The organism is Streptomyces sp. NPDC037271 (assembly GCF_055603605.1).
The window spans coordinates 263,204-320,874 of sequence record NZ_JBVJVN010000005.1 but is presented as its reverse complement, the minus strand read 5'-3'; the positions used below and the strand labels follow the sequence as shown (position 1 = coordinate 320,874).

Annotated in this window: 43 protein-coding genes, 1 pseudogene and 1 riboswitch (1 of these 45 cut by a window edge); of the genes and pseudogenes, 29 read left to right on the top strand and 15 right to left on the bottom strand. The window is 71.1% G+C overall.

All coding sequences use genetic code 11. The features are described 5' to 3' along the window. The 4 genes from ACZ7G3_RS13070 to ACZ7G3_RS13055 all read left to right on the top strand — a co-directional run. Positions 1 to 1,820, top strand: partial view of an ABC transporter ATP-binding protein gene (locus ACZ7G3_RS13070; RefSeq protein WP_470925338.1) — the 3' portion only. Its footprint begins 418 nt before the window's first position; 1,820 of the gene's 2,238 nt are visible here — the last part of the coding sequence; its start codon lies off the left edge, out of view; its stop codon occupies positions 1,818 to 1,820. 161 nt (positions 1,821 to 1,981) lie between these two features. Next, positions 1,982 to 2,869, top strand: coding sequence for a sporulation transcriptional regulator WhiH (gene whiH / locus ACZ7G3_RS13065; protein WP_426597866.1), 888 nt, complete (start codon positions 1,982 to 1,984; stop codon positions 2,867 to 2,869). A 426-nt stretch (positions 2,870 to 3,295) separates the two neighbouring features. After that, a complete protein-coding gene (locus tag ACZ7G3_RS13060) occupies positions 3,296 to 4,828 on the top strand; it encodes an RNA polymerase sigma factor (RefSeq protein WP_470925336.1) in 1,533 nt (510 codons plus the stop codon). Between the two features lie 135 nt (positions 4,829 to 4,963). Continuing rightward, a complete protein-coding gene (locus ACZ7G3_RS13055; RefSeq protein ID WP_470925334.1) occupies positions 4,964 to 5,806 on the top strand; it encodes a S1 family peptidase in 843 nt (280 codons plus the stop codon). A 126-nt stretch (positions 5,807 to 5,932) separates the two neighbouring features. On the opposite strand, the gene ACZ7G3_RS13050 is transcribed toward ACZ7G3_RS13055, so the two are convergent. Beyond that, entirely contained in the window at positions 5,933 to 6,163 is a 231-nt protein-coding gene (locus ACZ7G3_RS13050) for a DUF7455 domain-containing protein (RefSeq protein WP_031035360.1), read from the bottom strand. 440 nt (positions 6,164 to 6,603) lie between these two features. Here ACZ7G3_RS13050 and ACZ7G3_RS13045 point away from each other — a divergent pair, with 440 nt between their 5' ends. Beyond that, entirely contained in the window at positions 6,604 to 8,727 is a 2,124-nt protein-coding gene (locus ACZ7G3_RS13045; protein ID WP_426597869.1) for a DNA gyrase/topoisomerase IV subunit B, read from the top strand. 351 nt (positions 8,728 to 9,078) lie between these two features. Here the strand turns inward: ACZ7G3_RS13045 and ACZ7G3_RS13040 are convergent, their stop codons facing one another. The 6 genes from ACZ7G3_RS13040 to ACZ7G3_RS13015 all read right to left on the bottom strand — a co-directional run bounded on the left by ACZ7G3_RS13040 (position 9,079) and on the right by ACZ7G3_RS13015 (position 14,263). Next, on the bottom strand, positions 9,079 to 9,759 hold the full coding sequence (locus ACZ7G3_RS13040) for a response regulator (protein WP_470925332.1): 681 nt from the start codon (positions 9,757 to 9,759) through the stop codon (positions 9,079 to 9,081). Continuing rightward, on the bottom strand, positions 9,756 to 11,426 hold the full coding sequence (locus tag ACZ7G3_RS13035; RefSeq protein WP_470925330.1) for an ATP-binding protein: 1,671 nt from the start codon (positions 11,424 to 11,426) through the stop codon (positions 9,756 to 9,758). Before ACZ7G3_RS13035 ends, ACZ7G3_RS13040 begins: the two co-directional genes overlap by 4 nt. A 135-nt stretch (positions 11,427 to 11,561) precedes the next feature. Next, positions 11,562 to 12,506, bottom strand: a complete 945-nt coding sequence (locus ACZ7G3_RS13030; protein ID WP_470925328.1) for a sucrase ferredoxin — start codon at positions 12,504 to 12,506, stop codon at positions 11,562 to 11,564. Positions 12,507 to 12,941: 435 nt separating this feature from the next. Then, positions 12,942 to 13,178: a hypothetical protein gene (locus tag ACZ7G3_RS13025; protein ID WP_398135373.1), complete on the bottom strand. Its 237-nt coding sequence runs from the start codon at positions 13,176 to 13,178 to the stop codon at positions 12,942 to 12,944. A 118-nt stretch (positions 13,179 to 13,296) separates the two neighbouring features. Beyond that, on the bottom strand, positions 13,297 to 13,509 hold the full coding sequence (locus ACZ7G3_RS13020; protein ID WP_470925326.1) for a hypothetical protein: 213 nt from the start codon (positions 13,507 to 13,509) through the stop codon (positions 13,297 to 13,299). A gap of 202 nt (positions 13,510 to 13,711) precedes the next feature. Continuing rightward, positions 13,712 to 14,263 carry a DUF6082 family protein gene (locus ACZ7G3_RS13015; RefSeq protein WP_470925325.1) on the bottom strand — a complete coding sequence of 184 codons (552 nt, stop codon included), beginning with the start codon at positions 14,261 to 14,263 and terminating at the stop codon, positions 13,712 to 13,714. Positions 14,264 to 14,581: 318 nt separating this feature from the next. Here ACZ7G3_RS13015 and ACZ7G3_RS13010 point away from each other — a divergent pair, with 318 nt between their 5' ends. Then, entirely contained in the window at positions 14,582 to 15,751 is a 1,170-nt protein-coding gene (locus tag ACZ7G3_RS13010) for a CobW family GTP-binding protein (RefSeq protein ID WP_470925323.1), read from the top strand. A gap of 78 nt (positions 15,752 to 15,829) precedes the next feature. Here ACZ7G3_RS13010 and ACZ7G3_RS13005 read toward each other — a convergent pair whose 3' ends face one another. Beyond that, entirely contained in the window at positions 15,830 to 18,286 is a 2,457-nt protein-coding gene (locus ACZ7G3_RS13005; RefSeq protein ID WP_470925321.1) for a DNA gyrase/topoisomerase IV subunit A, read from the bottom strand. Positions 18,287 to 18,619: 333 nt separating this feature from the next. On the opposite strand from ACZ7G3_RS13005, the gene ACZ7G3_RS13000 reads away from it, so the two are divergent. From ACZ7G3_RS13000 to ACZ7G3_RS12985, 4 genes are all read left to right on the top strand, one after another. Continuing rightward, positions 18,620 to 20,002, top strand: a complete 1,383-nt coding sequence (locus tag ACZ7G3_RS13000) for a M16 family metallopeptidase (protein WP_470925319.1) — start codon at positions 18,620 to 18,622, stop codon at positions 20,000 to 20,002. After that, the gene (locus ACZ7G3_RS12995; protein ID WP_470925318.1) at positions 19,999 to 21,387 is read left to right on the top strand and encodes a M16 family metallopeptidase; all 1,389 of its coding nucleotides are present in this window, start codon (positions 19,999 to 20,001) and stop codon (positions 21,385 to 21,387) included. The genes ACZ7G3_RS13000 and ACZ7G3_RS12995 overlap by 4 nt, the downstream gene beginning before the upstream one ends. A 190-nt stretch (positions 21,388 to 21,577) precedes the next feature. Beyond that, positions 21,578 to 21,742: riboswitch (cyclic di-AMP (ydaO/yuaA leader) on the top strand. A 12-nt stretch (positions 21,743 to 21,754) separates the two neighbouring features. Then, positions 21,755 to 22,519: a M23 family metallopeptidase gene (locus ACZ7G3_RS12990; protein ID WP_470925316.1), complete on the top strand. Its 765-nt coding sequence runs from the start codon at positions 21,755 to 21,757 to the stop codon at positions 22,517 to 22,519. 199 nt (positions 22,520 to 22,718) lie between these two features. Further along, positions 22,719 to 23,414, top strand: a complete 696-nt coding sequence (locus tag ACZ7G3_RS12985; protein ID WP_470925314.1) for a GntR family transcriptional regulator — start codon at positions 22,719 to 22,721, stop codon at positions 23,412 to 23,414. Positions 23,415 to 23,671: 257 nt separating this feature from the next. On the opposite strand, the gene ACZ7G3_RS12980 is transcribed toward ACZ7G3_RS12985, so the two are convergent. Next, complete coding sequence (locus ACZ7G3_RS12980) at positions 23,672 to 23,953, bottom strand: HPr family phosphocarrier protein (RefSeq protein WP_053138275.1); 282 nt, start codon at positions 23,951 to 23,953, stop codon at positions 23,672 to 23,674. A 197-nt stretch (positions 23,954 to 24,150) separates the two neighbouring features. Here ACZ7G3_RS12980 and ACZ7G3_RS12975 point away from each other — a divergent pair, with 197 nt between their 5' ends. The 9 genes from ACZ7G3_RS12975 (at position 24,151) to ACZ7G3_RS12935 (ending at position 35,977) form a co-directional block, all read left to right on the top strand. Continuing rightward, positions 24,151 to 27,306, top strand: a complete 3,156-nt coding sequence (locus tag ACZ7G3_RS12975) for a bifunctional acetate--CoA ligase family protein/GNAT family N-acetyltransferase (RefSeq protein WP_470925312.1) — start codon at positions 24,151 to 24,153, stop codon at positions 27,304 to 27,306. A gap of 62 nt (positions 27,307 to 27,368) precedes the next feature. After that, entirely contained in the window at positions 27,369 to 27,965 is a 597-nt protein-coding gene (locus ACZ7G3_RS12970; RefSeq protein ID WP_426521837.1) for a DUF5998 family protein, read from the top strand. After that, positions 27,965 to 29,158 carry an alkaline phosphatase family protein gene (locus ACZ7G3_RS12965; RefSeq protein WP_470925310.1) on the top strand — a complete coding sequence of 398 codons (1,194 nt, stop codon included), beginning with the start codon at positions 27,965 to 27,967 and terminating at the stop codon, positions 29,156 to 29,158. Before ACZ7G3_RS12970 ends, ACZ7G3_RS12965 begins: the two co-directional genes overlap by 1 nt. Positions 29,159 to 29,210: 52 nt before the next feature. After that, positions 29,211 to 29,864: a thymidine kinase gene (locus tag ACZ7G3_RS12960; protein WP_426597883.1), complete on the top strand. Its 654-nt coding sequence runs from the start codon at positions 29,211 to 29,213 to the stop codon at positions 29,862 to 29,864. 42 nt (positions 29,865 to 29,906) lie between these two features. After that, a complete protein-coding gene (locus ACZ7G3_RS12955; RefSeq protein WP_470925308.1) occupies positions 29,907 to 30,227 on the top strand; it encodes a hypothetical protein in 321 nt (106 codons plus the stop codon). 272 nt (positions 30,228 to 30,499) lie between these two features. After that, positions 30,500 to 31,636 (top strand): leucine-rich repeat domain-containing protein, encoded by a 1,137-nt coding sequence (locus ACZ7G3_RS12950; RefSeq protein WP_470925306.1) that lies wholly within the window; start codon positions 30,500 to 30,502, stop codon positions 31,634 to 31,636. Further along, complete coding sequence (locus tag ACZ7G3_RS12945; RefSeq protein WP_470925304.1) at positions 31,633 to 33,567, top strand: ankyrin repeat domain-containing protein; 1,935 nt, start codon at positions 31,633 to 31,635, stop codon at positions 33,565 to 33,567. The genes ACZ7G3_RS12950 and ACZ7G3_RS12945 overlap by 4 nt, the downstream gene beginning before the upstream one ends. Next, entirely contained in the window at positions 33,564 to 34,769 is a 1,206-nt protein-coding gene (locus ACZ7G3_RS12940) for an AAA family ATPase (protein WP_470925303.1), read from the top strand. Before ACZ7G3_RS12945 ends, ACZ7G3_RS12940 begins: the two co-directional genes overlap by 4 nt. Positions 34,770 to 34,780: 11 nt before the next feature. After that, positions 34,781 to 35,977 (top strand): vWA domain-containing protein, encoded by a 1,197-nt coding sequence (locus ACZ7G3_RS12935; protein ID WP_470925301.1) that lies wholly within the window; start codon positions 34,781 to 34,783, stop codon positions 35,975 to 35,977. Between the two features lie 17 nt (positions 35,978 to 35,994). Here the strand turns inward: ACZ7G3_RS12935 and ACZ7G3_RS12930 are convergent, their stop codons facing one another. The 4 genes from ACZ7G3_RS12930 to ACZ7G3_RS12915 form a co-directional block, all read right to left on the bottom strand. After that, the gene (locus ACZ7G3_RS12930) at positions 35,995 to 37,008 is read right to left on the bottom strand and encodes an EcsC family protein (protein ID WP_470925299.1); all 1,014 of its coding nucleotides are present in this window, start codon (positions 37,006 to 37,008) and stop codon (positions 35,995 to 35,997) included. A gap of 146 nt (positions 37,009 to 37,154) precedes the next feature. Further along, on the bottom strand, positions 37,155 to 37,802 hold the full coding sequence (locus ACZ7G3_RS12925) for a hypothetical protein (protein ID WP_470925297.1): 648 nt from the start codon (positions 37,800 to 37,802) through the stop codon (positions 37,155 to 37,157). 84 nt (positions 37,803 to 37,886) lie between these two features. After that, positions 37,887 to 38,522 carry a ribonuclease H family protein gene (locus ACZ7G3_RS12920; protein WP_470925295.1) on the bottom strand — a complete coding sequence of 212 codons (636 nt, stop codon included), beginning with the start codon at positions 38,520 to 38,522 and terminating at the stop codon, positions 37,887 to 37,889. Between the two features lie 134 nt (positions 38,523 to 38,656). Beyond that, positions 38,657 to 39,283 (bottom strand): hypothetical protein, encoded by a 627-nt coding sequence (locus ACZ7G3_RS12915; RefSeq protein ID WP_470925293.1) that lies wholly within the window; start codon positions 39,281 to 39,283, stop codon positions 38,657 to 38,659. Between the two features lie 222 nt (positions 39,284 to 39,505). On the opposite strand from ACZ7G3_RS12915, the gene ACZ7G3_RS12910 reads away from it, so the two are divergent. Genes ACZ7G3_RS12910 through ACZ7G3_RS12890 form a run of 5 tightly spaced genes read left to right on the top strand, consistent with a single transcriptional unit; the run spans position 39,506 to position 48,646 of the window. Beyond that, positions 39,506 to 41,653, top strand: a complete 2,148-nt coding sequence (locus tag ACZ7G3_RS12910; protein ID WP_470925291.1) for a hypothetical protein — start codon at positions 39,506 to 39,508, stop codon at positions 41,651 to 41,653. 17 nt (positions 41,654 to 41,670) lie between these two features. After that, positions 41,671 to 43,293, top strand: a complete 1,623-nt coding sequence (locus tag ACZ7G3_RS12905; protein WP_470925289.1) for a class I SAM-dependent DNA methyltransferase — start codon at positions 41,671 to 41,673, stop codon at positions 43,291 to 43,293. Beyond that, positions 43,286 to 44,557 carry a restriction endonuclease subunit S gene (locus tag ACZ7G3_RS12900; RefSeq protein ID WP_470925287.1) on the top strand — a complete coding sequence of 424 codons (1,272 nt, stop codon included), beginning with the start codon at positions 43,286 to 43,288 and terminating at the stop codon, positions 44,555 to 44,557. The genes ACZ7G3_RS12905 and ACZ7G3_RS12900 overlap by 8 nt, the downstream gene beginning before the upstream one ends. Continuing rightward, complete coding sequence (locus tag ACZ7G3_RS12895; RefSeq protein WP_470925285.1) at positions 44,554 to 47,832, top strand: type I restriction endonuclease subunit R; 3,279 nt, start codon at positions 44,554 to 44,556, stop codon at positions 47,830 to 47,832. The genes ACZ7G3_RS12900 and ACZ7G3_RS12895 overlap by 4 nt, the downstream gene beginning before the upstream one ends. Positions 47,833 to 47,869: 37 nt before the next feature. Further along, entirely contained in the window at positions 47,870 to 48,646 is a 777-nt protein-coding gene (locus ACZ7G3_RS12890) for a hypothetical protein (protein ID WP_470925284.1), read from the top strand. Positions 48,647 to 48,706: 60 nt separating this feature from the next. Here ACZ7G3_RS12890 and ACZ7G3_RS12885 read toward each other — a convergent pair whose 3' ends face one another. Continuing rightward, the gene (locus tag ACZ7G3_RS12885; RefSeq protein WP_470925282.1) at positions 48,707 to 48,922 is read right to left on the bottom strand and encodes a DUF397 domain-containing protein; all 216 of its coding nucleotides are present in this window, start codon (positions 48,920 to 48,922) and stop codon (positions 48,707 to 48,709) included. After that, a pseudogene (locus ACZ7G3_RS12880) lies at positions 48,919 to 49,865 on the bottom strand (helix-turn-helix domain-containing protein). Before ACZ7G3_RS12880 ends, ACZ7G3_RS12885 begins: the two are co-directional and overlap by 4 nt. Positions 49,866 to 50,015: 150 nt before the next feature. Between ACZ7G3_RS12880 and ACZ7G3_RS12875 the strand changes: the two are divergent. The 5 genes from ACZ7G3_RS12875 to ACZ7G3_RS12855 all read left to right on the top strand — a co-directional run bounded on the left by ACZ7G3_RS12875 (position 50,016) and on the right by ACZ7G3_RS12855 (position 57,584). Next, a complete protein-coding gene (locus tag ACZ7G3_RS12875) occupies positions 50,016 to 50,621 on the top strand; it encodes an ATP-binding protein (RefSeq protein WP_470925280.1) in 606 nt (201 codons plus the stop codon). Between the two features lie 219 nt (positions 50,622 to 50,840). Continuing rightward, positions 50,841 to 53,282 carry an AAA family ATPase gene (locus ACZ7G3_RS12870; protein ID WP_470925278.1) on the top strand — a complete coding sequence of 814 codons (2,442 nt, stop codon included), beginning with the start codon at positions 50,841 to 50,843 and terminating at the stop codon, positions 53,280 to 53,282. Next, positions 53,282 to 53,710: a hypothetical protein gene (locus ACZ7G3_RS12865; RefSeq protein WP_470925276.1), complete on the top strand. Its 429-nt coding sequence runs from the start codon at positions 53,282 to 53,284 to the stop codon at positions 53,708 to 53,710. Before ACZ7G3_RS12870 ends, ACZ7G3_RS12865 begins: the two co-directional genes overlap by 1 nt. A gap of 64 nt (positions 53,711 to 53,774) precedes the next feature. Next, the gene (locus ACZ7G3_RS12860) at positions 53,775 to 55,847 is read left to right on the top strand and encodes a hypothetical protein (RefSeq protein WP_470925274.1); all 2,073 of its coding nucleotides are present in this window, start codon (positions 53,775 to 53,777) and stop codon (positions 55,845 to 55,847) included. 66 nt (positions 55,848 to 55,913) lie between these two features. After that, positions 55,914 to 57,584 (top strand): Hsp70 family protein, encoded by a 1,671-nt coding sequence (locus ACZ7G3_RS12855; protein WP_470925272.1) that lies wholly within the window; start codon positions 55,914 to 55,916, stop codon positions 57,582 to 57,584. Positions 57,585 to 57,671 lie beyond the last annotated feature (87 nt).

Below are 57,671 nucleotides of genomic sequence, written 5' to 3'. Positions count from 1 at the left end.
CCTGCGCACTGATCCCGGACCCGCACACCCTGGTACTCGACGACCCCGCCGGCGCGCTCTGCGCGCGCGAGGCCCGCTGGCTCCACGGCGCGCTGCGCGCCCACGCCGGTCAGGGCGGCACCGTCCTGTTCAGTACGGCCGATCCCAAGGAGGCGGCGCGTACCGCCGACCACGTCGTCACGCTGGAACGGGGCAGAGTCGTCGCCGACCAGGAGGCGGCGGACTTCGCCCGTACCCGGCTGCGCCCCCGCGTCGCCGTCCGCAGCCCGCACGCCGCCCGGCTCGCTGCCCTTCTGGTCAAAGAGGCACGCACGGCCCGCCGTTCCGTCGAGGTCGTACGCGAGGGCGGCAACCGCCTCGCGGTGTACGGCAGTACGTGCGCCGACGTCGGCGAGACCGTGTTCCGTCACGGAATCCTGGTACACCAACTCGCCGACGAAGTCGGCGATATGGGACCGGGTGCGGGCGCGGCGCCTGCGGGCCGGCAGCCGGGTACCGAGATCGACGGGGCGCCGGAAACCGGAGACCGGGCCGCCCCCCGCCCGGCCGTCACACGCCCACGCCGACCGTCCGCCACCGCGCCCCACCCGGCCCCTGCCGAACCACAGCACCCGTCCGCCACCGTTCTCGGCACGTTCGGCCCGCACCGGCCTCCCGCCGGTGACGGCGGCCCGGAGCCCGGTGGCCCACGCCCGGCCACACCGACCGACTCCCCCCAGCGGCCGACGGACACGGCCCCGCGTGTCCCCGGGGAGGAGCACTCGCTCGCTGACGCCTCTCGGCCTTCGGCCGGCACGCCCGCACCGTCCGGGGCGGAGCCGTCCCCTGTCGCTGGCACCCCTCACTCCTCCCCCGGAACCCGGCCGGTGGCCACGAATCCCCGGCAGCTCGACCGCGATCCGCCGCCGATGACCGGCCTTCAGCCCCTCGGCCGGGCCGGACAGGCGTCCCCCGTCACGGGCGGAGGCACCGATGCGGCCGTCGCCGCCGCCACAAGCCGCACCCGGGAGGCGGTGTCCCCGCTTCCACCGCCCGTCTCCGTCCGCTCCGCCCCCAGTCCCCTGCGCCCACTCCGCTATGAACTCCGCCGTGCGGCCGGCATCAGCACCGGGTTCGTCACCGGTGCCGTCGTCCTCGTCGTATCCGCTGTCATCGCTGTGGTCCTGGCACGTGTGGGTCACACCCCGCAGCCGCGGCTCCTGGCCGCGTGGCCGCGGGAGCTGCCGCTGCCGCCCGCGGCGCTCGGCGCGGGGCTGCTCGGTGCGCTGGCCTTCGGCGACGAGTTCCGCCACCCCGCCCTGGCGGCGGACCGCGGCACCGTGCCCCGCCGGATGGGGCTGCTGACCGCCAAACTCGTCGTCTCCGCGGCCACCGCGGTGGTGCTGGCCGTCCTGACGGTGGGCTGCGACACCGAAGTGCTCCGTCTGTTCTACGGACAGGAGCTCGCCCGGGTTCCCGCCGACTGGCCCGCACTCAGCGCGGGTTGGCTCGGGCTCGTCGTCGGATGCGCCTGGTCCGGTGTGCTCGCCGCGGGCGTCTTCCGGTCCACCACGGCCGGGCTCGCCGCGGTGGTCGCCGTTCCCGTGCTCGTCGTACCGCTCGTACAAAAGGTCTGGGACGGCCCGTCCGTGCGGACCGCCGCCGGTCTCCCGATGCGGGTGCGCGAGGCCCTTCTGACGCAGTGGCCGTTCGGCGGTGAGCGGTATCTGGCCGATGTGCTGAGCATGATCGTCCAACCCGTGGGCAGCGCACTGACGTTGTCGCTGACCACTCTGCTCTGCGCATACCTGCTCGTGACCCTGCGCAGCAGGGCCCGATGACGTCGGCCGCGCCCTTCCGGTCCGACCGTGCGCGCAACTCCCCGGGGAAAGCCCATTTCTTTCCGATAAGGCGTCAATTGCGACGGGGTGAGCGATCACCCTTTCGTGTGCTTTTCACCAAAGACCTCAAGGGAGTTGAGAACGGCGCCGACAAAGGATGCGTGAGTACCCTTGCGCACACCATGATGACCGCCGCCCGCTCCGCCGACTCCGGCCTCGCGAACCCGGGCGAACTCGACCGCTACCCCTACGCCGAGGCGCCCCCCGTCGACCGCGTCGGAGTGCCCGCCTGGGAAGGGGTGGAGCCTGAGCTGGGCCGCGTGGGCCGGCGCACCGCGGGCAGCCGTGGCCGTGGACTGCACGGGCAACTCGTCCAGCAGCTGGGCCAGATGATCGTTTCGGGGGACCTGGGCGCCGACCGCCCGCTGGTGCCCGAGGAGATCGGCCAGCGCTTCGAGGTGTCCCGAACCGTCGTCCGTGAGTCTCTCCGCGTCCTGGAGGCCAAGGGCCTGGTCAGCGCCCGTCCGAACGTCGGCACGCGCGTGCGCCCCGTCAGTGACTGGAATCTCCTCGACCCGGACATCATCGAATGGCGCGCCTTCGGGCCACAGCGCGACGACCAGCGCCGCGAGCTCAATGAGCTGCGCTGGACGATCGAGCCGCTCGCCGCCCGCCTCGCCGCCGGGCACGGGCGCGAGGACGTCCAGCAGCGTCTGTCGGACATGGTCGGGATCATGGGTCACGCCCTGGGGCAGGGTGACGCGCTCACCTTCTCGCGTGCCGACGCCGAGTTCCACACGCTGCTCATCCAGATCGCGGGCAACCGGATGCTGGACCACCTCTCCGGGATCGTCTCCGCCGCCCTGCACGTCTCCGGCGGCCCGGTCACGGGCTGTGACCGGCCGAACGACGTCTCGCTGACGCAGCACGGCAGGATCGTCGACGCCCTCGCCGCGGGGGACGGCGCGGCGGCCGAGGCGGCCATGCGGCAACTTCTGACCGTTCACCCCGAGGTGGAACGCGTGGTGCCCGCCCCGCGCGAGCACTGACCGCGTTCCGCCGCAACGGCGCGGGCCGGGCACGCCAGATCCCTCCTATGGCTGTGGCCGGCCGGTTCGCCGCCACCGCGGGCCCCGCGGAACCCCTCGTGGTTCCGCGGGGTCCGAAGGTGCGATGTGGCCTGGACCTCCCGGCGTGGCCGAGTTGGACTCGTCGGTGACCTTGTTTGGCCGTATCTGACCTGTTTTGAACGCTTACGGGGTGTGACTCGGGCCACGCGGATTGGGCGTAACGCTCGTGGGAACAACGCGATGACCTAAGAGGTGACAGCCGCGGAGGGAATACGGACGCCGTTCACGGCGCTGTGCATCTCCCCGGCTCGCCCGCGCCGTCGACTCACTCCTAAGCCGACGGTCGGCTCCTGTCCGCCATGGACGGGGCCGGAAGCCGTTTTCCAACGTTCCGAGAGGTTGTTCGTGTCGGCCAGCACATCCCGTACGCTCCCGCCGGAGATCGCCGAGTCCGTCTCTGTCATGGCGCTCATTGAGCGGGGAAAGGCTGAGGGGCAGATCGCCGGCGACGACGTGCGTCGGGCCTTCGAAGCTGACCAGATCCCGGCCACTCAGTGGAAGAACGTACTGCGCAGCCTCAATCAGATCCTCGAGGAAGAGGGTGTGACGCTGATGGTCAGTGCCGCAGAGCCCAAGCGCACCCGTAAGAGCGTCGCAGCGAAGAGTCCCGCCAAGCGCACCGCCACCAAGGCGGTCACGGCGAAGACGGTGACCAGCAGGAAGGCCACCGCCCCCGCCACCCCGGCGGCGCCCGCCACCGACCCCGCCGTCGAGGACGAGGCGCCCGCCAAGAAGGCGGCGGCCAAGAAGACCACCGCCAAGAAGGCGGCGGTGAAGAAGACGACCGCCAAGAAGGCGGCTGCGAAGAAGACGACCGCCAAGAAGGAAGACGGCGAGCTTCTCGAGGACGAGGCGATCGAGGAGCCGAAGGCCGCGACGGAGGAGCCCGAGGGCACCGAGAACGCGGGCTTCGTGCTGTCCGACGACGACGAGGACGACGCCCCGGCCCAGCAGGTCGCCGCGGCCGGCGCCACCGCCGACCCGGTCAAGGACTACCTCAAGCAGATCGGCAAGGTCCCCCTGCTCAACGCCGAGCAGGAGGTCGAACTCGCCAAGCGCATCGAGGCGGGTCTGTTCGCCGAGGACAAGCTTGCGAACTCCGACAAGCTCGCCCCCAAGCTCAAGCGCGAGCTGGAGATCATCGCCGAGGACGGCCGCCGCGCCAAGAACCACCTCCTGGAGGCCAACCTCCGCCTGGTGGTCTCCCTGGCCAAGCGCTACACCGGCCGCGGCATGCTCTTCCTGGACCTCATCCAGGAGGGCAACCTCGGTCTGATCCGCGCGGTGGAGAAGTTCGACTACACCAAGGGCTACAAGTTCTCCACGTACGCCACCTGGTGGATCCGTCAGGCGATCACCCGCGCCATGGCCGACCAGGCCCGCACCATCCGTATCCCGGTGCACATGGTCGAGGTCATCAACAAGCTCGCGCGCGTGCAGCGCCAGATGCTCCAGGACCTGGGCCGCGAGCCCACTCCGGAGGAGCTGGCCAAGGAGCTCGACATGACCCCGGAGAAGGTCATCGAGGTCCAGAAGTACGGCCGCGAGCCCATCTCGCTGCACACCCCGCTGGGCGAGGACGGCGACAGCGAGTTCGGTGACCTCATCGAGGACTCCGAAGCGGTCGTCCCGGCCGACGCGGTCAGCTTCACGCTCCTGCAGGAGCAGCTGCACTCCGTCCTCGACACCCTGTCCGAGCGCGAGGCGGGCGTCGTCTCCATGCGTTTCGGTCTCACCGACGGTCAGCCGAAGACCCTCGACGAGATCGGCAAGGTGTACGGGGTCACGCGGGAGCGCATCCGTCAGATCGAGTCGAAGACGATGTCGAAGCTGCGTCACCCGTCGCGCTCCCAGGTGCTGCGCGACTACCTCGACTAGATCGCGGTCGTACGAGCGACAGGGCCCGGTTCCACCAGGTGGGGAACCGGGCCTTCGCGCTGGGCAGCGGGTGCGCGGCACGGCGGGCTGGATCACTCTGGGTGTTCCATCACAATCTCGGAGTGAGGAGCCCGCATGCGTCGCCTCTTTGCCCGGGCGCTGGTCCGGCCGCTGGTCCTGGCGGCTGCGGCGACCGCGATACCGCTGGTGTCCGCCGCCCCCGCGTCCGCCGACAGCATCGTCGTCGGAGGTTTTCCGGTCGAAGCGTCCGACAGCCCGTGGACCGTCGCCCTGTCCAGCCGTGACCGGTTCGGAGGTACTCGGGCCGGACAGTTCTGCGGGGGAGTGGCCGTCGGCCGTACCACCGTGCTCACGGCGGCCCACTGCCTGGGTGAGGAGGTGCTCGGGTCGCCGCCCGAGCGGGTACGCGATCTGAGGGTCATCGCCGGTCGTACGGACCTGCTCTCGGACCAGGGCCGCGAGGTTCCGGTCCGCGACGTCTGGGTGAACCCGGCGCACGACGACGTCACCAATGCCGGTGACTTCGCGGTGCTCACCCTCTCCGAAGCCCTTCCCGCCGGCTCGGTCATAGGGATGGCGGCCGCGGGCGACCCCGCGTACGGATCCGGGACGGGTGCGCTCGTCTACGGGTGGGGGGACGCCTCGGGTACCGGGGACTACGCGAACAGCCTGCGGGCGGCACGCGTGCGGGTGCTCCCCGACGCACGCTGTGAGCGGGCGTATCCGGGAAGCGACGACGGGCGGTATCACGCCGACACGATGCTCTGTGCCGGCGAGGATGCCGGTGGCCGCGATGCCTGCCAGGGCGACAGCGGGGGGCCGCTGGTCGCGCAGGGCAGACTCATCGGCCTCGTGTCCTGGGGGAGCGGCTGCGGGCGCCCGGGCAGTCCCGGGGTGTACACGCGCGTCTCCGCGGTTCTGCGGACGCTGGGATGGGACGACGATGCCGCGCGGTGACGTGAGGGCGCCTGGCGGCCGCTGAGGGCCTTCCGGGCACGAGCACGGGCGGCCGCCTCCTGGCTGGGGAGGCGGCCGCCCGTTCATCGGCCTGTGCCGGGCTGGCTCGTCGTCGGGCGCGAAGCGTCAGCGCTCTTCCTCGGCGGAAGATTCCGGAACGGCCGTCAGCCGCTCCGTCTCGTCCTGTATCTCAGCGGCGATCTTCTTGAGTTCCGGCTCGAACTTGCGCCCGTGGTGAGCGCAGAAGAGCAGTTCTCCGCCGCTCAGCAAGACGACGCGCAGGTATGCCTGGGCGCCGCAGCGGTCGCAGCGATCAGCGGCCGTCAGCGGGCTTGCGGAAGTCAGAACAGTAGTCACGTCGCCTCTTCTCTAGCTCGACGAGCTGTCGTACCAGGGTCAACATCCAACCAGCCCCAAAACGTTCCCGCTCGTGGCTTTTCCTCGAAAAAAATTTCCGAGGGGCAGGCTGTTGCCGGTTGGCGGCGAATGTGCCGTATTGCGTGTCTCTGTGTCGTACGGGTTCGCGCAGTCGGTCAGTGTCAGTCCCGCCGGCTGGGTTGCCGGTTTGTTCATGAGGACGTGCCCGGAGCCTAAATGGTTCATGCGTCGAAGGGAACGTGATGTGTACTTCACCCCTTCGAGGGATCGAACAGGCATGCGACGCTGGACTAGGGTGAACCCTCGACGAGGGTGGCGTTACAACGGCTCTACCAGGCCTCGGTACCCTCTGACCGGTGAACTGAGCCGCGCCCTTACCCAGCGGGGCCCCATCTGAAATTCAGCGAGGAGCGAACCGCGTGACCGCCGAGACATCCGTGCCGTCCACTGCGCTGCTGGCAGGAGCAGACCGGGACGGATCCAACTACACCGCGCGGCACCTGCTCGTCCTCGAAGGGCTCGAGGCCGTGCGGAAGCGTCCGGGCATGTACATCGGATCGACCGACAGCCGTGGCCTGATGCACTGCCTGTGGGAGATCATCGACAACTCCGTCGACGAAGCCCTCGGCGGTTACTGCGACCACATCGAGGTGATCCTCCACGACGACGCGTCGGTGGAGGTCAGGGACAACGGCCGGGGCATCCCGGTCGACGTCGAGCCCAAGACCGGCCTGTCCGGTGTCGAGGTCGTCATGACCAAGCTGCACGCCGGCGGCAAGTTCGGAGGCGGCTCGTACGCCGCCTCCGGCGGTCTGCACGGCGTCGGCGCCTCCGTGGTGAACGCCCTGTCCGCCCGGCTGGACATCGAGGTGGACCGCAACGGGCACACCAACGCCATCAGCTTCCGGCGTGGCGTTCCGGGCGCCTTCACGGGGAGGGGGCCGGACGCGAAGTTCGAGGCCGCGAGCGGGCTGCGCAAGGCCAGGAAGATCCCCAAGAGCCGTACCGGCACGCGCGTGCGGTACTGGGCCGACCGGCAGATCTTCCTCAAGGACGCCAAGCTCTCCCTGGAGAACCTGCACCAGCGGGCCCGCCAGACCGCGTTCCTGGTGCCCGGACTGACCATCGTCGTCCGCGACGAGTACGGTCTCGGTGACGGCGGCAGCAAGGGCGAGGAGTCCTTCCGTTTCGACGGCGGCATCAGCGAGTTCTGCGAGTTCCTGGCCAGTGACAGGCCTGTCTGTGACGTGCTGCGCTTCAGCGGACAGGGCAGCTTCAAGGAGACGGTCCCCGTCCTGGACGAGCACGGCCAGATGACGCCCACCGAGGTCACCCGCGAACTCGGCGTCGACGTCGCGATGCGCTGGGGCACCGGGTACGACACCACCCTCAGGTCGTTCGTCAACATCATCGCCACGCCCAAGGGCGGCACCCACGTCGCGGGCTTCGAACAAGCGGTGGCCAAGACCATGAACGAGGTGCTGCGCACCAAGAAGCTGCTGCGCGTCGCCGAGGACGACATCGTCAAGGACGACGCCCTGGAGGGTCTGACGGCGGTCGTGACGGTCCGCCTCGCCGAGCCGCAGTTCGAGGGCCAGACCAAGGAGGTCCTCGGCACCTCGGCGGCCCGCCGCATCGTGAACAACGTCATCACCAAGGAACTCAAGGCGTTCCTGACCTCCACGAAGCGCGACGCGGCCCAGCAGGCCCGGGTGGTCATGGAGAAGGCCGTCGCCGCGGCCCGCACCCGCATCGCCGCCCGTCAGCACAAGGACGCCCAGCGCCGCAAGACGGCCCTGGAATCCTCCTCGCTGCCCGCCAAGCTCGCCGACTGCCGCAGCGACGACGTCGACCGCAGCGAGCTGTTCATCGTCGAGGGCGACTCCGCGCTGGGTACGGCGAAGCTCGCCCGGAACTCCGAGTTCCAGGCGCTGCTGCCGATCCGCGGCAAGATCCTCAACGTTCAGAAGTCGTCCGTGACCGACATGCTGAAGAACGCCGAGTGCGGCGCGATCATCCAGGTCATAGGAGCCGGGTCCGGCCGTACCTTCGACATCGACGCGGCCCGCTACGGCAAGATCATCATGATGACCGACGCCGATGTGGACGGCTCCCACATCCGTACTCTGCTCCTGACCCTGTTCCACCGCTACATGCGGCCCATGGTGGAGGCGGGCCGGGTCTTCGCCGCGGTGCCGCCGCTGCACCGCATCGAGCTGGTCCAGCCGAAGAAGGGCCAGGACAAGTACGTCTACACATACTCGGACCGGGAGCTGCGGGACACACTCATGGAGTTCCAGAGCAAGAACATCCGGTACAAGGACTCCATCCAGCGGTACAAGGGCCTGGGCGAGATGGACGCCGACCAGCTGGCGGAGACGACCATGGACCCGCGGCGCCGCACCCTGCGCCGGATCAACCTCACCGACCTGGACTCCGCCGAGCAGGTCTTCGACCTGCTGATGGGGAACGACGTCGCGCCCCGCAAGGAGTTCATCTCCAGCTCGGCGGCGACGCTGGACCGTTCGCGCATCGACGCGTAACCGCCTATAACCGCGCGTAACCGTTGAGCCTGGCCCGGCGGCGATCGAGTTGCCGGGCCCGGCAAGGTGGCTGGGTCCGGCGACTGCCTGGGAAGGCCACTGCCCGAAGGCTGCCCGGCCGGCCGCACAAGCGGCTCCTCCGCCTCTGGCCGGCGCTCGCACCGTAGGGAGTCGGAGGGCGGGACCCTGAACCCTGACGCCTGACTCCCTGCGAAAGAGTGAGGCGTCTTCCCGTTCTGTCCAGCCTTGGGCATGCGGTCGAGCAACGGTCCCCCCGAGGTGCCGGGAGGGGGCCCGAAGGCACGGCCGGGCCCCCCGACGCCCCGGGCCCGTCCTTGGCGCTCGGACTCTTCAGGCGCGGGTCGCCCACTCGTAACGGTGCTCCGGGCGGCCCGCGTCGCCGTACTTGAGAGTCAGCCGGGCCCGTCCCGTGCGCTCCAGCAGTTTCAGATAGCGCTGTGCGGTCTGGCGGCTCACCCCGGTCCGTTCGGCGATCTCCTGTGCGGAGAGAGCACCGTCGGCCTTCAGCAGGCACTGGCGCACGAGCTCGGCGGTGGTGGGGGAGTGCCCCTTGGGCAGCCCCGGCTCCGACGGTGCCGAGAGGGCGCCGAAGATGCGGTCGACCTCGGCCTGCTCCGCCTCACCACCGCCGTCGAGAGTGCGCCGCAGCTCCGCGTACGCCTCCAGCTTGGCGCGCAGCCCGGCGAAGGCGAACGGTTTGACCAGGTACTGCAGGGCACCCTGGCGCATCGCCGCCTGGACGGTCGACACGTCCCGTGCCGCCGTCACCATGATCACGTCGGTCTGATGGTCACGTCGCCGCATCTCCTGGACGACCTCCAGACCGGTCCGGTCGGGCAGGTAGTGGTCCAGCAGGATCAGGTCCAGGCGCGGCAGCGTCTCCACGCTGTGCAGCGCCTCCAGCGCGCTGTGCGCCTCGCCGGCGACGTGGAAGCCCGGAACCTTCTCGACGTAGGCGGCGTTGACCCGCGCGACCCGCGTGTCGTCGTCCACGACCAGGACCTCGATCATCGGGACTCCTCCTCGGCAACGGTGTTCACGGGGGCGGTGAAGGCGTGTTCCAGGTCTGGTTCGGCCAGCGCCTCGGGCAGGACGACGACGAACTCCGCGCCCCCGCCGTGCGCCTCACCGACGGTGGCACTGCCGCCCTGCCGCTCGGCCAGCCTGCGTACCAGAGACAGCCCGATGCCGCGCTGGCGGTGGGCCGGCGGTTCCTTGGTGGACCATCCCGCCGCGAACACCAGCTCGCGGTGTTCCGCCGGTATCCCGGGCCCGGTGTCACGGACCCTGAGCGTGGCCGTACGGCCCTGCGCACGCAATTCGACCTCCACGCGCGCGTGCGGCGTCCCCGCGACGGCGTCGAGCGCGTTGTCGACCAAGTTACCGACGATCGTCACGAGCCCCCTGGGGTCGACCAGGAGGTCCGGCAGCCGCGTCCGGTCCGACACCCACAGGGCGACTCCTCGTTCGGCCGCGACGGTCGCCTTGCCGACGAGCAGGGCGGCGAGAAGGGGATCCCGGATCCGCTCGGTGATCTGCTCAGCGGTGACCCGGTGGTCGCCGACCACCTCGCCGACGAACTCCACGGCGTCGTCGTACATCTCCAGTTCGAGCAGCCCCAGCAGGGTGTGCATGCGGTTGGCGTGCTCGTGGTCCTGCGCGCGCAGGGCGTCGATCAGGCCGCGCGTCGAGTCCAGCTCCCGGCCGAGCTGCTCCAGCTCGGTGCGGTCGCGCAGCGTGGCGACGGCACCGCCGTCGTCGGTGGGCATCCGGTTGGCGACCAGGACCCGCTGGCCGCGCACCGTGAGCAGATCGGTCCCGGTCACCCGGCCGGCCAGGACGTCGGCCGTGCGCCCCGCGCCGAGCGCCTCGTCGGGGGAGCGGCCGACGGCCTCGCCGCCGATGCCCAGCAGACGCTGGGCCTCGTCGTTCAGCAGGCGTACCCTGCCGCCGCGGTCCAGGGCGACGACGCCCTCCCGGATGCCGTGCAGCATGGCCTCGCGCTCCGCGAGCAGCCCCGCGATGTCCGAGAAGGCCAGGTCCCGGGTCTGCCGCTGGACCCTGCGCGAGATGAACCAGGCGGCCAGCGCGCCGACGGCCAGGGCGCCACCGGCGTACGCGAACAGGCCGGGGATGGCGTGGATCAGCCGGGCCCGGACGCTGTCGTAGGCGATGCCCACCGAGACGGCGCCGACGACGGCGCCGTCGCTGTCGCGCAGGGGCACCTTGCCGCGCGCGGAGCGGCCCAGGGTGCCGTCGTCGATCTCCATGACCTCACGGCCGGCCAGGGCCTGCCCGGGGTCGGTCGAGACGACCTCGCCGATCCGCTCCGGGTCGGTGTGCGACCAGCGCACGCCCTGCCGGTCCATCACGACGACGTACTCCGCCCCCGTGGCCCTCCGGATCCGCTCCGTCTCCTGTTGCACCGGCCCGTCGGGCGCGGGCCGGGTGGTGCGCAGGTCCCGTACCACCTGTGGCTGCTGCGCCGTGGTCTGCGCGATCGCCAGCGCCCGGCGCATCGCCTGGTCGTCCAGCTGGTCGCTGAGCGGCGCCAGGAAGAGCCCGGTCGCGAGCACGACGACTCCCGCCGCGATCGCCAGCTGCATCAGCAGCACCTGCGAGAACACCCGCCGCGGCAGGCCGAGGCGCAGGCGGCGAACGGGGGGAGTGGGACTCATACCCATGACGGTACGTGGAGGCTCTGACATGCCGTAGAGGGGTGTGGCGCGGATCTCCCGAGCGCCTTGGGCGAGGGAGGCCCGGCCGGGACCCCTCGCGGCCGTCGGGCCCCGCCCTCCGTCCCCGGGCCGGCCTCAGCCGGCGAGCGCCGCCGTCACCGACAGTTCCCGCACCGCGGTGACCGCCATCCGCGCAGGCGAGCCCAGCACCGACGTCCCGCAGCTCTCGGGACGCGGCGGTACCGACGCGTCCTGCTCGACGGTGACCCGCCAGTGCCGGCCGTCGGCGTGGGCCACGGTCACCTCCCAGCGCGGTGCGGCACCGTCCGTCCGTACGACGCTCAGCACCTGCGCCGCGTCCTCGCCCACGGCCGAGCGCACGGCCAGCTCGGCCGCCTGTCCGGGGCGCTCCCACGAGGAGTTCCCGCGGCAGCCCTCGACGACGACCCGTGCCTCCCGCGCACCGTGCAGGATCTCCTTGACCGTGTGGGCCTGGACCCGGCCGTACGCGTACCCGTGGGGCAGCACGAGCACCGTCGGCGAGAAGCGGTGCCCGCCCAGATGGGTGACCTCCCATACGCCCTCGGCCCCGGACGCGGCGAGCTCGGCAGCCAGCGGCCGGCCGAGGAGCGCGCAGCACCGGTCGCGCTTGCCGTTGGTACAGACGAGGGCGAGCGGATCGCCCGGGTGGGGACCGCCTTCGAGCACCGACTCGAAGGTACGGCGGTCGCCCCTGCCGAGCGCGGCGAAATCGAGGTCGAGCAGCCGGCGGGGGTCCGTCAGTGTGGTGCCGTGCAGCCACACGTTTCCCGGCACGGTGTGGGCCGCGTACACCCGGCGCTCGGCCGGAGTGCCGCCGTCCGCGTGGCGTCCGGGCCGGCGGATGAGCGCGATGCGTACGCCCGTCCCCTTCGCCTGCGCCTCCAGGGCACGCCCCAGCGCGGGATCCAGGTGGCTCGACGTGAGCGCCTTGGCGCCCCACGGGCCGGGCTGTTCGAGCAGCAACCAGGTCCTGGCGACGGGTGCGGTGCCCGAAACGGGCTCGTCGAGGTTCCGGGAGGCGACTGAGCACGTACTCACAGAGGTGAGCCTAACCTGACTTGTGCCGCGGCGACTTCCAGCCGCGCCTGAGCGCTGCTTCGGCAGGGCTTGTCAGCGGCTGCGGACCCGAGTGGAGCCCGCTGGTACGCGTGCGCGGCGGGCGCTCGCCGTACTCTCCGGCGCGTGCGCGATGGGCGCTCGCCGTACTCCTCCGGCGCGTGTGCGATCCAGCCCGCCGTCCGGGCCACGGCGGTGTGGTGTGCGGGGCAGGGGGCGCCGGTCGGGGCACCGGCGGCGGCTGAGGATCCGTGCGGCCTGGTGCCGTTCCGGCGCCAGGCCTCATCGGTGGGGCCGTCGAGCGGGACGGGGTGCCGAGGGCTCGACGGACGACTGGTCCGGCGCGGTGGACGGTTGCGTGCGGCCGGGACGGTGTGACGGGGTACGGGTCCGGGCGGACGCGTACCTCGCGGGAGGTCAGGCGTCGGGGATGTCCGCCTTGGCGCGGATCAGGGTTTCCCGGCTGATGACCACGATGCGTTCGTAGTCGGCGCGGGCGGCGTCGGCGGGCAGCTCACGCTCCAGCGCCTCGGTGGCCTCGGTGCCGATGACGGCGAAGTTGCCGTCGCTCAGTTCGAACAGGTCGGGGCAGTTCGCTCCTGAAGCACTGCCACGGGCACTTGGCGGCACACCGATACGGCGCACGATTTTCAAGGGTTACCGGTCCTTACGTCGGATCTGCTCTCTCAGGGGCGGGCAGCACCCTACTGGTTGGCAGTGAGCGGTGAGGGCGACAGAGCGGCGTGTCCTGCTTTCCGCCTCGTCGCGGCCCTCATGCGCGTGGGGGAGCGGAAGACGTGCTGGGGGTCTGCTCCGGGGCTGCGGGCGGCGACGGTGTCGTCGGCGGGACGCTGGGCGACAACAGGCAGAGAACGGCTATGACGGCGGCGCCTGCCGCGACGCCGGCCCCGATTCCTTCCCGCCGGTTCACCAGGTAGCCGACGGCTGCGGCGACGGCGAGAAAGACGATGGCTTCCAGGGTCATGTGACACCTCCGTGATCCGCACCTGCCCGACGGTGAAAGCCGGCGCGGCGGGCAGGTCGGCGACCGTGCGCTGTTCCGAGCGCATCGCTTGGAGGGGGAGAGTACGGGTGGTCGTGGGGACGGGGTGACCGCATGGCCGAAAGGCACTCCGCGGTGACCCTCATGCGCCTTCGTTGACGGCGCCGCCGGGAAAGCCCGGAGGTCAGGGCGAGGGAGGCGTGCCCACCACCCACCATTCGTCCGTGTCGGCCTCGTCGAGGTCGCTGATGAGGCCGTCTACCAAGTGGCCGATCCGGGCTTCGTCGGACGACTGCTTGAGTGTCGCGCGCTGCCCCCTCGATGCATCCCAGTACTCCCGCATCAGAGGGTTCTGGAAGAGCTCACGGGCATGCCCGTACAACTCCTCCTGGTCCACAAGTCCCGCGCGGTAGAGGTGGTAGAGGTTGATGTACCAGGCGTTGGCATAGAAGTACTGACGGCGCTTCTCCGCCGGAATGCCGGGCGCGTATGTGTCGATCACCGAGGCCAGCGACGGGTCGTCGATCGCCCTGGACAGCAGTTCCCAGTGCATGCGCTGCTGGTGAGCGAGCGCCCGGCGGCGCGAGGCGGTCTCCTCGAGTTCGAGCCGCCGTATGCGCAGCCGTTCCGCTTCCAGCGCACGGTGACGCGCGGCCAGCGTCAACCCGGCCGTGGCGACCAGCAGACACGCTGCGGCGGAGCCGAACCTCCCCGTGATGTTCTTCCGTGTGACCATGTCAACCCCCGAATCAGGCGACCGCCCGCCGGTCGTCGAGTGCGGGTCGGCTGACGGGGACCGGCGAGCGATGGCTGGCGCTGCCGCCTCCAGAGTGCCGAGCGGCGCTGACCGGCGGGGAGGCGGAGAGGAGGCGCACGGAGGGAAGCGAGGGTCGCACGGTCCGGCGCCATGCAAAACGTCTGCCCAGCCGGCGCTGCTAACAATCGTTCACTCCGCGGGCACTGCGTCGGCTCGTATCCTGAGCAGGCAATTCCGTATGTGGGTCTACGTTCTGCCGCGGACCGGCGTACGCGTAGGTGAGAGAGAGGTCGCACGGTGGGGCAGCGCTCGATTCCGCAGCAGATCCCGGTCGTCGTACTCGCCGGGTTCCTCGGCTCCGGAAAGACCACCCTTCTCAACCACCTCCTCCATCGCAGTGGAGGCAGCCGTATCGGCGCCATCGTGAATGACTTCGGCTCGATCGAGATCGACGCGATGGCCGTCGCCGGCGCACTCGGCGACTCCACCGTTTCGCTCGGCAACGGGTGTCTGTGCTGTGCCGTCGACGCCGGCGAACTGGACGGGTACCTGGAACGCCTGGCCCGGCCCGACACCGGTATCGACGTCATCGTCATCGAGGCCAGCGGGCTCGCCGAGCCGCAGGAACTCGTCCGCATGCTTCTCGCGAGTGAGCAGCCGGAGGTCGTCTACGGCGGGCTCGTCGAGGTCGTCGACGCCGCCGAGTTCGACGACACGCGCGCCAAGCACCCCGAGATCGACCGGCACTTGGCCCTCGCCGACCTGGTCGTGGTCAACAAGACCGACCGGGTTCCGGACGCCGAGCGGGTGCTCGCGCTCGTCCGGTCGCTCAGCGACCGCGCCGCCGTCGTGCCCGCGACCTACGGCCGCATCGACCCCGAGTTCCTCTACGACTGCCGGCCGAGCGAGGACCGCGTGGGGCAGCTGTCCTTCGACGACCTGTACGACCACTCCAGGGGCGGCGCACACGCCGAGCACCTGCACGCCGCCTACGACACCCTGTCGTTCGTCTCCGATCTCCCGCTGGACCCGCGCCGGCTCATGCGCTTCCTGGACAGCAGGCCGGAGGGCCTGTACCGGATCAAGGGGTACGTCGACTTCGGTCCGTACGACACGCGGAACCGGTACGCCGTCCACGCCGTGGGCCGTTTCCTGCGCTTCTACCCGGAGCCCTGGGGGCCTGCCGACGCCCGCCGCACCCAGCTCGTCCTCATCGGCTCCGGCATCGACGCGCCTGCCCTCGGCGAGGAACTCGGCGCGTGCCGCGCGGATCCCGACGCCCCGCACGCCGACGAGCACGGCATGTGGGGCGTCCTGCGCTACGTACCGGAGCCCGAGGGCGGGGAACCGGGCGACATCGAACCGGGCGACATGGAATCCGACGGCGGGGCTCCCGACGCCATGGATTCCGACGACAGCGAGCCGGGCGGCGAGGATCCGCCGCCCGTTCCCTGGGGCGGGCCCTAGGGGGGTGTCGTTTGGGTCAGGTCGGCTCCAGGCACCGGTGCCTGGCAAGCGACCCCGGCAAGATCCAAACGACACTCCCTAAGCCGGTCCCGCCACCACCGACACCGTCTTCGGCAGTGACACCCCCGAGCCGTCGCGGCGCGGGTCGACCTCCGGGAGCTGAGCCGGGGAACCGTTCTTCTGCGCGGCGAGCGCCGGGGTGGCACCCGCCCAGGCGAAGGCCAGGCAGTCCTCGCCCTTCAGGAACCGCTGGCAGCGCACGCCCCCCGTGGCGCGGCCCTTGCGCGGGTACTGGTCGAAGGGGGTGAGTTTCGCCGTGGTCTGGACGGAGTCGTCCAGAGTGCCGCGCGAACCGGCGATCGTGAAGACGACCGCCTTCGCGGCCGGGTCCACCGCCGTGAAGGAGATGACCCTGGCACCGTCGGTGAGCTTGATGCCCGCCACACCGCCCGCGGCACGCCCCTGCGGGCGGACCTGCGCGGCCTGGTAGCGCAGCAACTGCGCGTCGTCCGTGATGAAGACCAGGTCCTCGTCGCCGGTGCGCAGCTCGGCACCGCCGACGATCCGGTCGCCCTCCTTGAGGCTGATGATCTCCAACTCGTCCTTGTGGGACGGGTAATCGGGCACCACACGCTTGACGACACCCTGTTCCGTACCGAGCGCCAGGCCGGGGGAGGACTCGTCCAGCGTGGTCAGACAGATGACCGTCTCGTCGTCCTCCAGGGTCACGAACTCCGCGAGCGGAGCGCCACCTGAGAGGTTCGGCGTCGGCAGGGGCTCGGGGAGCTGGGGGAGGTCCACGACGTTCACCCGCAGCAGACGCCCCGCGGACGTCACCACGCCCACCTCGCCGCGCGCCGTGGCAGGCACCGCCGAGACGATCAGGTCGTGCTTGACCCGCTTGGCCCCCGCCTCCGTGACGAGCGGCTCGTCGTTCGCGGTGCGGGCCAGCAGACCCGTGGAGGACAGCAGCACCCGGCACGGGTCGTCCGCCACCTGGAGCGGCACGGCGGCGACCGGGGCGCCGCTCGACTCCAGCAGTGTCGTACGGCGGTCGGTGCCGAACTTCTTGGCGACCGCGGCCAGTTCGGTGGAGACCAGCTTGCGCAGCTCCGCGTCGGAGTCGAGGATCCGGGTCAGCTCCTCGATCTCCGCGTTCAGCCGGTCCTTCTCGGACTCCAGCTCGATGCGGTCGAACTTGGTGAGCCGCCGCAGCGGCGTGTCCAGGATGTACTGGGTCTGGACGTCGCTCAGCGAGAAGCGCTCCATCAGGCGCTGCTTGGCCTGTGCGGAGTTCTCACTGGAGCGGATGAGGCGGATGACCTCGTCGATGTCGACCAGGGCGGTGAGCAGGCCCTCGACCAGGTGCAGACGGTCGCGGCGCTTGGCGCGGCGGTACTCGCTGCGGCGCCGAACGACGTTGAAGCGGTGGTCGAGATAGACCTCCAGCAGCTCCTTGAGGCCCAGGGTGAGGGGCTGGCCGTCCACCAGGGCGACGTTGTTGATGCCGAAGGACTCCTCCATCGGCGTCAGCTTGTAGAGCTGCTCCAGGACCGCCTCCGGCACGAAGCCGTTCTTGATCTCGATGACCAGGCGCAGTCCGTGCTCGCGGTCGGTGAGGTCCTTGACGTCGGCGATGCCCTGGAGCTTCTTCGAGCCGACCAGGTCCTTGATCTTGGCGATCACCTTCTCCGGGCCGACCGCGAAGGGCAGCTCGGTCACGACGAGACCCTTGCGGCGGGCCGTCACCGTGTCCACGGCGACCGTCGCCCGGATCTTGAACGTGCCGCGGCCCGTCTCGTAGGCGTCCCGGATGCCGGGCAGACCGACGATCCGGCCGCCGGTGGGCAGGTCGGGGCCCGGAACGTGCTTCATCAGGGCTTCGAGGTCGGCGTTCGGGTACCGGATGAGGTGCCGGGCGGCCGCGATGACCTCGCGCAGATTGTGCGGCGGCATGTTCGTGGCCATGCCGACCGCGATGCCCGAGGCGCCGTTGACCAGCAGGTTCGGGAAGGCGGCGGGCAGTGCCACCGGCTCCTGCTCCTGGCCGTCGTAGTTCGGGCCGAAGTCGACGGTGTCCTCGTCGATGGACTCCGTCATCAGGCTGGTGGCCTCGGCCATCCGGCACTCGGTGTACCGCATGGCGGCCGGCGGGTCGTCGTTGCCCAGCGAGCCGAAGTTGCCGTGGCCGTCCACCAGGGGGACGCGCATCGAGAAAGGCTGGGCCATGCGCACCAGGGCGTCGTAGATCGACGCGTCGCCGTGCGGGTGCAGCTTGCCCATGACCTCGCCGACGACGCGGGCGCACTTCACGTAGCCGCGCTCGGGCCGCAGGCCCATCTCGTTCATCTGGTAGACGATGCGGCGGTGCACCGGCTTGAGGCCGTCGCGGGCGTCCGGCAGCGCACGGGAGTAGATGACCGAGTACGCGTACTCGAGGAAGGAGCCCTGCATCTCGTCGACGACGTCGATGTCGAGGATCTTCTCCTCGTACGAGTCGTCGGGCGGCGGGGTCTTCGTACTACGGCGGGCCATCGCTGCCGGCTCCTTGCTGAAGCGTGAACGGTGATCTGACGCGGTCCATTGTGGACCGCGGCACTGACAGCGACCGACCAGGACCCGTCACGGGCTGCCCGGCCCGGCGCTGCCCGCAGGGTACGCCCTCGTGCCGCGCCCCCGCCCCCGCCGGGTCGCCGACCCCGTTCTCGCTCTCGGCGTACGAGGCCCGGGAACTCCACGGGCGGCCCGCACGCTTGCATACAGTGGCAGGATCGGAAGGATCGGCGGAATTCCGCAGTTCCGCCCAATGATCCACCAAGTGTTTCACCAAGTGATTCCGCCAAGGATTTCGCGATCGAAGGGACGTACATGCCCATGGGTCACACGGCCACAGCCCAGGCAGGCTCCGGCGGCCTGACAGCGACCGAGCACCGCCTGGCCAACGGCCTGCGCGTGGTGCTCTCCGAGGACCACCTGACCCCGGTCGCGGCGGTGTGCCTCTGGTACGACGTCGGCTCCCGCCACGAAGTCAAGGGGCGTACCGGCCTGGCTCACCTTTTCGAGCACCTCATGTTCCAGGGTTCCGCCCAGGTCAAGGGCAACGGCCACTTCGAGCTGGTGCAGGGCGCCGGCGGCTCGCTCAACGGCACCACCAGCTTCGAGCGGACCAACTACTTCGAGACCATGCCCGCCCACCAGCTGGAGCTCGCTCTGTGGCTGGAGGCCGACCGCATGGGCTCCCTGCTGGCCGCCCTGGACGACGAGTCGATGGAGAACCAGCGTGACGTCGTCAAGAACGAGCGCCGCCAGCGCTACGACAACGTGCCCTACGGCACGGCCTTCGAGAAGCTGACCGCCCTCGCCTACCCGGAGGGCCACCCCTACCACCACACGCCGATCGGCTCGATGGCCGACCTGGACGCGGCGACGCTGGAGGACGCGCGCGCGTTCTTCCGCACCTACTACGCGCCGAACAACGCGGTGCTGTCGGTCGTCGGCGACATCGACCCCGAGCAGACGCTCGCCTGGATCGAGAAGTACTTCGGTTCCATCGCCTCGCACGACGGCAAGCAGGCCCCCCGGGACGGCTCGCTGCCCGATGTCATCGGCGGGCAGCTGCGCGAGATCGTCGAGGAGGAGGTCCCGGCCCGCGCCCTGATGGCGGCCTACCGCCTGCCGGAGGACGGCACGCGCGCGTGCGACGCGGCCGACGTGGCTCTCACCGTCCTGGGCGGCGGCGAGTCGTCCCGCCTGTACAACCGGCTCGTGCGCCGCGACCGCACGGCCGTCGCCGCCGGGTTCGGTCTGCTGCGGCTCGCCGGAGCACCCTCCCTGGGGTGGCTGGACGTGAAGACGTCCGGTGACGTCGAGGTGCCGGTCATCGAGTCCGCCATCGACGAGGAGCTCGCCCGGTTCGCGGAGGAGGGGCCCACGCCGGAGGAGATGGAGCGCGCCCAGGCCCAGTTGGAGCGCGAGTGGCTGGACCGCCTGGGTACGGTCGCGGGCCGCGCCGACGAACTGTGCCGGTACGCCGTCCTCTTCGGCGACCCGCAGCTCGCCCTCACCGCCGTGCAGCGAGTGCTCGAGGTGACGGCAGAGGAGGTCCAGGAGGTCGCCAAGGCACGCCTGCGTCCCGACAACCGCGCGGTGCTCGTCTACGAGCCCACGGCCCCCGCCGACGCCGACGACAACGCCGACGACAACGACGCCGACACGAACGCCACCGACGAGAACGAGGAGGCGGCCAAGTGACCGAGCTCGCCACCATGGAATTCCACCCTCAGCCGCAGGCCGGCGAGCCCAAGCCGTGGGCGTTCCCGGCCCCGGAGCGCGGCAGTCTCGACAACGGCCTGACGGTGCTGCGCTGCCACCGCCCCGGCCAGCAGGTCGTCGCTGTCGAGGTCAATCTGGACGCACCCCTGGACGCCGAACCGGCCGGCCTCGACGGCCTCGCCACGATCATGGCGCGCGCCTTCTCCGAGGGCACCGACAAGCACTCCGCCGAGGAGTTCGCCGCCGAGCTGGAGCGCTGCGGCGCCACCCTCGACGCACACGCCGACCACCCCGGCGTCCGGCTGAGCCTGGAAGTGCCCGTCTCGCGTCTCGCCAAGGCCCTCGGCCTGGTCGCCGACGCCCTCCGGGCGCCCGCGTTCGCGGACAGCGAAGTCGAGCGGCTGGTCCGCAACCGGCTCGACGAGATCCCGCACGAGCTGGCCAACCCGGCACGCCGCGCGGCCAAGGAGCTCTACAAGGAGCTGTTCCCGGCCGGGACGCGCATGTCGCGCCCGCGTCAGGGCACCGAGGAGACGGTCGCGCGCATCGACTCCGCGGCCGTACGCGCCTTCTACGAGAAGCACGTCCGGCCCGCCACGGCCACCGCGGTGGTCGTCGGCGACTTCACCGGCGTCGACCTCGACGCGCTGCTCGGTGACACGCTGGGCGCGTGGACCGGCTCCGCCGCCGAGCCGCGTCCCGTGCCGCCGGTGACCGCCGACGACAGGGGCCGGGTCGTCATCGTGAACCGCCCCGGAGCCGTCCAGACGCAGCTGCTGATCGGTCGCACCGGCTCCGACCGGCACGACCGCGTGTGGCCCGCCCAGGTGCTCGGCGCCTACTGCCTCGGCGGCACCCTCACCTCGCGCCTGGACCGCGTCCTGCGCGAGGAGAAGGGCTACACCTACGGCGTGCGGTCGTTCGCACAGGTCCTGCGTTCCGCGCCCGACGGCACGGGCGCCGCCCTGCTGGCCATCAGCGGCTCCGTCGACACCCCCAACACGGGTCCCGCGCTGGAGGACCTGTGGACGGTGCTGCGGAAGGTCGCGGAGGGCGGGCTCACCGACGCCGAGCGCGACGTCGCCGTGCAGAACCTGGTCGGTGTGGCGCCGCTGAAGTACGAGACGGCTGCGGCCGTGGCGAGCACGCTGGCCGACCAGGTCGAACAGCACCTGCCGGACGACTACCAGGCCACGCTCTACCGCCAACTCGCCGTCACGGGAACCGTGGAGGCCACGGCGGCGGTCGTGAACGCCTTCCCGGTGGACCGTCTGGTGACGGTCCTCGTCGGCGACGCGGCGCAGATCAAGGAGCCCGTCGAGGCCCTCGGCATCGGTGAAGTGACCGTCGTGGCGGCCGAGTAGCGGCACGCGCGCGGGGCGGCCCTGGTGACCACAGTGTCACCAGGGCCGCCTTTTGTCCGAATTGCGGGGCTGACTGACCGTCTGCCCTGTGGCGTGCGCTACAAAACGCCTGTTGCGTTTGAGGATTGAAGACACCCCGTTTAGCGTCGTCCGGGCTGTTCGTCAGGCAGTGCGCCGCACCCGCGGCACCGGACAGCCATCGCCGAGTCCCCGTACGGCGCGAGCCAGGGGAGCCGGGGACCCATCGCAGTCCCTGGGGTGAATCGGACGCCCGCGCGTGCAGCGAGGGGGTCCGTAGGAGACCTTCCTGCTCCGAACCCGTCAGCTAACCCGGTAGGCGAGAGGGAAGGAAAGGACCAGCCTCCACATGGCGTTCACGCGCGCCACCGGCAAGCACCGCCGACCCAGCCGGATGCACCGCACCACCGCCCACGCGGCGGGCGTCGCGGCCCTCGCCACCACCGGTGTCGTCGGCACCCTCGCCGCTCCGGCGCTCGCCGCCGAGTCCGAGGCGGAGCAGAGCGGACTCACCCCGGTCGTCACCATCGGCGACGCCGTGGCCGACGAGATCGACGCCCAGGCCACCGCGCAGAAGCGGGCCGCGCTGGACGCCGCCGCCCGTGAGGCGGCCCAGGAGGCCGCACGCGAGCGGGCCGCCGAGGCGGCCGAGGAGGCACGCGAGGCCAAGGAGCGCGCCGCGCGCGAGGCGGAGCGCGAGCGCCTCAACACCTTCGTGTCGCCGATCACCGCCTCCTACGTCTCCACCGCCTACCAGGCCGGCAGCTCCCTGTGGTCCTCGGGCAGCCACACCGGCATCGACTTCCACGCCGCGAGCGGCACCTCCGTGCACGCGGTCGGCGTCGGCACCGTCGTCGAGGCCGGCTGGGGCGGGGCGTACGGCAACCAGGTCGTGATCAGGATGCACGACGGCACGTACACGCAGTACGGCCACCTGTCCTCCATCGGCGTCTCGGTCGGCCAGGCGGTCGCCCCCGGTCAGCAGATCGGTCTCTCCGGCGCCACCGGCAACGTCACCGGAGCCCACCTGCACTTCGAAGCCCGTACGAGCCCCGAGTACGGCTCGGACATGGACCCCGTCGCCTATCTCCGCTCCCACGGTGTGAACATCTGACGGCGGACGGCACGGCACTCGAACGCCCCGGCTCCCGAGCCGGGGCGTTCGCATTTCCACGGGTGACCCAGGCGTCGCCGCTGTCCAAAAGATGACCAGGAAATCCGCCCCGCCGTCGGAATATCCGCCCGGCTGGCCTAGAGTCACTGCTCACGCGTCAATCGTCGACGTTTCACGGGGATCAAGGCGGAGGTCGGGCATGCGTATTCCGGCGCACTCGGTGTGCACGGCGATCCGGGACGACATCGTCGCCGGCGTCCACGGGCGCGGCAGTCGGCTCACCGAGGAACTGCTCGCCCGCCGTTACGGAGTCTCCCGCGTCCCGGTCCGTGAGGCCCTGCGCACGCTGGAGGCCGAGGGCTTCGTGGTGACCCGGCGGCACGCGGGCGCGTGCGTGGCGGAACCCGGCGAACAGGAGGCCGCCGACCTGTTGGAGGCCCGTACGCTCCTCGAACCCCTCGGCGCCTCCCGGGCCGCCCGGCGCCGTACCGAGGCCCACCTCAAGGTACTGCGCGGACTGGTCAGGCTGGGTCAGGAGCGGGCCAGGCAGGGCAACAGCGATGATCTGCGCTCCCTGGGCGGCTGGTTCCACGACACCCTCGCCCAGGCCGCGGGCAGCCCCTCCCTGACGGCGCTGCTGACCCAGCTGCGCCACAAGATCGCCTGGATGTACACCGTGGACGCGCCGGCCGGACCCGTGGAGTACTGGGCGGAGCACGGTGCGATCGCCGACGCGGTGGCCCGGGGCGACAGCGAGCGCGCGCGGGCGCTCATGATGCTGCACACCGAGCGGTCGACGCCGGGATACCGGCTGCGATTCGCTTCCGACGGCGAACGGACAAGGCGTGTGAGGAAATCGCAACGTGCCGTAAACACGTCGAGCCTGCGGGCTTAACGCGAGGGCCGTATACAAAGAGAGGGTAAGAGTAATTCGAGGAGTCTTTTTGCTGCCCGGCTGCCCGGCTGCCCGAATTTCTGGCTTCTCGACTTTCTGACTTCTCGACTTCCTGGCCTGCCGACGCCCCGGAATGCCCGGATGCCCGCAGAAGAGCGAAGCCGAAAGAAATCAAAAGGCCCGCCCGGTGGTCCGGGCGGGCCTTTCAATGCTGCTGTCCGTCAGACGGTGCAGACGGTGCAGACGGTTCAGACGGCTCAGACGGTCTCGGGAAGCTCCTCGAGCCCTTCGGAGACCAGCTTCGCCAGCCGCTCCAGGGCGGCGTCCGCGCCCTCGGCGTCGGAGGCGAGGACGATCTCCTCGCCGCCCTGGGCGCCGAGGCCGAGGACGGCCAGCATGGAGGCCGCGTTGACGGGGGAACCGTCGGCCTTGGCGATCGTCACCGGGACGCCTGTGGCCGTGGCGGCTCGGACGAAGATGGAGGCGGGGCGGGCGTGGAGGCCCTCGGCCCAGCCGACGTTGACGCGGCGCTCAGCCATGTGATGCTGCCCTTCAGGTGTTCAGGGGTTCATGTTGTCTAGACCTGTCTTGTCTAGACCAGTTTCCCACATCGTGAAGCGTGCCCGGACGGCTGTGTGCCGCCCGTGTGGTCGTCGGACCGCGGCCTCGGTCCGAGCTTCCGTCCTCCACAGACTGCCTCGCGCCGTTGTCGTACGCGAGCCGTACTCTGGGGCCCATGCAGACCTCGTCGGACCGGCACGAGTACCCCGCCCATTGGGAGGCCGACGTGGTGCTGCGCGACGGCGGCACCGCGCGCGTCCGCCCCATCACCGTTGATGACGCCGAGCGCCTGGTCAGCTTCTACGAGCAGGTCTCCGACGAGTCGAAGTACTACCGCTTCTTCGCGCCGTACCCTCGCCTGTCCGCCAAGGACGTCCACCGCTTCACGCACCACGACTTTGTGGACCGGGTGGGACTCGCGGCCACCATCGGCGGCGAGTTCATCGCCACCGTACGCTACGACCGGATCGGCGCCGGTGGAACACCCGCGACGTCCCACCCCTCGCCCACCACCGCCCTTGCCGGAGGGCGCTTCGCGCCCGCCCCTCCCGTCTCCGACGAGGCCGAGGTCGCCTTTCTCGTCCAGGACGCCCACCAGGGGCGCGGCGTCGCCTCCGCGCTGCTGGAACACATCGCCGCCGTCGCCCGTGAGCGCGGCATCCGCCGCTTCGCCGCCGAGGTGCTGCCCGCCAACACCAAGATGATCAAGGTGTTCATGGACGCCGGGTACACCCAGAAACGGAGTTTCGAGGACGGCGTGGTCCGCCTGGAGTTCGGCCTCGAACCCACCGACCGCTCGCTCGCCGTGCAGTACGCGCGCGAGCACCGCGCGGAGGCGCGTTCCGTTCAGCGGCTGCTGCAGCCCGGGTCGGTGGCGGTCATCGGCACCGGCCGCACACCCGGAGGCGTCGGCCGCAGCATCCTCGGCAACATCCGGGACGCGGGCTACACGGGGTCGCTGTACGCCGTGAACAAGGCGTTCCCCCAGGGCGGCACGGAACTGGACGGGGTCCCGGCGCGCCGCTCGGTGCGCGACATCGACGGCCCCGTCGACCTGGCCGTCGTCACCGTGCCCGCCGAGCACGTCCCCGAGGTGGTCACCGAGTGCGGTGAGCACGGGGTGCAGGGCCTGGTCGTGATCTCCGCCGGATACGCCGACAGCGGCCCCGAAGGACGCGAACGCCAGCGCGCACTCGTGCGGCACGCGCGCACGTACGGCATGCGGATCATCGGGCCGAACGCCTTCGGGATCATCAACACCTCCCCGGACGTGCGGCTCAACGCCTCCCTCGCCCCCGAGATGCCCCGCACCGGACGGATCGGCCTGTTCGCCCAGTCCGGTGCCATCGGCATCGCCCTGCTGTCCCGGCTGCACCGGCGCGGCGGCGGGGTCACCGGCGTCACCGGTGTGTCGAGCTTCGTCTCGTCCGGCAACCGGGCCGACGTCTCCGGCAACGACGTCCTCCAGTACTGGTACGACGACCCGGAGACGGACGTCGCGTTGATGTACCTGGAGTCCATCGGCAACCCGCGCAAGTTCACCCGCCTGGCCCGGCGGACGGCGGCCGTCAAACCGCTGGTCGTGGTGCAGGGTGCCCGGCACGGGGGTGTGGCGCCCCAGGGGCACGCCGTACGGGCGACGCGGCTGCCGCACGCGACGGTCTCCGCGCTGCTGAGGCAGGCCGGCGTGATCCGGGTCGACACGATCACCGACCTGGTCGACGCGGGTCTGCTGCTCGCCCGCCAGCCGCTGCCCGCCGGACCGAGGGTGGCGATCCTCGGGAACTCGGAATCACTGGGGCTGCTGACGTACGACGCCTGCCTCTCCGAGGGGCTGCGGCCGCACCCTCCCCTGGACCTGACCACGGCAGCCTCGGCCGGCGACTTCCACGAGGCCCTGTCCCGGGCCCTGGCCGACGACACGTGCGACGCGGTGGTGGTGACCGCCATCCCGACGGTGGGGGAGGGGCAGGCGGGAGACGCGGCGCTGGCGGAGGCCCTCCGCTCGGCGGCGGCCGGGGTGCCCGCCAAGCCGGTCCTCGTGGTCCACGTGGAGCTGGGCGGCCTGGCGGAGGCCCTGTCCGCGGCGACGAGCACGGCGCCGCAGGCGGTTCCGCCCGGCGAGCCGCGGGCCGCCTCGTCCGACGGGCGGGAGACGGCTTCGGCCGCCGGCCCCCGGGTGGCTTCGACGGCGGAGAGCCGGGCTGCCCCATCCGACGAGCCCCAGGCCGTCTCGTCCGACAGGCCCCAGGCCGCTGCGCCCACCGATCCCCAGGTTGCCTCGTCCACCGCCGATCCCCGGGCCGCCTCGTCCACCGATCCCCAGGTGGCCCCGGCCCCCGGGCCGCACGCGCTCTCGGCCGCCGTGCCCCGGGCGCCCCTGGCCTCCGGGGCAGGCGCCGCCGACCGCCCCGCCTCCGCGCAGCGGCCCTCCACCGGCGAGCCTGGCGGCGGGGGGCGGGAAGGCGCCCGCCTCATCCCGGCCTACCCCGCCGCCGAACGCGCCGTCCGCGCCCTCGCCCAGGCCGTCGCCTACGCCCAGTGGCGACGCGACGCCGCCGACCCCGGCAAGGTGCCGGAGTACGAGGACATCGACGAGAAGGGCGCCGCCGAGCTGATATCCGGGCACCTCGCGCGCGGGCAGGGGCTCACGCTCGGCCCGCAGGAGACCTGCGACCTGCTCGGCAGGTACGGCATCCACGTCCACCGCGCCCTGCCCGCCCCCACCCCCGACGACGCCGTCGCCGCCGCGCGGACCATCGGCTACCCCGTCGCCCTCAAGGCCACCGCCCCGCACCTGCGCCACCGCGCCGACCTGGGCGGCGTACGCCTGGACCTCGCGGACGAGGAGCAGCTGCGGAGGGCATACGCCGAGTTGACCGAGCTGTTCGGGAAGCCCGAGGAGCTGCGCCCCGTGGTGCAGGGCATGGCCCCGCGCGGCGTCGACACGGTCGTACGGGCGGTCATCGACCCGGCGGCCGGCGCGGTGCTCTCCTTCGGTCTGGCCGGCGCGGCCACGCAACTGCTCGGCGACATGGCGCACCGGCTGGTCCCGGTCACCGACCGCGACGCCACCTCGCTCATCCGCTCGATCCGCACCGCGCCCCTCCTCTTCGGCTGGCGCGGCTCGGCCCCGGTCGACAGCTCCGCCCTGGAGGAACTGCTGCTGCGGGTCTCCCGGCTGGTGGACGACCACCCGGAGGTCGTCGCGGTCACCCTGGAACCGGTCGTCGTCGCCCCGCGCGGCCTGAGCGTCCTCGGCGCCGCCGTCCGCCTGGCTCCTCCTCCCGCCAGGGACGACCTCGGCCCGCGGACCCTGCCGGCGTACTGACCGCCCGCGCCCCGGGACGGGTCTCGCACGAGCGTGCCGCGCAGTCGGCGCGCCCCCGTAGGATGGACGGCATGGCCAAGACCAGTACGACGACCCAGGGGCTGCGAGCGGCGATCGAGCGCAGCGGCTACTACCCGGCCCTCGTGGCCGAGGCGGTGGAGGCCGCTGTGGGCGGCGAGCCCGTGCGGTCGTACCTGGTCCACCAGGAGACGACGTTCGACCAGAACGAGGTGCGCCGGCACGTGACCGTGCTCGTGCTCACCGGCAACCGCTTCATCGTCAGCCACACCGATGAGCAGGCCGCCGACGACACCTCCCCGACGCCGTACGCCACGACGTCCACGGAGTCCGTCAAGCTCGGCCGGATCTCCTCCATCGTAGTCAGCCGCGTGGTCGCCAACCCGGAGCAGTACAAGCCGGGCACGCTGCCCCGCGAGATCGTGCTGACCATCGGCTGGGGCGCCGTCTCCCGCCTCGACCTCGAGCCGGCCGCCTGCGGCGACCCCAACTGCGAGGCCGACCACGGCTACACGGGCAGCTCGACGGCCGACGACCTCAGCCTGCGCGTCAGCGAGGCCGGCGACGGCCCGGAGACGGTGCGCCAGGCGCTCACCTTCGCCCAGGCCCTCTCCGAGGCGACCGCGGACACCTCCCGCTGATGGCGCAGCACACCGCCTGGGACACCGAGCCGGAACCCCTCCCCGTCGACTCCGCCCCCGTACCCGAGTACGGCACCGGATCGCTCGCCGACCTGCTGCCCACGCTCGCCGCAGGCCTCGGCGTCCCCGGCATGACCGCCGGGATCACGGAGCTGACCCCCGCCGACCGGAACTGCGTGTTCCTGATCGACGGCCTCGGCTGGGAGCAGCTGCGTGCGCACCCGGAGGACGCCCCCTTCCTGACCTCGCTGCTGGGCAGCTCACGGGGCGGCACCGGACGCCCGATCACCGCCGGCTACCCGGCGACCACCGCGACCTCCCTCGCCTCCGTCGGCACCGGTCTGCCGCCGGGCGCCCACGGCCTGCCCGGCTACACCGTGCGCGACCCGGCCACCGGCGCGCTGATGAACCAGCTGCGCTGGCAGCCGTGGACCGCACCGGGCCGCTGGCAGCCGTACCCCACCGTCTTCGGCCTCGCCCACGAGGCGGGTGTGCACGCCGCCCAGGTCTCCTCCCCGACCTTCGCGAACACCCCGCTCACCAAGGTCGCGCTCAGCGGTGGTGAGTTCCACGGACGCCTGTCCGGCGAGGACCGCATGGACTGCGCCGCCGAGCAGCTGGCCCGCACCGACCGTGCCCTCGTCTACACGTACTACGCCGAGGTCGACGGCGCCGGCCACCGCTTCGGCGTCGACTCCGACACCTGGCGCGGCCAGCTGGCGCACGTCGACCGGCTGGTCCAGCGCCTCGCCGAGCAGCTGCCGCCGCGCAGCGCCCTGTACGTCACCGCCGACCACGGCATGATCGACGTGCCCTTCGACGAGGACCACCGCATCGACTTCGACGAGGACTGGGAGCTGAAGGCGGGCGTCGCCCTCCTCGGCGGCGAGGGCCGCGCCCGGCACGTCTACGCCGTCCCCGGCGCGCACAACGACGTACTGACCTGCTGGCGGGAAGTGCTCGGCGAGCAGTTCTGGGTGGCGTCCCGCGACGAGGCGATCGACGCGGGCTGGTTCGGTCCCCGCATCGACGACCGGGTGTACGACCGCATCGGCGACGTGGTCGCCGCCGCGCGGGACGACGTGCTGCTCATCGCCTCCGAGCGTGAGCCGAACGAGTCGTCGATGGTCGGCAACCACGGGTCGATGACCCCTGCCGAGCAGCTCGTCCCCTTGCTCGAAATCCGCTCCTGACCCACCCCCCCCGCGTACCCCGCCCCCTCTGCCGAAAGGTGCTCAGCCCCTCATGCCCGAGCTCGTGTTCTTCTCCGGAACCATGGACTGCGGGAAGTCGACACTTGCTCTGCAGATCGGTCACAACCGGTCGGCGCGAGGACTACAGGGTGTGATCTTCACGCGGGACGACCGTGCGGGGGAGGGGAAGCTTTCCTCGCGGCTGGGCCTGGTGACGGAGGCGACCGAGGCGGCTCCGGGCATGGATCTGCACGCCTACCTCGTGGATCGGCTGTCGCGGGGCGGCAGGGTGGACTACGTGATCGTGGACGAGGCGCAGTTCCTCGCCCCGGAGCAGATCGACCAGTTGGCACGCGTCGTGGACGACCTGGGCCTGGACGTCTTCGCCTTCGGCATCACCACCGACTTCCGCACGAAGCTGTTCCCCGGCTCGCAGCGGCTGATCGAGCTGGCGGACCGGATCGAGACCCTTCAGGTCGAGGCGATGTGCTGGTGTGGTGCGCGTGCCACGCACAACGCCCGCACGGTGGGCGGCGAGATGGTCGTGGCGGGCGAGCAGGTCGTCGTCGGAGATGTGAACGGCCCGGCCGCGGAGGTCGGTTACGAGGTGCTGTGCCGACGTCACCACCGCCGCCGGATGACGAGTGTCTCCGCGCACGCCGGCGCGCTCTCACCGGACGTCCTGCCGGTGGCCCCGCCTGAGTGACACCGGCCGAACCGCCGGTCACGGGGCCTTCTCCACCTCCTCTTGAGGTGGTGGGAGGAGGGCTCGAGGCGTGCCGGCCCATGGCTGTGGCCGCTGACCGGAACGAGCACCGCCCACCGCCACCCCCACCAGGCCGTCGACCGGCCGGCGTCCCTCGCGGGGCTGTGCGCCGCGGGCGCGGCCCTGCTCACGGTCACGGGAGGGCAGAGCCGGCAGGGCGGCGGCAAGGCCGTGCAGACCGTGTTCGGACTGCTCGTTCTCGGCGCCACCTGGGCGGCGGGTTCGGCCGTCCGGGAACGGCGGGAGAGCACGCGGCGCGCGGTCGGCCGGCGCACCCCGCACCCGCCGGACGCGCACCACTGACCGTCCGGTGGCATCGCCGGACATCTCACCGGACGGCCCGCCGAACAACTGATCGACATGTCGGCGGATCCGGCTATGATCTTCCACGGCAAGGCTGTAGCGCAGAGGTCGTCGCGCCCTAGCATCAAGCTGGAGGACGTCGGTTCGAATCCGACCGGCCTTGCCGCCCTTGTCGTGGAGGAACGTCGATTGGCGTCGGTCCGTCCTGGGCGGGCGGAGGGCGATGCCGTCCTCGGCGGGCCGGGCACCGGCGATGGACCGGTGGAGTGGTGATGACGCAGCCGACACCCGTGCGCTGCCCGGCGATCGAGCACCCGGACATCCCGATCAGTGACCCTGTCGGCCTGGACCCGCTGCTGACCCGTCTGACGTCGGCCCGGGCGGTGGAGACCGACGAGGTGTTCCCGCTCGGCACCGTGCGCGCGGACGGCCGTGTCGACCTGTGCAAGCAGGGTCTCGGGGCGGCCGGCGCCGCCCGGCTGATGCCCGTCGCCGCCACCTCACCGCACGCCCGGCACATCCTGCTCGGCACCAACGCCATCGGCGACGAGGGGGCGTCGACGGTCGCCCGCGCGCTCGTCGACGGCCACGGCCTGCACACGCTCTACCTCGGCTGCAACCGCATCGGCCCGGAAGGCGCCGACGCGCTCGCGGACACGCTCTCCGCGGACGGCACCGTCCGCGCCCTGTGGCTCAAGCGCAACCCGGTGGGCGACGACGGCGTGATGGCGCTCGCCGCGATGCTCCGCCGCAACACCACACTGCGCACCCTCGACCTGGTCAACACCGGTGTCACCACCAGGAGTCTGCGCGCCCTCGCCGACGCCCTCACCGGCCGCCCGCGCCCGGTGGAACGCCTCTTCCTCGGCGGGAACGGCCTGACCGCCGACGCCGCCGGCCTGCTGGCGGCCCTGATCCGGGAGGCGGGCGTGCGCGAGCTGTACCTGCCCGCCAACCACCTCGGCGACGAGGGCGCCGCCGTCCTCGCGGCAGCCGCCGCCGACTCCGGGCGGCCGGTGCGCCTGGGCCTGGGCGGCAACGGCATCGGCCCCGCCGGGGCGCGCGCCCTCGCCGACGCCCTGGGCGCCATCGAGACGCTCGACCTGGGGCGGCCGATGTCGGAGCGGAGCCTCGGCGCCCCCGCCAACGCCACCGGCGACGAAGGCGCCCGCGCCCTGGCCGCCGCGCTCGCGGGCAGTCCGCTGCGTCGGCTGGAGCTGTGCCACACCGGGCTCACCGGCCGGGGCGCGAAGTCCCTGCTGGCGGCGGTGCCGGACGCCTCACCGCTGGAGTACGTCGGTCTCGGGCCCGGACTGCCCCGGAAGGTGAAGCGGTCCTTCACCCAGCGCCTGCGGCCCGTGGCCGGGGCCCACCCCGACCTGCGCGCGATAGGAAGTGTCTACCGTTGAGCGGCCGCCCCGAACTCCCTTGCTTCCCACCGGAGGAGGCGGCGAGCCGGCGGCGGGTCCGCCGCTACGCCGTGCCCCGGAGGATGATCGAGCGCGCGACGGAACGCCGTACGGCCGGTGACTGGCGGGGCGCGTGCGCGGCGGCCGACGTGGACGTCGACATCGACCTGCCGGAGGTCGCCGAGCACTGCGGCGACGACGTCGCCGCGGCGCTGGCGGACGACTTGCGCCACCTGGTCCCGGACCTGGTGCGATGGCACCTGCCCCGGGTGCTGGGCGGGTGGACCACCCTCGACACCGACCGCACCGTGGTCCTCGCCCGCTACCGGCCGGTGCGAGCAGGCGAAGGCCCCCGCTCCACGCCGTACCTGCACCTCACCACGCCCGCGATGCTGGAGGGCCCGCAGCGGATCACCCTGCGGTTCCGCACGGTCGCGGACGAGAAGACCGCCGGCGTCTTCGGGAGCCCGACCGAGGACTGGCGGTACGCCCGGCACCTGTGGGACGCGCGGCACACCGCCGAACTGCGCGAGCGGTGCGGCGGCGGCACCGAACGTCCCCCCTTCTTCCACACCGACGGCCGACCGCGCCGTACGGACGAACTGCCCACGGCCGACCCGGGCCCCGGTGACGCGCCGGCCCGGGCCGAGTGGATCACCCTGCTGCACCAGAAGGGCGAGGTCGAGGCGGCCTTCACCGCGGCCGGGATCGAGGCCGACCTGACACCCCCGTCCGGCGGCCCCGGCTGGTACCAGGCCGATCCGACGAAGCTCCTCGGCCGGCTCGCGCTCGACCACACCCGTCTGGAACGGGAGGTCCGCCGGCTGAAGGACGAGGGTGTCGGCGACCGCTTCCTCGTCGTCGGCGACTGGCGCACACGCATCCTGCTGGAGCCGACGGCCACCGGCCTCGGGGTCAGGGCCGTCGACCGCGGGGAGACCAACGGCGTGCCCTTCCTGGCCGAGGCGCTCTGGCGCAGGCTCCCCGACCTCGACCTGCTGCGCGTCGGCGGAGTCGAGCCGGAACACCTGCATCCGCTGGTCCGCGAGGCGCTGTTCCCCGACCTCCGGGTCGCCGACGGGACCGGTGGCCCACCGGGCCCCGCCGTCCCCGAACCCGTCCGGGTGCGCTGCCGCGGCGAATGGCACGAGGTGGGCTTCCGCCCGGGCGGTCTGCTCCGCATGCCGCACAGCGACGAGGAGCAGCAGCGCGAACGGGCCCTGCGCGCGTTCGGCGGCGCCGTCGCCGGGTGCTTCGCCGTCGAGCAGACCTGGGCGTCGGGCGACGGCCGCCTGCCGAAGGCGCTCCGCGCCCAGCGCCAGGACCTGTTCCTGCGCGCCCAGCACGGCGACACCCACGGCGTGCTCCAGCTCCTGGACGCGGGAGTGGATCCCCGGGTCCGCGACGCCTCCGGACGCTCGCTGCTCCACGTACTGCACCTCCTCGACCACGAACCGCTCCTGCCCCGGCTGCTCGCGGCGGGGCTCGACCTGGAGGCCCGGGACCAGCGGGACCGCACACCGCTGTTCGTGGCGGTCAACGACGGCGGCTCCAGGGCCCTCGTGGAGGCACTCCTCGCCGCCGGTGCCCGGATCGACGTGGAAGACCAGATGGAGCTGTCGCTGGCCCAGGTCATCCGCCGCTACCGGCGTTCCGACCTGGCCTTCCTCCGGAAGCGCGTCCGTGAGGAACACCCTGGCCTCGGGGCCGACTGGTGGGACGAGTACATGGACCGCAACGAGCAGGAGGAAGCGGACGAGTACGAGCCTGTCGAGCCCGAGCCCGAGCCCGAGCCCGAGCCCGAGCCCGAGCCCGAGCCCGAGCCCGAGCCCGAGCCCGAGCCCGAGCCCGAGCCCGACGAGCCCGAGTCCGACGAGCCCGAGCCCGACGAGCCCGGACTCGACGCGTACAGCAAGGAACTGCCGTTTTGAGCACCGACGCCGCCCCCCGCACCGGACCGGCCCCGCTGGCCGCCGCGGACGACCTCGTCGCCAGGCTGCGCACCCGGCGCACCGAACCCGCCGCCAACCCCCAACTGGAGGCGCTCGCCCTGGCCGTGACGGCCAACCAGCCGGTCCTGCTGTGGGGCGAACCGGGCATCGGCAAGTCCGCCGGCCTGGAGCAGCTCGCCGCCGGACTCGGCCTCCCGCTGGAGACGGTCATCGCCAGTGTGCACGAGCCGTCGGACTTCGCGGGACTGCCGATCGTCGGGGACGACCCGGCCACCACCGGCGTGCCGATGGCCCCGCCCGACTGGGCGGTCCGGCTCACCCGCGCCGGACAGGGCCTGCTCTTCTTCGACGAGCTGTCCTCCGCGCCACCGGCCGTGCAGGCGGCGCTGCTGCGGGTCGTCCTCGAACGCCGGGTCGGCAGCCTCGTCCTGCCCGATGCGGTGCGCATCGTCGCCGCCGCCAACCCGCCGTCGAGCGCCGCGGACGGCTGGCACCTCAGCCCGCCGCTCGCCAACCGCTTCGTCCACCTCGACTGGACCCACGACCCGGCCACGGTCGCCCGCGGCATGGCCGGCACCTGGCCGGAGGTGGCCATCCCCGCGGTCGATCCGGCCAAGGTGCCCGGTGCCGTCGCGCGGGCCCGCGGCGCCGTCTCCGGTTTCCTCACGGCCCGGCCCGGCCTGGTCCACCACATACCCGCCGATGCCGAGAGCCGGGGCCGCTCCTGGCCGTCACCCCGCACCTGGGAGATGGCGCTGCGACTGCTCGCCACGGGATACGCGACCGGCGCCGGCCGCGAGGCGACGGCCGCCGCGCTCACCGGGGCCGTCGGGGACGGCGCGGGCATCGAACTGCTGTCGTACCTGGAAAACCTCGACCTGCCCGATCCCGAACGGGTCCTCGCCGACCCCGACGCGTTCGCCCTCCCCGAGCGCGGCGACCGGCAACTGGCCTTCCTCATCGCGGTCGTCGCCGCCATCCAGAGCGACCTCACCCGGCCCCGCTGGGAGGCCGGCTGGGCGGTCCTGGCCAAGGCCGTGGACGCGGGCGTACCGGACGTGGCCGCCCGGGCGGCCACCGACCTCGCGTCGATGCGCCGGATCGACTGGCCCGTACCCCCCGGCATCGACGGGTTCCTGGACCTGCTGCAGATGTCCGGGGCCCTGCCCGGCAGCCGTTGAGGCCCACGGGCATGACGAAACCCGGCAGCGGCCTGGACACGACCAAACTGCTCGCGGCCCGCTACCGCGCGGCGAACGACCGCCCCTACCTGGCGTCGGCCCTGTACGCCCTCACCGTCGTGCCCAGCCCCGACGTGCCGACGATGGGAGTGGACCGCCACTGGCGCTGCTACGTGTCGCCCGCCTTCGTCGACGCGACCCCCGTGGAGGAACTCGCGGGCGTCTGGATCCACGAGGCGGCACACCTGCTGCGCGACCACCACGGCCGCGCCGGCCGGCTCCCCGCCGCCGACCAGCGCGACCGGTACCGCGTCAACGTCGCCCAGGACTGCGAGATCAACGACGACCTCCTCGCCGACGGCCTGCGCCTGCCCGCCGGACGCGTCGAACCCCGCCTCTTCGGCCTCCCCGAAGGGCAGCTGTTCGAGGCGTACCTGCCGCAACTGCCCCCGCACGTGAGGGAACACGACTGCGGATCGGGCGCCCACGGCCGCCCGGCGCCCTGGGAACTCCCCGGATCCGCCGGCCCCGCCGCACTCGGCGACGTCGAGGCCCAGGCACTGCGCCGGCTCACCGCCGAGGCGATGCGCACCCACCAGCGCACCCGCGGCACCCTGCCCGCGGGCTGGCAGCGCTGGGCCGAGGAGGTCCTGGAACCCACGGTGGACTGGCGGCAGGCGCTCTCCGGCGCGGTCCGGGAAGCCGCCGCGTGGGCCGCCGGAGCCGTCGACTACACCTACCGCCGCCCCTCGCGCCGCACCCCGGCGCTGCGCGGCGTCGTCCTGCCCAGCCTGCGCCGTCCGCTGCCCCGGGTGGCCGTCGTCGTCGACACCTCGGGTTCGATGGGCGACGCGGAACTCGCCGCCGCCCTGGGGGAGATCACGGGCGTACTGCGCGAGGTCGGCGTACGGGGCAACCGCGTCACCGTCCTCGCCTGCGATGCCGACGTGCACGCCGTGTCCCGGGTGACGTCCACCGAGCAGGTCACCCTCGGCGGCGGGGGCGGCACGGACATGCGCGTCGGCATCGACGCCGCCCTCGCGGCCCGCGACCACCCCTCGTTCGTCATCGTCCTCACCGACGGACTCACCCCCTGGCCGGACGAGGTCCCGTCCTGCCGCCTGATCGCGGCCCTGATCGGCGACGGCGCGCCGCAGCCCCCGGGCTGGGTGGAGACGGTACGGGTCCCTGCCGGCTCCCCCGGGTAACGGCGACCGCGGCTCACTTACGTGGCGTCGGTCTGAGGGTCGTCGTCCCAGCCGGCCGCCAGCGCGGCCGGCAGCGGCAGCCCGTACTTGTCGCACAGGAACCGGGTCTGGCAGTACCGCTGGGCCTCGGTGGCCACTCTGCCGAGGACCGCGGAGTTCATGCCGGCACCGATGAGGACACCCACGACCGGCACGACCTTGGCGACGTTCTTGACGGGCACCCTGGAGCCGGCCGGGCCCAGCTGCTTCATCAACTTCTCGAGAGCTGCCAGGAGACGGTGGTCGTTGCGGAGCTTCTGCGACCAGTTCACGCGTCCCTTGACCGCGCTCGCCGCCCGTGCGGTGTCACGCAGCGGCTTGGCTTTGGCCGCCTGTGCCATGAAGGACCGCTGTACCAGGTGCTGGATGAACTCCTGCTCCTTGGGGTCCTTGGCGTCGTAGCCGTAGGAGTACGCGATGCGCGCCGCTATCGACGTGCTCAGGACCTGGACGACCAGGATGTCCGCCGTCAGCGCGGTGAGGGTACCGGCGACGGGGACCATGGCCAGCAGACCCATGGCGCCGCCTTCGACCGCTCCGGTGGTCCGCCACTTGAGGGTGTTGCGGGTCAGCAGCCGGTCGCAGACCTTGAGGTCCTGCTGCCGCAGTTCGGTGAAACTGTCGATGTCGAGGCCCTGCTTGCGGGCGAGCTCCTCGACGCTCTTCGGGTCGTTGAGATCCATGGCCTTGTCGTTGACCAGCTCGAGCAACGCCGCCGCGCCTGCGAGCGCCGGCCGCAGGGCCGTGTCGGCGACCGCGTCGCCCGCGCGACGGATCGGTTCCGCGACCGCGTCCGGCACGGCGTCCTTGGCCCGTCTCGCGGCGTTCCCCGCGACCTCACCGGTGCGGCTGAGCGCGGTGCTCGCCCAGTTCGGCAGCCCACGGCGGTCGTTGCGGCGCTGCCAGTGCTCGTTGAGCGCGTCCCACACCTGCCTCTCGTACTCGCTCATCGGGGGTGCGCCGTCGACGAGTGGGTCGGCGTGCGTGCTCATTGAGGTTCCCTTTCGCCTGTGATGGCTGGGCCCGCTGTGTCCTACCAGCTGACACATGGGTGAAGTACATCGTTCAGTGGCAAGTTCTGAAAAGGTGGGGATGCGCGGGAAAGATGCGGAACAGTCGTCCCGAGCCGGTTGGCCGTTCAGTCGCCGAGGGTGAACGCGAGGCCGCCCGTGCGCAGTTCGTCCTCGGTCTGGGTGAGACCGCCGCGGTGGGAGACCTCGACCGTGTAGAACTTCGAGCCCGGCGTGATGTCGTCGACCGTGAAGGGGAACTCGCAGCCCAGCTCCGTCTTCTCGCCGAAGCCGAGGCTCCCCACGGCGACGAGGGTTCCGGCGGCGTCGGTGACGTTGACCTGGGCGCCGAAGTCGATGTCGGAGTAGCCACCCGTCCCGGAGCACAGCTCCTCGGGGTCCAGACCCGCGCCGATCCCGGCGACGGTGAGGGTCCCGTCGGTGCTGAAAGGCCCCTTCACGTCCTCGGTCAGCTCAGCGTTCACGGAGGGTGAAGCGGACGCACCGGCTGCGGTCGCGTCGGTCTCGCTGCCACCGGCCAGTGACATCCCCGCCCAGCAGGCGCCCACCACGGCGGCCCCCAGGCCGGCGCCGATCGCGAGGACGGCGCCGCGGGACAGCCGCGACCAGTGGGAGGCGGACGCGGCCGGCGGGTGGTCGGGCGGGGCGGGGAGCGGCTCGGTGGGCGCGGGGGCCGGTTCCTCGGCCGTGGCCCGGTCCGTTTCGGGGGCCTCGGCCGGGGGAGGGGTGTGCGGCTGCTGCTCGGGGGAGGACATCGCGGGACTTCCTTTCGGCACGAGGGCGCGGAGGTGTGAGGGAAGGTGTGACGGGAGGAGGGCGCGGCGAGCGGGTACGGGGGCTCAGCCCCGGCCCCGCCGGTACTCGGCCAGCGCACCGCTCGCCCAGAGCGGGACCAGCCGGGGTATCTCGGTCGCCGGGACCCGGCCGCACACGGAGCGCAGGCCGAGCTTGGCCAGGGAGTCGGCGGCCTCGTTGAGCGGGTTGCCGACGTGGGCCTTCTCGTGGACGAAGGTCAGATTGGGCGTGTACTCGGCGTACATCTGCAGCTTGACGAGGCTGGGCGTGCGGCCTTGCGAACGCAGCCGGGTCCCGTAGCCGTCCGGCATCCGGTAGCCGCCGCGCTGCCACTCGTGCAGGAGGTCCAGGGCGTCGAGGTTGTCGACGCGCACCTCGACCGGCCGTCCGGGGTGCGCGGCGAAGATCCGCCGCAGTCCCCAGTACACGGCTCGGAGTTCGGTGACGACGACACGGAAACGGGGTGCGGTGAGGTACTGCGGGTAGGCGTGGGCGCGCAGTCCGGTCTCGCCGGTGGTGGCGAGGTAGCCGGTGCCGACCTTGTCGCCGGTGCCGGAGGCGTCCGTGGCGAGGACGATCGGCGTCCGGGACACGGCCTTGACCACGCCGTCGAAGTGCACCTGCGGACGGCCCTTGAGGGTGGGGCGGGGTGCGTGGGCGAGCGGGGAACGGCGGCCCATCGACGGACCCTCCTGTTCACGTCGGGCGGGTGGCGGAGGGGAGAAGGGAGGGGCGGGCGGTTCGTTCTCGGCGGGCCGCCCGCCCCGTGTCCGCCGCGTCCCCCCACGAGCGCGGCGGCGTCTGCGGCGGCCGGTCAGCCGACCTTGGTCCACTCCTGGCAGCCGTTGGTCTCGAAGTACTCGCCCTTGTTGACCGTCACCCGGCCCTGGCCCTGGAGGTTCGCGTTGGCGATGATCGCGTCGAACTCCCCGGAGGCGTTCTTGGTGCGCGCCCAGTAGCAGTTCTCGATGATGCTGCCCTTGTCGGGCCCGGCGGTCTTGTAGGTACCGGCCTGCATGTCCTCGCCGACGAGGTACTGGCCGTCGCCCTCGACCGTGGTGGCCGCTCCGGGCTTCTTGGCGGGCTTCGGCGTGACGGTGACCTTCTCGGTGACCGTGACGGCCGGCTCCGGTTCGGCGGCCTCGGCGGGCGCGGTCTCGGTGACGGTGACGGCCGGGGCGGGAGCGGCGGAGTCGTCCTTGCCGTCGGACTCCCCGTCTCCGCCGATGCCCGCGCCGATCACGAGGGCGACGAGCGCGGTCGCGCCGTGGGTCAGCCAGGCCTTGCGGCGCGACGGCTTCGACCCCGTCGGCAGGCCCGCCGGAGGCTGCCCGGCACCGGTCGGCGGGACCGGCATCGGCGGTACGGCGCCCCAGCTCGGTGCGTTCCCGGAGTCGGCGGGCCCCGGGGTGCTGGGCGGGGTCGAGGGCGGGTGGCTCATCGCGGTGGTCCTCCGGTTCGGCGTCGTGGCGCTGCTGATCACAAGGTGCCCGCCGTTCCGGTGGTGCGGTGAGGAGATCACTGATAACCCGTATTATCAGATGGGTTTCCCTCCGAGTTCCGGCCTCGCTGTAGATTGCTGACGTCCGCCCACCGAAGAGGGGTGGACCACGAGGCGAGGAAGCCGGCCTCGGTGACCCGGGGGAGAGGGGGGACACGTCCGATGACGACGCACACGACCGCGCGGACGCCCTCCGCCATACTGCCCGAAACCCCGGCCTGGCGGATCACCTACGCCGAGATCGCCGCCCTCGCCCAGGTCAAGCGCCCGGTCCCCACCACCTGGGCCCGCCGCCACCCCGACTTCCCCGCGCCCGTCGCCCACGAGGACGGACGCCCCCTGTTCGACGCCCGCGCCGTCGTCGACTGGCTCGCCTCCACCGGCCGCGGCAACACCGAACCCCGCCGGCTCCGCGCCGAGCTCGCCCTGCACACCCTGGCCGCCTGGCGCACCCCGGCCCTGCCCGCGTCCGTCCTGCTCGGCGCGCTGACCTCCCTGGTCTGCCTGCACCAGCAGCTCGACGCCCCCGTCGCCGACGGCCGCCCCTGGCACACGCTCCTGGAACGGGCCGCCGACCTCGACCCCGACGACCGCTTCCTCCTCTCCGAACTGCGGGCCCTGCCCGACCCCGACCGCACCGGCCCGGCCCTCGCCCACCTCGCCGACGAACTGATCGACGCCGCCTACAACCCCGCCGAGGCCTTCGACTGGATCCTCCAGGCCCGCCACCGCCTCGGTTCCCACGACCCGGCCGCCGACGGGCCCACCCCGGCCGTGGTCCGCGCCCTCGCCGCGTTCTCCGGGATCGACACCCTCGACGAGGGTGCGGTGATCGCCGTCCCGCACGCCTGCTCCGGTGACCTTCCGGCCGCCCTCCACGACCGCGCCGCCGAGGACTCCGGCCACGTCTACCTCGCCGCCGACCCCGACCCGGCCCGCGTGCGCCTGGTCCGCCGGCGGATGCTGGTGCGCGGGGTGTACGAGTTCCGGCTCGACGTCGTCGAGGGCGAGGAACTGACCGCCGAAGAGGACGAGTGGGGCTCCCCGCACCTCCTCGTCTGCGCCCTGCCCTACGAGGCCGCCGAGACCCGCGACGCGAAGGCGGTCCTGGACCAGGTGGCCGCCCTCACCGACTACCTCGACACCGGCGCCACCGCCGTCGTCCTCGGCCCCGCCGACGTCCTCACCGGCCCCCTCGCCCGGCACGGCGACGCCGACCGCCTGCGCCGCTCCTTCCTGAAGCCCGGTTTACTCAAGGCGGCGATCAGCCTCCCCGACGGCGCCTACGCCTACCGCCCCGGCTACCGCACGGCGGTCTGGATCCTCGCCCGCGTCCCCGAGGAGCAGCGCACCGGCCGCGTCCTCCTCGCCGACTACTCCGCCCGGCCGCTCACCGAGCCGGTCCTCGAGGCCCTCGCCGAGGACCTCGCCATCTGGCGCGCTTCCGGCTGGACCCCCGACCCGCGCCACGAACCGCGCCACGCCGCTATCGTCCACGGCACCGACCTGGACGGCAGCCCCGGCGCCGCGTTCACCCCGCAGCACCGCACGCCCGCGTCCCGACACCTGCGGACGGTGGTGGAACGCCCGGCGGTCATCGCGGACCTGGAGCGTCGCCTGGGGGAGCTCCACGAACGTTCGCGTGCCGGTGAACTCCGGCTGCACGCTCAGGCGGAACTGCGTCCCGAGAACCAGCCGGTACGCCGTACGTCCGTCGGCCGCCTCCTGCGCGCCCGTCGCCTGCGCCGCCGCCCCGGCCACCGCTTCGCCCCCGAACACCTCACCCCCGAGGGCCACTACACGGTCCTCACCCCCGAGGAGATCCTCGGCACCGCCCGCATCGGCGGCCGTCGCATGGACCGGGGCATCCTGCTCACGGCGTACGAGCACGCCCAGTTCACCGAACCCGGGGACCTGATCGTCACCGCCCACCCGCACTTCGGCGTGTACGTCGACGTGGAAGGCGTCTCGCTGGTCGCGGCGCCGGCCCGCATCCTGCGCGTGCATCCCGACGCTGATCCTCCGGTACGGCCCCGGGTGCTGGCGGCGCTGCTGCGGGCGGCGGCGGGGGAGCACGCCCGCACCAGCGGCGCGGTGCGCGCCTCCCGCCGTATCGAGGACCTGGTCGTCCCCGACCTGAGCAGCGCCGAGGCCGACCTGTACGAGGCCGTCCTCGCCGAGATCGAGAGCCGGGCGGCGTTACTGCGCGAGCAGACGGCCGCGCTCGACGACCTGACCCGCGTGATGGCGGCCGGCATGACCGACGGCACGCTCACCATCCAGGCACTCCCGCAAACCGATGCCCACTGAAGGAGACGGCCCACCCAATGGCTGCAAGTAAAGGAAAGCCCGCCGATCAGGCGGAGCTGTTCAGCGCCTCCACCGCCAAGGAGATCCAGGACATCCTCTGGAAGGCGGCCGACAAGCTCCGCGGCTCCATCGACGCCGCCCAGTACAAGGAGTTCGTGCTCGGCCTGATCTTCCTGAAGTACGTGTCGGACGCCTTCGAGGAGCGCCGCACCGAGCTGGCCAAGGAACTCGCCGAGGACGGCATCTCCGAAGACCAGATCGGCGACTTCCTGGAGGACCGCGACGAGTACACCGGCGCGCACGTCTTCTGGGTCCCGGAGACCGCCCGCTGGTCCTGGATCGCCGCGAACGCCAAGGCCCAGGGCGTCGGCAAGCTCCTGGACGAGGCGATGGACGCCATCATGCGGGAGAACGCTTCCCTCACCGGTGTCCTCCCGAAGATCTTCAACCAGGACCGCGTCGATCAGAAGCGCCTTGCTGAACTCGTCGACCTCATCAGCGACGCCCGCTTCGGTGGCAGTGGGGACAAGCCGGCGCAGGATCTGCTGGGTGAGGTGTACGAGTACTTCCTCGGCAACTTCGCGCGGGCGGAGGGTAAGCGGGGCGGCGAGTTCTACACGCCGAGCTCCGTCGTCCGACTGATCGTGGAGATCCTGGAGCCGTACGAGGGGCGGGTGTACGACCCGGCGTGCGGCTCGGGCGGCATGTTCGTGCAGGCCGCCAAGTTCATCGAGGCGCATCGGGGGCGCGGCCACAAGACCGACATCTCCGTCTACGGCCAGGAGCTCAACGAGCGCACCTGGCGCCTGGCCAAGATGAACCTCGCCATCCACGGCATCGACGGCAACCTCGCCTCCCGCTGGGGCGACACCTTCGCCGACGACAAGCACCCGGATCTCAAAGCCGACTTCGTCATGGCCAACCCGCCCTTCAACATCAAGGACTGGGCGAGGGACGAGACCGACCCCAGGTGGAAGTACGGGGTTCCGCCGAAGAACAACGCCAACTACGCCTGGCTCCAGCACATGATTTCCAAGCTGGGGGAGAGAGGCACGGCGGGCATCGTATTGGCCAACGGGTCCATGAGCGCTCAGTCCGGTGGCGAGGGCGAAATTCGCCAGGCCCTGATCGAGGCCGACCTCGTGGCGTGCATGATTGCCCTTCCCTCGCAGCTCTTCCGTACTACGCAGATCCCGGCGTGCCTCTGGTTCTTGACCAAGGACAAGTCTCCGCAGGGGGCTCGGCGGCTCGACGACCGACGCGGTGAAATCCTCTTCATCGATGCCCGGGCCATGGGCGAGATGGTGGACCGAACGGAACGCGTGCTGCCCGAGGGCGACCTCAGCAGGATTGCCGACACCTACCACGCCTGGCGTGGCACCGCCTCGGCACGCGAGGCCGGGCTTGCTTACGAGGACGTACCTGGTTTTTGCTACTCGGCTGACCTTGAAAAAGTGCGGGAGCACGGATATGTGCTGACAGCCGGACGATACGTGGGGGCCGTGGACGCAGAGGAAGAGGATCCGGAGGTCGTAGCCCAGCGCATTGCCGATCTGACGGGGGAGCTGTACGAGCTCTTCGACAGGTCCGAGGCCCTTGCCAAGACGGTCCGAGAGCGGTTGGGAGAGATTGATGGCTAGGACAACAACCGTGACGGGCGGGCGTGCGGCCACTACTGGAGTCATTCCCGGCAGGTGGGCGCTCAGCGTGGGTAGGCCGTCTACCTCCGCCCCCGCTGGCTTCCGATGGGTTCCGCTTTCCAGCGTTGCCCGGCTTGAGAGCGGGCATACGCCGAGCCGTCGACACCCGGAATACTGGGGCGGTGACGTTCCATGGATCGGCATTAAGGATGCCACCGGTAATCATGGACGCACCATCAAGCGTACTTTGCAGCATATTACCCAAGCTGGTCTAGATAATTCGTCTGCTCGCCTTCTTCCGGCGGGTACTGTTTGTCTGTCTCGCACCGCATCGGTGGGATATGTGGTCACCATGGGGGTTCCCATGGCTACGAGTCAAGACTTCATCAACTGGGTGTGTGGGCCGGAAATCTCCTCTCGGTATCTGCACTACATCCTCCTCATGGAGCAGGAGTCGGTACGCCGCTTCGCGCACGGTACGACTCACCAAACCGTCTATTTTCCTGAAGCCAAGGCATTTCACGTATGCATCCCAGACCGCGCGGAACAGGATCGCATCGTTGGGATGCTGGGGGTGCTGGATGACAAGATCGCCGTCAACGAACGCATCGTAACTACGGCCGAAGAACTGGTGCGGGCTCTGGCTTCTCCGGAGCGCTGGCAGGATCGAGTGCGCCTCGAAGAAGTTTGCCTGCTCCAAAAGAACCAGGTTTCCCCGCGAGACATCACCGAAGACCTTGTGGACCATTACAGCCTTCCGGCCTTCGATGTCGGTGGGATGCCCGATCAGGTCTCGCCGGAGACTATTAAGAGCGGGAAGTTTTTCCTCACTGAACCGGCCGTTTTGCTGTCGAAGCTGAACCCGGATATTCCCCGAGTCTGGAATGTCGTGCTGGACTCCCATGTGCCCTCGCTTGCATCGACGGAGTTTCTGGTTCTGATCCCCCGTGGCTCGGTGACCACTCACGAAGTGTGGGCAGTCACATACCAGAAATCCTTCTTGAGTGCCCTTGCGTCGAAGGTTACGGGCACATCAAAGAGCCATCAGCGCATTCGTCCCGCAGAGGCGATGGCGACAGAGATTGTCGACCCCCGCCAGTTCGGGGAGGTCGGGTCGCAGATCCAAAGTTTGGGCAGCACGGCGGCGCTGGCGAGGCTGGAGTCGCGGACTCTCGCCAACCTCCGCGACACCCTCCTCCCCCAACTCATGTCCGGCCGCATCCGCGTCAAGGACGCCGAGAAGATTGTCGAGGACGCCACATGACAGCAGCGCCCCACGGCGGAAACGAGCCTGCCGACAGAACCCACCGCCGCCCCACCGAAGCCGACTGGGAGCTGCTCGCCCTCGACGAGCTGGCCGAGTTGGCCTGGCAGCCGGCCTCCGGTAACGCGTTCGCGCCCGGTTCCGACCACCGGAAGTCCTGGGACGACCTGATCCTCTACCCGGACCTCCAGGAGGCGATCGAGCGGCTGAACCCGGACCTCCCCCCGGACGCCGTCCGCGAGGCCGTGGCGACCGCCGCCACCCCCGGCTCCCAGGACACCTACGAGGAGAACCGGGCCGCCCACCGCCACCTCACCACCGGCATCCGGTCCGTCACCTACACCGACTCCCACGGCGCCGAGCACAACCCCACCATCCGCCTCCTCGACCTGGACGACCCGGACGCGAACACCTACCGCGCCCTCAACCAGGTCACGGTGATCGACGGCGACAGGAACCGCCGCTTCGACGTCATCCTGTACGTCAACGGTCTGCCCCTCGCCGCCATCGAGCTGAAGCGCGCCGGCGACGAGGACGCGACGCTCCAGACGGCCCACGCCCAGGTGGCGCGGTACGTGCAGGAGTTCCCGACCGCCTTCCGCTACAACGCGGTCGTCCTGCTCTCCGACGGCATCACCGCGAAGTACGGCACCCCGTTCACGCCGTACGAGCACTTCGCCCCGTGGAACACGGACGAGTTCGGCGCCCGCGTCGACCCGCTGACCGCCGACGGTTTCTCGGAGTCGGGGCAGAACCTGGCGCTGCACGGCCTGTTCACCCAGCCCCGCTTCCTCGAACTGATCCAGTCCTTCATCAACTTCGTCCCGTCCAAGCGGATGAAGCGCATCGCGAAGCCGCACCAGTACCACGCGGTCACCCGCGCCGCCGACGCCGTCCGCACGGCCTCGGCGAGCGACGGCAAAGCCGGCGTCGTCTGGCACACCCAGGGCTCCGGCAAGTCGGAGGAGATGGTCCTCACCACGACCATGGTGATGCGGGACCCGGCCCTGCTGAACCCCACCGTCGTGGTCGTCACCGACCGCACCGACCTCGACGACCAGCTCTACTCGACGTTCCAGGAGAGCGAGATCCTCCCGGAGACGCCCAAGCAGGTCGTCACCCGCGCCGAACTCCGGGAGGAGCTCGCGGCGAAGAGGACGGGAGGGATCCTCTTCACCACGCTCCAGAAGTTCGGCAAGACCAAGGAGGAGCGGGAGTCGGGCACCGACCACCCGATGCTCTCCGACCGCCGGAACATCGTCGTGATCGTCGACGAGGCCCACCGCAGCCACTACGACGACCTCAACGGCCTCGCCCGCCACCTGCGCGACGCGCTCCCGCACGCCACGCTGCTCGCCTTCACCGGCACCCCGATCTCGGAGGCCGACCGCAACACCCGCGAGGTGTTCGGCGACTACATCGACGTCTACGACCTCAAGCGGGCCGCCGACGACGGCGCGACCGTGAAGGTGTACCACGAGAGCCGCGTGATCCAGCTCGTCCTGGACCGCGACGTCGACCCGACCACCATCGACGAGGAGGCCGACCGGATCACCGACGGCCTCGACGACACCGAGCGCCGCCGCGTCGAACAGGCCGTGGCGACGATGAACGCCATGTACGGCGCGCCGGCCCGCATACGCGACCTCGCGGCCGACCTGGTGGAGCACTGGGAGGCCCGCCGGGAGCGGATGAAGCCGTTCGTCGGTGCCTCCGAGCCGGGCGGGGCGCCCGGCAAGGCGATGGTGGTGTGCGCGACCCGCGAGATCTGCGTCCGCGTCTACGACGCACTGCGCGAGCTGCGGCCCGAGTGGCACAGCGACGAGTTCGAGAAGGGCACGATGAAGATCGTCTTCTCCTCGAACTCCCGCAAGGACTCGGACGCCCTGCTCGCCCACGCCCTGACCGACAGCCGCCGCAAGACGGTCATCAACCGGGCCAAGGACCCCGACGACGAGCTGGAACTGCTCATCGTCAACAACATGCTGCTGACCGGCTTCGACGCCCCGCCGATCCACACCATGTACCTGGACCGGCCGCTCAAGGGCGCCAACCTGATGCAGGCCCTGGCCCGCGTCAACCGCCGCTTCCGCGGCAAGGAGGACGGCCTCCTCGTCGGCTACGCCCCGCTGACGGAGAACCTCCAGCGGGCCATCGCCGAGTACACCGAGGCCGACCAGCGCGACCGCACCCTCGGCCAGGACGTCGAGCGCGCACTGGACGAGCTGCGCAACGAGTACGACATCCTCACCGGCATCCTTCGCGGCTTCGCGTGGGAACCCCTGCTCGACCGCCCCGGCCCCCGTGCCTTCGTCGACGCGGCCCTGAAGACCGCCAACCACCTGCGCGACCCCCGCACCAAGGGCAACGACCCCGACCTGCTCGACGACCCGCGCCAGACCCTGGGCCGCCGCTTCCGCGACCACGCCTACCGGCTGGAGCGCTTCTGGGCGCTGGCGGGCAGCTCGAAGGAGGTGGGGGAGCGGTTCGCGGACACGCCGGCCTGGAAGCGGCACATCCAGTTCTTCGTCGAGGTCCGCGCCTACATGGCCAAGCTGGACGCCATGGAGCGCGAGGCACGCGGCCTCCCCGTGGCCCGCGACGTCGAGCTGTACCTCTCCCAGCTCACGTCGTCCGTCGTGGAGACGGGCGGAGTGACGGACCTCTTCGCCGAGGCCGGACTGGAGACCGCCGACCTCACCCACCTCACCGACGCGCTCGTCGCCCAGCTCCAGCAGAGCGACACCCCGCACCTGGCGGCCGAGGCACTGCGGCGGCTCGTCGAGCGGAAGATGCGCGAGGTCACCCGGCACAACATCGTCCGGCAGACCACGTTCTCCGAACGCCTCCAGGACCTGATGGTGCGCTACATGCGCCAGCAGTACACCAGCGCCGAACTCATCGCCAAACTGGTCGAGATGGCCAAGGACGTCATGGCCGACGCCAACCGGGGCAAGAAGTTCGACCCGCCCCTGAACTGGCGCGAACTCGCCTTCTACGACGCCGTCGCCGACCACGGCACGGCCCGCTCGCTCATGGGCGACGAGGTCCTGGCGGGCATCGCCCGCGAACTGGTCGCCGAGGTCCGCCGCCAGCTCAAGCCCGACTGGATCGCCCGCGAGTCCGTCCGCGCCCGCCTGCGCAGCACCATCAAGCGCCTCCTGGCCCGCAACAACTACCCGCCGGACCAGCAGAAGGACGCCATCGACCTGGTCCTCCGCCAGATGGAGCACTTCGCCAACGAGTGGTCCGTGAACGGTGTGCCGAACGACTGACGTGGTCCAACGAACCGTCTCAACTCAGGGGGTTACTGTGAGTGAGTTATCCGAGCTGGTTGCCAAGCTGGAGCGGCAGGTGCGTGAGGCGGAGGAGGCGCACCGCATCGCCAACAGCGTGTGGGACGCCTGCGAGGAGCAGCTCGACGAGATCCGGCACATCTCTTCCGCCCTCTCCGAGCTCAGCTGGGAGCTGGACGGATACATCGCGGACTGCGACTACTCGGCTGTGGAGCGCGCGGCGTACGAGATCCGCGGAGCCACCGACGCCGACCGGCTACTGCCCGTACTTCGCCAGGTCCTCCTGCTCCGAGCACTCCGAGACGGCGACACGCCCCCGGATCCGGCGGCGATCGAGTCGTTGCCCGAGTTGCCTGCTGAAGAGGCAGCGCACCCCATCCTCACCCGGGAAGAACTGCTGCGTGACTCCCAGAAGGAACTGGAGGAACAAGAGGCGTCACTCCGGCAGATCTGGTGCGACGAAGGTGACGAGGCCGACCTGGAGGATGCCCTTCACGAAGCGCGAACGGAGGCCATTCAAGACCGGGCGACCCGCGCGGGGCGGCATCTCATGAAACTGTGCGAGTACATCGCCGAGGAACTCTGCCCTGAGCTCGTGACCAGCACCGAGAACGGGAACATCCAGGAAGCGCTCAAGGCGCTCGCGGCCATGGACGCTGCCGGCAAGGAGGCGGAACCGGCGTACAAGGTCTATGAAGTGGCGCTCTCGGAGCAGTACGAGAAGAGTCCTTCCTCGCTGGGAGCCGTAGGCGAACACCTCATGTTGTTCGAAAGCTGGCTTGGTACCCAGTAGGTGTCGAGGGCCCTGCCGACCGAGATCCAGGTCGGCAGGGCCCTCACGGCCGTACGAGCGTCACACGCACCGCTCCGACGAGGCCAGCCCGATGAAACCCGTCCAGGCCTCACGGGAGACCGTGAGCATGGGACCGGCCTCAGCCTTCGAGTCCCGGACGTGCACAGCTGCAATAGCAGGCGCGACCTCTACACAATCACCGCCCTCAGTTCCGCTGTAGCTGCTCTTGAACCAGGCGAGGCCCGAGGCGACGGTCGAGGACTCAGCGTTGCTCATAGTGATCCCAGCACCCCTTCGATGAGCTCCAGTGACTCTCGCGGACTGAGAGCCTGCGATCGGATAATCCCATAGCGGGCGGCGGCTAGAACCCTTGCTCGGGGTCGGTCTGCAGAGAGCCGACCCCCTGCGCCTCGGCATACACAAACTTCTTGCCGTCCTTGCGCGTGACGACGGTGAACGGTCCGTTCACGCCGGCGTTGTCCTCGCGGTCAACCGGCATGACCTGGATCTCGACGTTGCGCTTCTGCCCGATCAGCAGCAGATGCTCCAACTGCCCGCGCAGCACGGACTTGCCCCCGTAAGGCCGCCGCAGGATTGCCTCGTCGAGCACGAAGCTCAGTAGCGGGGCAGGCCGACGCTCGAAAATGTCCCGTCGGGCCAAGCGTGCCGTCACTCGCTGCTCGATGGTCTCCTCGTCCAGGGGAGGTCGCCTCATGGCGAGCAGCGCCCTCATGTACTCCTCTGTTTGAAGCAGCCCTTTGACCACCAGGGTGTCGTAAGCGACCAGCTCAACGGCCTCCTTCTCCAAGGCCGCCATCCCCTGAAAGAACACCGGATACTGAGCCCGCTCCACCTGCTCCTTCCACAGGCACAGCAACCCGCCCGCCCCCAACACCTCGTCCGCCCGCTCGATCGTCCGGGGCGTCGGAATCCTCCGCCCCTGCTCGAACGACGCGATGGTGGACGCCGAGTACCCGAGCCGCCGCCCGAACTCCTCGCGCTCCAGCCCTTCCCGCACCCGCAGCGTCTTCATGGTCTGCCCGAACGCGACCACGACACCCCGCCCGGCCTCGTCCTCCGGCCGCCGCCCGGCCCCGCCGTCGTTCTCCCACCCGTCCCCGAGACTCACGACCGCCGCACTCGCACCGCCGCCGTCGCCGTTCTCACGCTCCCCGGGAACCGCCTCGGCCCCGGCCTCCGCACCCGTGCGCTCCGCCATGTCTACCACCGCCTTCTCTCGCTCAACGCCCCCGCAAGGGACGCCGTCACGGCGCGCAGCTCCGACACGCGCGTACAGCACGGGTACAGCCACCCCCTGTCGCTGCGTCACCACTGGTCACGCTACGCGACCGAAGGGACCGTGAGGGGCGTGACGACGAAACCCATCAATCCCACCGACACCACCCAACCCGCCACCCCCTGCACCCCCTTGAAGGTGTCCTCGCCACCGGGCCCCGCCTTCGAGATGCGCTTCACCTCCACACCCCGCGGAGCTCGTCTCGCCCGCCGCCTGGCGGCCGTCCGCCTGGACGCGTGGGGCATCCCGTACGGCACCGACCCGCACGACGCGATCGTGCTGATCGTCGCCGAGCTCACCGCGAACGCCGTGAGCCACGGCCACGTCCCCGGCCGGGACTTCCACCTCCGCCTCCACGCCACCCCCGACGGCCGCACCGTACGCGTCGAGGTCACCGACACCCGCACCGAACGCCACCCCCACCACCCCACCGCTCCGGAGGAGGCCGACGGCACCGACGAGACCGGCCGCGGACTGCTCCTCGTCTCGCAGCTCGCGACCCGCTGGGACTGGCACCCGCGCCCGGACGGTCCGGGCAAGACCGTCTGGGCGGAGTACGAGCAGGTACGCGCCGCTCTGCGGGAGTGGAACGGCTGTGACCCCGGTGTGCGCGAGCAGGCCGCGCCGGACGCCGGGTTGGACAGGCGGATCGGTGAGGTGAGGGGGCGAAGCAACTGATCATCGAGGCGGGCAAACCGGCACCCTCCCCGCCTCGAATGATCACTCTGCAGCCATCAACTGCCTTGATAACCACTGTTATCAGGAAGGAGAGGCCGCACAGCTCCCGCCTGCGCCTACGGTTCCGTCCGTCGACAGGTACCCCAACGGTTCGGCCGCCCCCGGTGCCTGTCGGTGCTCGCCCCTTTCCACCTCAGTACGGAAATCACGGGAGACACCATGGACGACGCGACGGACCGGACCCCCGACAACGCACTGCCCCTGCCCGAACTCGTCGAGGCCCGCCTGGCCGGCGACCGCAAGCTGTCCGCCCCGGCGAAGGCCCTCGTCCGCGAGGCGTTCGGCGACTCAGAGAACACCGAAGGCAGCCCTCGGCCCTCCGCAGGCCCCGTCTACCTGGGGAGCATCGCGGTCACCGGCTTCCGCGGCGTCGGTTCCAAGGCACTGCTCAAGCTGAAGCCCAAGCCCGGCGTCACCCTCGTCGTCGGCCGCAACGGCTCCGGCAAGTCGAGCATCGCCGAGGCGATCGAGACCCTGTTCACCGGCACCAACGCCCACTGCTCCGGACAGCACCCGAGCCACGCCGTCCGCTGGCGCAACCTGCACCAGGGTGAACGGACCGCCGTCGAGGCCAAGCTGACCGTCGAGGGCGACCCGTCGCCGAGCACTCTCACCCGCACCTGGACCGGCGACGCCTTCACCGACTCCGAGGCCGTGCTCAGGCGGCCGGGCCACGGCACCGTACCGCTGGAGCAGGCCGGCTGGGAGCAGGCGACCCGCGCCCACCGCCCCTTCCTGTCCTACGCCGACCTGGACAACCTGATCAACGGCAAGCCGTCCGAGATGTACGACAACATCGCCGCGATCCTCGGCCTCGACGACCTCAACGCCGCCGCGCGACGACTGACGGCCGCGAAGAAGGAACTCGACACCGCCGTCAACGCCGCGAAGGACAGGAAGCCGCACCTGCACGCGGCCCTGGAGGAGGTCGGGCACGACGACCGGGCGCTCAAGGCACTGGTGGCGATGGAGGAGAAGGGTGGGCCCGACCACGCGGTGCTCGACGCCCTGATTGCCAGCGCGCCCACGGCCGACGAGGGCCGGCTGCGGGAGGCACGGCTGGAGGCCGCCGCCGAGACCGAGAGCCCCGACCTGGACCGGGTCGGCGCCGCCGTCGACGCGCTGCGGAGTGCCGTCGCCGACGTCGACGACCTGAAGGGCACCGCGGCCGCCGACGCCCACAGCAGGGCCGAACTGCTCCAGGCGGCGCTCAGCCACAGCGACCGCCACGCCGACGACACCGCCTGCCCGGTCTGCGGCACGGAACAGGCCCTGGACCGGGAGTGGGCCGCGCGCGCCGAGGCGCAGATCGCCGCCCTCCTGCGCGAGGCCGAAGCCGTACGCGAGGCCGAGGCCCGCCTGCGGACCGCGACCCGCGCCCTGCACGACCTGGTCGTCCCGCCCCGGGAGATCCCGGCCGCGCTCGCCGAACCGTGGCAGGCCTGGGGCGACTGCCGGCGGATCACCGATCCCGTCGAACTCGCCGAGCGCGCGCTGAAGGCGGCGGTGACGCTGACGGACGCGTGCGCGATCGTGGCGGGTGCGGCACGCGAGGAACTGGCGGCCATGGATGAACGCTGGCACGCCGTCGTCGGCCTGCTCGCCGAGTGGACGAACCTCTCCCGGGAGGCCGAGGCCGCAGGGCCCCGCAGGACGGAGGTCAACGCCGCCCTCAACTGGATCAAGAAGCTCACGACCGAGGTCCGCGACCTGCGCGTCGACGCCTTCGCCGGCCACACGCAGCGGATCTGGGAGAAGCTGCGCCAGCAGAGCAGCGTCGATCTGACCCACGTCGGCCTGCACGGCAGCGAGCGGGCCAACGTCCGCAAGCTGGTCATGGACGTCACCGTCGACGACACCGAGGCCTCCGCCCTCGGCGTCATGAGCCAGGGGGAACTGCACTCGCTCGCCCTCTCCCTGTTCCTGCCCCGCACCGCCACGGCCGACAGCCCCTTCGGCTTCGTCGTCATCGACGACCCCGTGCAGTCCATGGACCCGGCGAAGGTCGACGGCCTGGCCCAGGTGCTCGACGAACTCGGCCGCGACCGGCAGGTCGTCGTCTTCACCCACGACACCCGCCTCCCGCACGCCTTCCGCAGCCAGGGCCTGCCCGTGACCGTGCTCAAGGTGGAGCGCGGCGAGAAGTCCAAGGTGCACGTCACCTGCGACACCGACCCGGTCAAGGAGGCCGTCGACAACGCCATGGCCCTCGCCCACACCGAGAACTGCTCCGAGACGGCCCTGCGCCACGTCCTGCCGTCCCTGTGCCGCGAGGCCCTGGCGACGGCGATCGTGGAGGCGGCCTGGCTCCGCCGCAACCGCACCGCCCTCCCCGCCGACCGCCTCCAGGCCGCCATCGACGCGACTGAACGGCTCCTCCCGCTCGCGTCCCTCGCCCTCTTCGACGACGGCCTCGTCCACCCCGACGACGACGTCAAGAACCGACTCCGTCACCTCTACGGCAACGAGAGCACGACCCTCATCCACCAGTGCCAGCAGGGCGCCCACCCCGGCGGCTTCCTCCCGCACGACCCGGTCGCCTTCGTTCGGAGGGTCGAGGCCCTCGCCGTCCGGATCCGCACCCCGGAGGCGAACGCCTGATGCCCGCCACCCGCACCGGTGCCGACACCGTCACCGCCCTCCTCGCGACCGCCGACGACCTTCTCACCGAAGGCCTGGACGGCGGCGGCCCCCTCACCCCGGCAGGCCGTGCCCGCGGTGCGGCCTACGCCCTCCGGATCGCCCTGGAAGCGGCTGTCGACGCGACCCTCACGGCTGAGGCAGCCGGGCTCGGCACGATCAGCATGCGCGCGAAGCTGCTCTGTCTGCGCCACTACGCCGGCCCAGTCCTGGCCCATCGCGTCAACGCCCTCTGGAACCGGCTCAGCGAGGGCTGCAAGTACCACCACGACGAGATCGGACCGCGGCACGCCCAGGTGCACGCCTGGCGGGCGGCCGTGGGGACGCTCGTCGCGGAACTCGCCGTAGCCAGCGTGGTAGTGGCGTTCCCGCAGCAGGCGGGTACGTAGGGGACCAGCGGTATCGGGCTCCGGACCGCAGGAGCCACCGCACCGGCCGATAAGGTTTCGCGCTGTGGAAATCGGATCTTTGGTTGAGCAATGCGACGGCAGTGCCGTACGTCGTGTAGGTACCGTTCGCGCGCTGGACGAGGCGGAAGTCGTCGTCGAGTGGGAGGGAGGGGGAAATGAGCATTTGCCCGTACCTGTGCCGGAATCGGTGAAGCCCCTCGTCCCGGGCACGATCCGGTACAGGGCCGCCACCGACCTCGCCGCACTTCAGGGCCAGTTCGATAGTGATCCAGTGGAGGTGTTGGCGCAACTTGTCCGTGAGATGGGCAAGCGGACCACCATCACCGCTCTCCGAAAAGACATCGAAGGGCTAGGGGTCGATATCCAGAAGTACGCCGACGGATGGAGTGCCCTACGTCAGTCGCTCGTAGCTCGTCCTCGTGTCCGGCAGGACGCGAAGAAGGGCTTGTGGTGGGAAGAGGCTAAGCCCAGGAACGCCCGTCGCGAAGTGACTGCGGCGGAAGCGCTTCGGAAGTTGGCCGACAAATCGCGCAGAGTGCAGGAGAAGCACCGTCAGTCGCTCTCCGACGTGGTGGTCTCCGGACTGCATGAGCTGTCGCCGTACGAGCGGCTGGCGGCACACGCTCTCGACGTACCCGTGGATGAATGGCCGCAGCAGTGGGCAGAACCTCATCCCGAGCGAGTGCCTGAAGAGGTCCGTCTGGTGGCTGTCGCACACATCGGTGATGTGTCGCGTGCGAGGAGCCGGGTCGTACTCCCTGGTACCGAACCCAGCCGGGCCGCGAGCAAGGCAGCTGAGATTCCGCCGTCCCTCGATCTCTTGCCGTTGCTGGTTCCCCTGGTCGCAATGCCCGTTCCAAGCCCTGCTGCGGACAAGGCAGTCAGTGCGTTGAGCGGTGAGTACGCGCGTGAGGGGATGCGTGCCGTCATGGGCTGCTTCGAACAGAGGTTGTCCGCAGTCGGTGGATTGGAGGAGGTACCGGGGCAGAAGGATTGGTTGGCCCCCTTCTTGATCAGGGCCAAGGTGCTGCTGAGGAGGACTCTGACGAAGCAGCCCAAGGAGGATGACCTCCCGTGGCTGGACTTCGCGGAGGAGATGGCCACCCGTGCCTGGGCCTTGCTGGCGGATCCTCGGATTCAGGAGCAGCGGAATGGGCCCGTTCGGGAATGGGCTCAGCAAGTGGCCGACCACCCTGCCCTTCCCGCCGAGCTCAGAGAAGCAGCCAGAGCAGCCCAGGCTGCCACGGCGGCCGAAATCGCTCATGAGGTCGGCACGATGGGCGAAGAAAGGACGGAGGAAGGACCGGAGGCCGAACCAGTGCCCGAGACGCCCACGGTGCCTGCCGAGGAAACCGAGCAGCCGGATAACGGAGAGGAAGAAGACTCCGAGACAGGCGGAGTCGGCAGCATCGCCGAGCCCGCAGACGTCACCATCACCGAGTCCGAGCAGGACCCGCGGGCCGAGATCGAGGCCCTGAAGCGCCTACTGGAGCAGGAACGGAGCAACGCCGAGGCGGCTCGGGCCGAGCTCGAGCGGCAGCGTCGGACCGCGTCGGACGCGCTGGCCGAGGCGGAAGCGACGGCGAACCGGTTGCGGCTCCGCATCGCGGACGAGGAGAAGCACCGCGCCGATGCCGAGACACGTGCCCGCGCCGCCGAGGCCACGGCGGAGTCTGCCCGGCAGGGGCTGGAAGAGGCGGAGCAGCGTGTGGAGGCGATGACACGTCAGCTCCGGGGACGGGACGATGAGCTGCGCCAGTCCCGGCAGACCGCGCGCGGGGCGTCGCAGGCGCAGTTGCGGCAGGCCCGGATCGACACACTGCGCGTGCTCGCCGCAGTCCTCGCCGAAGTCGCGGACCAGGCGGTCCACGAGGGCGAGGAGACCGGGCCGGCGAACGCCCTTTACCGGAGGGCCCTGGCGCAGGCCGCGACGGCCGGGGTGCTGGATGTCGGCGTGCTCGGCGAGGAGACGGACTACGACCCTGAAATCCACCGGGCCCCGGGCGGACCGGCGCCGCGCGTGGTCGTGGAACGGCCCGGCTTCACGTGGCAAGGCCCTCGCGAACCCGGGCCCATCGTGCTGGAACAGGCCATCGTCCGCAGGGTCGAGCAGTAGGCAAGACAATTCATTTCCGCTGCCGGGACCGAGGATCCCGGCAGCCAGGGTCCATGGAGGACATCGGTGCAGCACGACAAGCCCTTGATCGGCATCGACTTCGGTACCGCCACCACCTTGGTGAGCCAGCGGCTTCCCGGTGGTCCGCCGGAAAACGTGCCGATCGGTCACGGGACGGCCTGGATGCCGAGCGTGATCGCCGTTTCCCCCTCCGATGAACTCCTGTTCGGCGAAGGCGCCGAGGCGGCAGCCGGTGCCGCGGCGCTGCGGTCGGTGAAGCAGTGCATCACGCTCGGCGTGACGCCCAATGCGCTGCCGGGACAGAGACGAACCAGCACGGTCCGCCACTCGGCGGACACCCTGATCAAGCAATTGCTGGAACACGTACTGCTGCGTGCCAGGGCCGCCGGAGCGGACACAGAGGACGCCCACTTCCGTCTTGCCTGTCCCGCCATCTGGGACGGGCCGCAGCGCAGGCGGCTTGCGACCCTGGCCAGGGCCGCGGGGATCCCGGTGGCTGTCGGGGACGTCGTCGACGAGCCCGTGGCCGCCGGGCTCGCCTGGTCGGAGGGGCTCTACTGGGAACTCGGCGAGGAGCGGCCCGACGGAACCACGCTGGTCTTCGACTTCGGCGGGGGCACCCTCGACATCGCCGTCGTGGAGGTCACCGAATCACTCCAGGACAGCGCCCCCGAGCTCACCGTCCTCTCGGCACGCGGTGTGGCCAAGGCCGGTGACTCGCTGGACCTCCAGATCGCTCGGGAGCTGGAACGGGACCTGAAGGCCAGGGGCATAGCGGTGGACCGGATGCCCGACCCCGCCACCCTCAGGGCGCTGATTGTGGCGGCGGCCCGACGGCTCAAGGTGCTGCTCTCCGACACGCGGTACGACGAACAGTCGGTTCCGGTCGGCGGCGGATACACCGACCTGCCGCTGCTCACCTACACGCGCCAGCGGTTGGAGGAGGCGTTCCGGCCCCAAATGGAGGAAGCCCTGGAGCATGTCAGGGCCGCGCTGTGCGAGGCGCGGTTGCGCAGGCGCACGACGCCCGACATCGCGCGTCTGGCCCGTATGCCGCTGTCGGAACTGGCGACCGACGTGCAGCACGTACTGCTCGCCGGCGGAATGTCCCAGGTGCCCCTGGTTCGCCGGCTCTTCGAAGAGGCTTTCCCCCACGCCGAGGTGGAGTACGACAAAGCGCTGGAATCACCGGAGCAGTCGGTCGTGACCGGCCTGGTGGTGCACAACTACCACCGGCTCAACCTTCCCCGGCCCGGCTTCGACCTGATGCTGGAGTGGGACGACACGGACGGAGGCCGGCGCGGCGAACTGCTCTACCCCGCCTTCGAGCCCCTCTACACGCCGCACCAGGTGATGCGCCGCGAGGAGCTGGCCCATCACTGGAGGGGGACACCGGACGTCCACCAGGTCACCAATGCACGGATTCGGGCATTGGCGGTGGACGGGGAACCGATGGACTTCTCGGTGGAAGGCAGCGCGCTGCCGTATCTGCCCGTCGTGCTCCACCCGAGGACCGCGTTCTCACTGGCGCTGCGACTCAACGGCGAAATGGTCGTTCACGACTCCTCCGCCCGGCCCATGACGTTCAGGGTGGAGAGGTGGCCCGTGCTCCGGGCGGGAGAGCAGGGGGCCATTCGGCTGACGCGTGTGCGCAGGAACGGCCAGGAGCAGCGGAGTCATTCCTTCACCGACATGTACTCCCATCCGTGGCAGTGAGGCTTCGGCCGGTGGGGGGGGGGGGGGGGGGGGGGGGGGAGGGGGGGGGGGGGGGGGGGGCGGGGCGCCGCCCCAAACAGAGGAACC

Bases quoted from the DNA above. Each gene is read 5' to 3' on its own strand.
- ACZ7G3_RS13055 (WP_470925334.1), top strand. From the start codon at position 4,964: ATGCGTCGCCTCTTTGCCCGGGCGCTGGTCCGGCCGCTGGTCCTGGCG.
- ACZ7G3_RS13040 (WP_470925332.1), bottom strand. From the start codon at position 9,759: ATGATCGAGGTCCTGGTCGTGGACGACGACACGCGGGTCGCGCGGGTC.
- ACZ7G3_RS13035 (WP_470925330.1), bottom strand. From the start codon at position 11,426: ATGAGTCCCACTCCCCCCGTTCGCCGCCTGCGCCTCGGCCTGCCGCGG.
- ACZ7G3_RS13020 (WP_470925326.1), bottom strand. From the start codon at position 13,509: ATGACCCTGGAAGCCATCGTCTTTCTCGCCGTCGCCGCAGCCGTCGGC.
- ACZ7G3_RS13015 (WP_470925325.1), bottom strand. From the start codon at position 14,263: ATGGTCACACGGAAGAACATCACGGGGAGGTTCGGCTCCGCCGCAGCG.
- ACZ7G3_RS13005 (WP_470925321.1), bottom strand. From the start codon at position 18,286: ATGGCCCGCCGTAGTACGAAGACCCCGCCGCCCGACGACTCGTACGAG.
- ACZ7G3_RS13000 (WP_470925319.1), top strand. From the start codon at position 18,620: ATGCCCATGGGTCACACGGCCACAGCCCAGGCAGGCTCCGGCGGCCTG.
- ACZ7G3_RS12990 (WP_470925316.1), top strand. From the start codon at position 21,755: ATGGCGTTCACGCGCGCCACCGGCAAGCACCGCCGACCCAGCCGGATG.
- ACZ7G3_RS12985 (WP_470925314.1), top strand. From the start codon at position 22,719: ATGCGTATTCCGGCGCACTCGGTGTGCACGGCGATCCGGGACGACATC.
- ACZ7G3_RS12980 (WP_053138275.1), bottom strand. From the start codon at position 23,953: ATGGCTGAGCGCCGCGTCAACGTCGGCTGGGCCGAGGGCCTCCACGCC.
- ACZ7G3_RS12975 (WP_470925312.1), top strand. From the start codon at position 24,151: ATGCAGACCTCGTCGGACCGGCACGAGTACCCCGCCCATTGGGAGGCC.
- ACZ7G3_RS12970 (WP_426521837.1), top strand. From the start codon at position 27,369: ATGGACGGCATGGCCAAGACCAGTACGACGACCCAGGGGCTGCGAGCG.
- ACZ7G3_RS12965 (WP_470925310.1), top strand. From the start codon at position 27,965: ATGGCGCAGCACACCGCCTGGGACACCGAGCCGGAACCCCTCCCCGTC.
- ACZ7G3_RS12960 (WP_426597883.1), top strand. From the start codon at position 29,211: ATGCCCGAGCTCGTGTTCTTCTCCGGAACCATGGACTGCGGGAAGTCG.
- ACZ7G3_RS12950 (WP_470925306.1), top strand. From the start codon at position 30,500: ATGACGCAGCCGACACCCGTGCGCTGCCCGGCGATCGAGCACCCGGAC.
- ACZ7G3_RS12935 (WP_470925301.1), top strand. From the start codon at position 34,781: ATGACGAAACCCGGCAGCGGCCTGGACACGACCAAACTGCTCGCGGCC.
- ACZ7G3_RS12930 (WP_470925299.1), bottom strand. From the start codon at position 37,008: ATGAGCACGCACGCCGACCCACTCGTCGACGGCGCACCCCCGATGAGC.
- ACZ7G3_RS12925 (WP_470925297.1), bottom strand. From the start codon at position 37,802: ATGTCCTCCCCCGAGCAGCAGCCGCACACCCCTCCCCCGGCCGAGGCC.
- ACZ7G3_RS12920 (WP_470925295.1), bottom strand. From the start codon at position 38,522: ATGGGCCGCCGTTCCCCGCTCGCCCACGCACCCCGCCCCACCCTCAAG.
- ACZ7G3_RS12915 (WP_470925293.1), bottom strand. From the start codon at position 39,283: ATGAGCCACCCGCCCTCGACCCCGCCCAGCACCCCGGGGCCCGCCGAC.
- ACZ7G3_RS12910 (WP_470925291.1), top strand. From the start codon at position 39,506: ATGACGACGCACACGACCGCGCGGACGCCCTCCGCCATACTGCCCGAA.
- ACZ7G3_RS12905 (WP_470925289.1), top strand. From the start codon at position 41,671: ATGGCTGCAAGTAAAGGAAAGCCCGCCGATCAGGCGGAGCTGTTCAGC.
- ACZ7G3_RS12900 (WP_470925287.1), top strand. From the start codon at position 43,286: ATGGCTAGGACAACAACCGTGACGGGCGGGCGTGCGGCCACTACTGGA.
- ACZ7G3_RS12895 (WP_470925285.1), top strand. From the start codon at position 44,554: ATGACAGCAGCGCCCCACGGCGGAAACGAGCCTGCCGACAGAACCCAC.
- ACZ7G3_RS12885 (WP_470925282.1), bottom strand. From the start codon at position 48,922: ATGAGCAACGCTGAGTCCTCGACCGTCGCCTCGGGCCTCGCCTGGTTC.
- ACZ7G3_RS12870 (WP_470925278.1), top strand. From the start codon at position 50,841: ATGGACGACGCGACGGACCGGACCCCCGACAACGCACTGCCCCTGCCC.
- ACZ7G3_RS12865 (WP_470925276.1), top strand. From the start codon at position 53,282: ATGCCCGCCACCCGCACCGGTGCCGACACCGTCACCGCCCTCCTCGCG.